This is a genomic window from Lentzea sp. NPDC102401, assembly GCF_044765805.1.
In the GTDB taxonomy this organism is placed as follows: domain Bacteria; phylum Actinomycetota; class Actinomycetes; order Mycobacteriales; family Pseudonocardiaceae; genus Lentzea; species Lentzea sokolovensis.
In genome coordinates this window covers 603,863-659,954 of record NZ_JBIWKS010000004.1, presented here as the reverse complement: position 1 = coordinate 659,954, position 56,092 = coordinate 603,863, and the positions used below count along the sequence as shown (strand labels likewise).

Annotated in this window: 60 protein-coding genes (2 of these 60 cut by a window edge); 45 read left to right on the top strand and 15 right to left on the bottom strand. The window is 68.3% G+C overall.

Annotated features, from left to right (window positions below; translation table 11 throughout):
• Positions 1-492: the 3' portion of a 16S rRNA (guanine(966)-N(2))-methyltransferase RsmD gene (rsmD, locus tag ACIRG5_RS18295; protein WP_402905942.1), read on the top strand. Its footprint begins 63 nt before the window's first position; the window shows 492 of its 555 coding nt (coding positions 64-555); its start codon lies beyond the left edge, outside the window; it ends in the stop codon at positions 490-492.
• A gap of 53 nt (positions 493-545) precedes the next feature.
• Complete coding sequence (coaD, locus tag ACIRG5_RS18290; protein WP_402905941.1) at positions 546-1,028, top strand: pantetheine-phosphate adenylyltransferase; 483 nt, start codon at positions 546-548, stop codon at positions 1,026-1,028.
• Positions 1,029-1,036: 8 nt separating this feature from the next.
• Here the strand turns inward: coaD and ACIRG5_RS18285 are convergent, their stop codons facing one another.
• Positions 1,037-1,477, bottom strand: a complete 441-nt coding sequence (locus tag ACIRG5_RS18285) for a GNAT family N-acetyltransferase (protein WP_402906213.1) — start codon at positions 1,475-1,477, stop codon at positions 1,037-1,039.
• A gap of 121 nt (positions 1,478-1,598) precedes the next feature.
• Between ACIRG5_RS18285 and ACIRG5_RS18280 the strand changes: the two genes are divergently transcribed.
• From ACIRG5_RS18280 to ACIRG5_RS18245, 8 genes are all read left to right on the top strand, one after another.
• Positions 1,599-2,315 carry a DivIVA domain-containing protein gene (locus ACIRG5_RS18280; protein ID WP_402905939.1) on the top strand — a complete coding sequence of 239 codons (717 nt, stop codon included), beginning with the start codon at positions 1,599-1,601 and terminating at the stop codon, positions 2,313-2,315.
• A gap of 137 nt (positions 2,316-2,452) precedes the next feature.
• Positions 2,453-3,034, top strand: a complete 582-nt coding sequence (locus tag ACIRG5_RS18275) for a YceD family protein (RefSeq protein WP_319977613.1) — start codon at positions 2,453-2,455, stop codon at positions 3,032-3,034.
• 2 nt (positions 3,035-3,036) lie between these two features.
• Complete coding sequence (gene rpmF, locus ACIRG5_RS18270) at positions 3,037-3,219, top strand: 50S ribosomal protein L32 (RefSeq protein ID WP_030467958.1); 183 nt, start codon at positions 3,037-3,039, stop codon at positions 3,217-3,219.
• A 16-nt stretch (positions 3,220-3,235) separates the two neighbouring features.
• Positions 3,236-4,039, top strand: a complete 804-nt coding sequence (gene rnc, locus ACIRG5_RS18265; protein ID WP_402906211.1) for a ribonuclease III — start codon at positions 3,236-3,238, stop codon at positions 4,037-4,039.
• 8 nt (positions 4,040-4,047) lie between these two features.
• A complete protein-coding gene (locus ACIRG5_RS18260; RefSeq protein ID WP_093593249.1) occupies positions 4,048-4,248 on the top strand; it encodes a hypothetical protein in 201 nt (66 codons plus the stop codon).
• A gap of 1 nt (position 4,249) precedes the next feature.
• Positions 4,250-5,107, top strand: coding sequence for a bifunctional DNA-formamidopyrimidine glycosylase/DNA-(apurinic or apyrimidinic site) lyase (gene mutM / locus ACIRG5_RS18255; protein WP_402905937.1), 858 nt, complete (start codon positions 4,250-4,252; stop codon positions 5,105-5,107).
• A gap of 169 nt (positions 5,108-5,276) precedes the next feature.
• Positions 5,277-5,603 (top strand): PadR family transcriptional regulator, encoded by a 327-nt coding sequence (locus tag ACIRG5_RS18250; protein ID WP_089917641.1) that lies wholly within the window; start codon positions 5,277-5,279, stop codon positions 5,601-5,603.
• Positions 5,600-6,706, top strand: a complete 1,107-nt coding sequence (locus ACIRG5_RS18245) for a DUF1700 domain-containing protein (protein WP_402905935.1) — start codon at positions 5,600-5,602, stop codon at positions 6,704-6,706. The genes ACIRG5_RS18250 and ACIRG5_RS18245 overlap by 4 nt, the downstream gene beginning before the upstream one ends.
• 34 nt (positions 6,707-6,740) lie before the next feature.
• Here the strand turns inward: ACIRG5_RS18245 and ACIRG5_RS18240 are convergent, their stop codons facing one another.
• Positions 6,741-7,181: a MarR family transcriptional regulator gene (locus tag ACIRG5_RS18240; protein ID WP_319977601.1), complete on the bottom strand. Its 441-nt coding sequence runs from the start codon at positions 7,179-7,181 to the stop codon at positions 6,741-6,743.
• 330 nt (positions 7,182-7,511) lie between these two features.
• On the opposite strand from ACIRG5_RS18240, the gene ACIRG5_RS18235 reads away from it, so the two are divergent.
• Positions 7,512-10,001 carry a DUF4118 domain-containing protein gene (locus ACIRG5_RS18235; RefSeq protein ID WP_402905933.1) on the top strand — a complete coding sequence of 830 codons (2,490 nt, stop codon included), beginning with the start codon at positions 7,512-7,514 and terminating at the stop codon, positions 9,999-10,001.
• Positions 9,998-10,678 (top strand): response regulator, encoded by a 681-nt coding sequence (locus tag ACIRG5_RS18230; protein ID WP_402905931.1) that lies wholly within the window; start codon positions 9,998-10,000, stop codon positions 10,676-10,678. The genes ACIRG5_RS18235 and ACIRG5_RS18230 overlap by 4 nt, the downstream gene beginning before the upstream one ends.
• A gap of 216 nt (positions 10,679-10,894) precedes the next feature.
• Here the strand turns inward: ACIRG5_RS18230 and ACIRG5_RS18225 are convergent, their stop codons facing one another.
• Positions 10,895-11,392, bottom strand: coding sequence for a hypothetical protein (locus tag ACIRG5_RS18225; protein WP_402905929.1), 498 nt, complete (start codon positions 11,390-11,392; stop codon positions 10,895-10,897).
• Between the two features lie 222 nt (positions 11,393-11,614).
• Between ACIRG5_RS18225 and ACIRG5_RS18220 the strand changes: the two genes are divergently transcribed.
• A complete protein-coding gene (locus ACIRG5_RS18220) occupies positions 11,615-11,962 on the top strand; it encodes a hypothetical protein (RefSeq protein ID WP_402905927.1) in 348 nt (115 codons plus the stop codon).
• Positions 11,963-12,022: 60 nt separating this feature from the next.
• On the opposite strand, the gene ACIRG5_RS18215 is transcribed toward ACIRG5_RS18220, so the two are convergent.
• A complete protein-coding gene (locus ACIRG5_RS18215; protein WP_402905925.1) occupies positions 12,023-12,760 on the bottom strand; it encodes a CAP domain-containing protein in 738 nt (245 codons plus the stop codon).
• An 81-nt stretch (positions 12,761-12,841) separates the two neighbouring features.
• On the opposite strand from ACIRG5_RS18215, the gene ACIRG5_RS18210 reads away from it, so the two are divergent.
• Genes ACIRG5_RS18210 through smc form a run of 4 tightly spaced genes read left to right on the top strand, consistent with a single transcriptional unit; the run spans position 12,842 to position 18,063 of the window.
• Positions 12,842-13,114, top strand: coding sequence for an acylphosphatase (locus tag ACIRG5_RS18210; RefSeq protein ID WP_402905923.1), 273 nt, complete (start codon positions 12,842-12,844; stop codon positions 13,112-13,114).
• A 33-nt stretch (positions 13,115-13,147) separates the two neighbouring features.
• Positions 13,148-13,654, top strand: a complete 507-nt coding sequence (locus ACIRG5_RS18205) for a sigma-70 family RNA polymerase sigma factor (protein WP_093593275.1) — start codon at positions 13,148-13,150, stop codon at positions 13,652-13,654.
• Complete coding sequence (locus ACIRG5_RS18200) at positions 13,651-14,286, top strand: anti-sigma factor family protein (protein ID WP_402905921.1); 636 nt, start codon at positions 13,651-13,653, stop codon at positions 14,284-14,286. The genes ACIRG5_RS18205 and ACIRG5_RS18200 overlap by 4 nt, the downstream gene beginning before the upstream one ends.
• Before the next feature lie 60 nt (positions 14,287-14,346).
• Positions 14,347-18,063, top strand: coding sequence for a chromosome segregation protein SMC (gene smc, locus ACIRG5_RS18195; protein ID WP_402905919.1), 3,717 nt, complete (start codon positions 14,347-14,349; stop codon positions 18,061-18,063).
• A gap of 171 nt (positions 18,064-18,234) precedes the next feature.
• Here smc and ACIRG5_RS18190 read toward each other — a convergent pair whose 3' ends face one another.
• The 4 genes from ACIRG5_RS18190 to ACIRG5_RS18175 form a co-directional block, all read right to left on the bottom strand.
• On the bottom strand, positions 18,235-18,678 hold the full coding sequence (locus tag ACIRG5_RS18190; protein WP_402905917.1) for an RICIN domain-containing protein: 444 nt from the start codon (positions 18,676-18,678) through the stop codon (positions 18,235-18,237).
• A gap of 66 nt (positions 18,679-18,744) precedes the next feature.
• Positions 18,745-19,458: a lysophospholipid acyltransferase family protein gene (locus ACIRG5_RS18185; protein ID WP_319977591.1), complete on the bottom strand. Its 714-nt coding sequence runs from the start codon at positions 19,456-19,458 to the stop codon at positions 18,745-18,747.
• A gap of 25 nt (positions 19,459-19,483) precedes the next feature.
• Positions 19,484-19,822, bottom strand: a complete 339-nt coding sequence (locus ACIRG5_RS18180) for a hypothetical protein (protein WP_319977590.1) — start codon at positions 19,820-19,822, stop codon at positions 19,484-19,486.
• A gap of 128 nt (positions 19,823-19,950) precedes the next feature.
• Entirely contained in the window at positions 19,951-20,400 is a 450-nt protein-coding gene (locus ACIRG5_RS18175) for a tetratricopeptide repeat protein (protein WP_402905915.1), read from the bottom strand.
• Between the two features lie 90 nt (positions 20,401-20,490).
• Here ACIRG5_RS18175 and ACIRG5_RS18170 point away from each other — a divergent pair, with 90 nt between their 5' ends.
• The gene (locus ACIRG5_RS18170; protein ID WP_402905914.1) at positions 20,491-21,414 is read left to right on the top strand and encodes a GNAT family N-acetyltransferase; all 924 of its coding nucleotides are present in this window, start codon (positions 20,491-20,493) and stop codon (positions 21,412-21,414) included.
• Here the strand turns inward: ACIRG5_RS18170 and ACIRG5_RS18165 are convergent.
• Together ACIRG5_RS18165 and ACIRG5_RS18160 are read right to left on the bottom strand one after the other, a co-directional pair.
• On the bottom strand, positions 21,364-22,938 hold the full coding sequence (locus ACIRG5_RS18165; RefSeq protein WP_402905912.1) for a sodium:solute symporter: 1,575 nt from the start codon (positions 22,936-22,938) through the stop codon (positions 21,364-21,366). The two genes, ACIRG5_RS18170 and ACIRG5_RS18165, sit on opposite strands and share 51 nt — an antisense overlap.
• Positions 22,926-24,056, bottom strand: a complete 1,131-nt coding sequence (locus tag ACIRG5_RS18160; RefSeq protein WP_402906209.1) for an anhydro-N-acetylmuramic acid kinase — start codon at positions 24,054-24,056, stop codon at positions 22,926-22,928. Before ACIRG5_RS18160 ends, ACIRG5_RS18165 begins: the two co-directional genes overlap by 13 nt.
• A gap of 120 nt (positions 24,057-24,176) precedes the next feature.
• On the opposite strand from ACIRG5_RS18160, the gene ftsY reads away from it, so the two are divergent.
• Positions 24,177-25,463 (top strand): signal recognition particle-docking protein FtsY, encoded by a 1,287-nt coding sequence (gene ftsY / locus ACIRG5_RS18155; protein ID WP_402905910.1) that lies wholly within the window; start codon positions 24,177-24,179, stop codon positions 25,461-25,463.
• 62 nt (positions 25,464-25,525) lie between these two features.
• Here ftsY and ACIRG5_RS18150 read toward each other — a convergent pair whose 3' ends face one another.
• Positions 25,526-26,266, bottom strand: a complete 741-nt coding sequence (locus tag ACIRG5_RS18150; RefSeq protein ID WP_402905908.1) for an IclR family transcriptional regulator — start codon at positions 26,264-26,266, stop codon at positions 25,526-25,528.
• 76 nt (positions 26,267-26,342) lie between these two features.
• Between ACIRG5_RS18150 and aceB the strand changes: the two genes are divergently transcribed.
• The 4 genes from aceB (at position 26,343) to ACIRG5_RS18130 (ending at position 30,850) form a co-directional block, all read left to right on the top strand.
• Entirely contained in the window at positions 26,343-27,827 is a 1,485-nt protein-coding gene (gene aceB / locus ACIRG5_RS18145) for a malate synthase A (RefSeq protein ID WP_402905906.1), read from the top strand.
• Complete coding sequence (locus ACIRG5_RS18140) at positions 27,827-28,996, top strand: DUF6986 family protein (RefSeq protein WP_402905904.1); 1,170 nt, start codon at positions 27,827-27,829, stop codon at positions 28,994-28,996. Before aceB ends, ACIRG5_RS18140 begins: the two co-directional genes overlap by 1 nt.
• Before the next feature lie 75 nt (positions 28,997-29,071).
• The gene (locus ACIRG5_RS18135) at positions 29,072-29,539 is read left to right on the top strand and encodes an Imm1 family immunity protein (protein ID WP_319977582.1); all 468 of its coding nucleotides are present in this window, start codon (positions 29,072-29,074) and stop codon (positions 29,537-29,539) included.
• Positions 29,540-29,569: 30 nt separating this feature from the next.
• Complete coding sequence (locus tag ACIRG5_RS18130; protein ID WP_402905902.1) at positions 29,570-30,850, top strand: FAD-dependent oxidoreductase; 1,281 nt, start codon at positions 29,570-29,572, stop codon at positions 30,848-30,850.
• On the opposite strand, the gene pucL is transcribed toward ACIRG5_RS18130, so the two are convergent.
• On the bottom strand, positions 30,777-31,655 hold the full coding sequence (pucL, locus tag ACIRG5_RS18125) for a factor-independent urate hydroxylase (RefSeq protein ID WP_402905900.1): 879 nt from the start codon (positions 31,653-31,655) through the stop codon (positions 30,777-30,779). The genes ACIRG5_RS18130 and pucL overlap by 74 nt on opposite strands.
• Before the next feature lie 2 nt (positions 31,656-31,657).
• Positions 31,658-32,179 (bottom strand): 2-oxo-4-hydroxy-4-carboxy-5-ureidoimidazoline decarboxylase, encoded by a 522-nt coding sequence (gene uraD / locus ACIRG5_RS18120; protein ID WP_402905898.1) that lies wholly within the window; start codon positions 32,177-32,179, stop codon positions 31,658-31,660.
• Positions 32,180-32,280: 101 nt separating this feature from the next.
• On the opposite strand from uraD, the gene ACIRG5_RS18115 reads away from it, so the two are divergent.
• The 7 genes from ACIRG5_RS18115 (at position 32,281) to ACIRG5_RS18085 (ending at position 40,535) form a co-directional block, all read left to right on the top strand.
• On the top strand, positions 32,281-33,027 hold the full coding sequence (locus ACIRG5_RS18115) for a hydroxypyruvate isomerase family protein (protein WP_402905896.1): 747 nt from the start codon (positions 32,281-32,283) through the stop codon (positions 33,025-33,027).
• Entirely contained in the window at positions 33,024-33,881 is an 858-nt protein-coding gene (locus tag ACIRG5_RS18110) for an NAD(P)-dependent oxidoreductase (RefSeq protein ID WP_402905895.1), read from the top strand. The genes ACIRG5_RS18115 and ACIRG5_RS18110 overlap by 4 nt, the downstream gene beginning before the upstream one ends.
• A gap of 4 nt (positions 33,882-33,885) precedes the next feature.
• Positions 33,886-35,586: a glyoxylate carboligase gene (gene gcl / locus ACIRG5_RS18105; protein ID WP_402905894.1), complete on the top strand. Its 1,701-nt coding sequence runs from the start codon at positions 33,886-33,888 to the stop codon at positions 35,584-35,586.
• Positions 35,583-36,587, top strand: a complete 1,005-nt coding sequence (locus tag ACIRG5_RS18100; RefSeq protein ID WP_402905892.1) for a glycerate kinase — start codon at positions 35,583-35,585, stop codon at positions 36,585-36,587. Before gcl ends, ACIRG5_RS18100 begins: the two co-directional genes overlap by 4 nt.
• Positions 36,588-36,592: 5 nt before the next feature.
• Positions 36,593-37,897 (top strand): allantoinase AllB, encoded by a 1,305-nt coding sequence (gene allB / locus ACIRG5_RS18095; RefSeq protein ID WP_402905890.1) that lies wholly within the window; start codon positions 36,593-36,595, stop codon positions 37,895-37,897.
• Positions 37,894-38,886, top strand: a complete 993-nt coding sequence (alc, locus tag ACIRG5_RS18090) for an allantoicase (protein ID WP_402905888.1) — start codon at positions 37,894-37,896, stop codon at positions 38,884-38,886. Before allB ends, alc begins: the two co-directional genes overlap by 4 nt.
• A gap of 113 nt (positions 38,887-38,999) precedes the next feature.
• Positions 39,000-40,535, top strand: a complete 1,536-nt coding sequence (locus tag ACIRG5_RS18085; protein WP_402905886.1) for an alpha/beta hydrolase — start codon at positions 39,000-39,002, stop codon at positions 40,533-40,535.
• Positions 40,536-40,583: 48 nt separating this feature from the next.
• On the opposite strand, the gene ACIRG5_RS18080 is transcribed toward ACIRG5_RS18085, so the two are convergent.
• Entirely contained in the window at positions 40,584-41,291 is a 708-nt protein-coding gene (locus ACIRG5_RS18080; RefSeq protein WP_402905884.1) for a hypothetical protein, read from the bottom strand.
• Positions 41,292-41,542: 251 nt separating this feature from the next.
• Between ACIRG5_RS18080 and ACIRG5_RS18075 the strand changes: the two genes are divergently transcribed.
• The 8 genes from ACIRG5_RS18075 to ACIRG5_RS18040 all read left to right on the top strand — a co-directional run bounded on the left by ACIRG5_RS18075 (position 41,543) and on the right by ACIRG5_RS18040 (position 50,749).
• On the top strand, positions 41,543-42,886 hold the full coding sequence (locus ACIRG5_RS18075; protein WP_402905882.1) for an ammonium transporter: 1,344 nt from the start codon (positions 41,543-41,545) through the stop codon (positions 42,884-42,886).
• Entirely contained in the window at positions 42,883-43,221 is a 339-nt protein-coding gene (locus ACIRG5_RS18070; RefSeq protein ID WP_030479675.1) for a P-II family nitrogen regulator, read from the top strand. The genes ACIRG5_RS18075 and ACIRG5_RS18070 overlap by 4 nt, the downstream gene beginning before the upstream one ends.
• A 17-nt stretch (positions 43,222-43,238) precedes the next feature.
• On the top strand, positions 43,239-45,563 hold the full coding sequence (locus ACIRG5_RS18065; RefSeq protein WP_402905880.1) for a [protein-PII] uridylyltransferase: 2,325 nt from the start codon (positions 43,239-43,241) through the stop codon (positions 45,561-45,563).
• A 281-nt stretch (positions 45,564-45,844) separates the two neighbouring features.
• Positions 45,845-46,858 (top strand): hypothetical protein, encoded by a 1,014-nt coding sequence (locus tag ACIRG5_RS18060; RefSeq protein ID WP_402905878.1) that lies wholly within the window; start codon positions 45,845-45,847, stop codon positions 46,856-46,858.
• 69 nt (positions 46,859-46,927) lie between these two features.
• Entirely contained in the window at positions 46,928-47,488 is a 561-nt protein-coding gene (locus ACIRG5_RS18055) for an AAA family ATPase (RefSeq protein WP_402905876.1), read from the top strand.
• The gene (locus ACIRG5_RS18050) at positions 47,485-48,099 is read left to right on the top strand and encodes an HAD family hydrolase (protein WP_402905874.1); all 615 of its coding nucleotides are present in this window, start codon (positions 47,485-47,487) and stop codon (positions 48,097-48,099) included. Before ACIRG5_RS18055 ends, ACIRG5_RS18050 begins: the two co-directional genes overlap by 4 nt.
• Before the next feature lie 26 nt (positions 48,100-48,125).
• A complete protein-coding gene (ffh, locus tag ACIRG5_RS18045) occupies positions 48,126-49,691 on the top strand; it encodes a signal recognition particle protein (protein ID WP_402905872.1) in 1,566 nt (521 codons plus the stop codon).
• A gap of 2 nt (positions 49,692-49,693) precedes the next feature.
• Complete coding sequence (locus ACIRG5_RS18040) at positions 49,694-50,749, top strand: amidohydrolase family protein (protein WP_402906207.1); 1,056 nt, start codon at positions 49,694-49,696, stop codon at positions 50,747-50,749.
• On the opposite strand, the gene ACIRG5_RS18035 is transcribed toward ACIRG5_RS18040, so the two are convergent.
• Positions 50,746-51,228, bottom strand: coding sequence for a carboxymuconolactone decarboxylase family protein (locus ACIRG5_RS18035; protein ID WP_402905870.1), 483 nt, complete (start codon positions 51,226-51,228; stop codon positions 50,746-50,748). The genes ACIRG5_RS18040 and ACIRG5_RS18035 overlap by 4 nt on opposite strands.
• 115 nt (positions 51,229-51,343) lie before the next feature.
• On the opposite strand from ACIRG5_RS18035, the gene ACIRG5_RS18030 reads away from it, so the two are divergent.
• From ACIRG5_RS18030 to trmD, 7 genes are all read left to right on the top strand, one after another.
• Entirely contained in the window at positions 51,344-52,219 is an 876-nt protein-coding gene (locus ACIRG5_RS18030; RefSeq protein ID WP_402905868.1) for an RNA polymerase sigma-70 factor, read from the top strand.
• A gap of 319 nt (positions 52,220-52,538) precedes the next feature.
• Complete coding sequence (locus ACIRG5_RS18025; protein WP_402905866.1) at positions 52,539-53,315, top strand: lysostaphin resistance A-like protein; 777 nt, start codon at positions 52,539-52,541, stop codon at positions 53,313-53,315.
• Positions 53,315-54,046 (top strand): LamB/YcsF family protein, encoded by a 732-nt coding sequence (locus ACIRG5_RS18020; RefSeq protein ID WP_402905865.1) that lies wholly within the window; start codon positions 53,315-53,317, stop codon positions 54,044-54,046. Before ACIRG5_RS18025 ends, ACIRG5_RS18020 begins: the two co-directional genes overlap by 1 nt.
• A gap of 125 nt (positions 54,047-54,171) precedes the next feature.
• Entirely contained in the window at positions 54,172-54,615 is a 444-nt protein-coding gene (gene rpsP, locus ACIRG5_RS18015; RefSeq protein WP_319977560.1) for a 30S ribosomal protein S16, read from the top strand.
• A complete protein-coding gene (locus ACIRG5_RS18010; protein ID WP_030479664.1) occupies positions 54,612-54,851 on the top strand; it encodes an RNA-binding protein in 240 nt (79 codons plus the stop codon). Before rpsP ends, ACIRG5_RS18010 begins: the two co-directional genes overlap by 4 nt.
• A gap of 19 nt (positions 54,852-54,870) precedes the next feature.
• Positions 54,871-55,386, top strand: coding sequence for a ribosome maturation factor RimM (gene rimM, locus ACIRG5_RS18005; protein WP_402905863.1), 516 nt, complete (start codon positions 54,871-54,873; stop codon positions 55,384-55,386).
• On the top strand, positions 55,376-56,092 hold the 5' portion of the coding sequence (trmD, locus tag ACIRG5_RS18000) for a tRNA (guanosine(37)-N1)-methyltransferase TrmD (protein ID WP_402905861.1). The gene runs 30 nt beyond the window's last position; only the first 717 of its 747 coding nucleotides appear in the window; it begins with the start codon at positions 55,376-55,378; the stop codon falls past the right edge of the window. The genes rimM and trmD overlap by 11 nt, the downstream gene beginning before the upstream one ends.

Below are 56,092 nucleotides of genomic sequence, written 5' to 3'. Positions count from 1 at the left end.
CGCCCCACGTCCGACCGCGTGCGGGAAGCGTTGTTCAGCTCGCTCGAAGCGATGATCGACCTCGACGGCGTGCAGGTGCTCGACCTGTACGCCGGGTCGGGGGCGCTCGGCTTCGAGGCGCTCAGCCGGGGTGCGGCGCACGCGACGTTCGTCGAGTCGGACAAGCGGGCCGCCGACGTCCTCAAGGGCAACGCCAAGGAGCTCGGGTTCGCGAACACGGCCGTCGTGAATCGCACGGCCGAGGCGTACGTCACGGCCGAGGGGGAGAAGTTCGACGTCGTGTTCGCCGACCCTCCGTACGCCGTGGGCGACGACGAGCTCGCCAAAGTGCTCCGCGGGATCGTGCCCAGGCTCGCCGGGGACGCCATCTTGATCGTGGAACGTGCTTCGCGAAGCGCCGAACCAGCCTGGCCTGAAGAAGTGGAATCCTTGCGTGCCAAGCGTTATGGCGACACGGCCGTGTACTGGGCGCAGGTGCGTTCTGATGGGTGACGAGAACCACGGACACGCCTGGAGGCGTCCGATCGGGTGCTAACGTCCGGCGCATGACGCGTGCCGTGTACCCCGGCTCCTACGACCCGGTAACCAACGGTCACCTGGACATCATCGGGAGAGCCGCGCACCTCTTCGAAGAGGTTGTCGTCGCCGTGCTCATCAACAAGAACAAGCGAACCTTGTTCGACGTCGAAGAGCGCCAGGAGATGCTGATCGAGGTCACGGCGCAGTGGGACAACGTGCGCGTGGACTCGTGGCACGGCTTGTTGGTCGACTACTGCCGCGAGAACAACATCAAGGCCATCGTGAAGGGCCTGCGCGCGGTCAGCGACTACGACTACGAGCTGCAGATGGCGCAGATGAACCACCAGCTCACCGGCGTCGACACGCTGTTCATGCAGGCCAGCCCGCAGTACTCCTACCTGGCGTCCTCGCTGGTCAAGGAGGTCGCGACGTACGGCGGCGACGTCTCGACGCTGCTGCCGGCGTCCATCGAGCGGCGGCTGCAGCAGCGCCTCGCCGAGACCAGGTAGTCGCCGCGCTAGAGCGCGAGCTTCATCCCTACGTGGGACGCGGTGAACCCGAGCCGTTCGTAGAACCGGTGCGCGTCCACCCGCGATGCGTCCGTCGTCAGCTGCACCACACCGCAACCGCGTGCGCGCGCCTCGTCGATCGCCCACCTCATCAGGTGCTCGCCGAGGCCGTTGCCGCGCTGGTCGGAACGCACCCGCACGGCCTCGACGGTCGCACGGGTCATGCCCAGGCGCGACAGGCCGGACGTGAACGTCAGCTGCAGCGTGCCCACGACCTCACCGCCGGCGTCGGCCACGGCCAGGTACTGGTGCGGGTCGGCGTCGATCACCTCGAACGCCTTCAGGTAGGCCGGATCGCCCGGCGTCTCTCGCTGCGCGCCGAGCGGGTCGTCCGCCAGCATCGCCACGATCGGGTGGACGTCGGCGGCGACGGCCCGCCTGATTGTGATCTTCACGTTTCTCCCCGGCTGGATGTGGGCAAATCCTGACACGCCCTGCCGATCTCCCTCTCCCGAGGAGATCGGCAGGGCACACTTGCGGGTGGGAGTCACAGGGGTTAGGGAGTGAGACGTGTACCGGGTGTTCGAGGCACTCGACGAGCTCGTCACGATCGTCGAGGAAGCGCGCGGAGTACCGATGACCTCGGGCTGCGTGGTGCCGCGCGGCGACGTGCTCGAACTGCTCGACGACGTGCGTGACGCGATCCCTGCCGAACTCGACGACGCGCAGGACGTGCTGGACCACCGCGACGAGGTCGTCGGCAAGGCCAAGCACGAGGCCGAGTCGGGCGTGTCCAAGGCACGCGCGGACGCGGACCGCATGCTCGCCGAGGCGCAGGCCGAAGCGGAGGCGATGCTGTCCGACGCGCGCGCCCGCGCCGAGCGGATGATCGCCGAGGCGGAGGATCAGGCCGAACGGACCGTGTCCGCCGGTCGCCAGGAGTACGACGACCTGGTGGGCCGCTCGCACGCCGAGGCCGAGCGCATGATCCAGGCGGGCCGCGCGAACTACGAGCGCGCCACCGAGGACGGCCGCGCCGAGCAGGCGAGGCTCGTCAACGAGCAGGAGGTCGTCCGGGCGGCGCACGCCGAGGCGGCACGCCTGCTCGACGCCGCCCAGAGCGAGTCGATCCGGCTGCGGTCGGAGTGCGACGCGTACGTGGACGGCAAGCTCGCGGACTTCGAGGACCTCCTCGCGCACACGCTCAGGTCGGTCGGCAAGGGCCGTTCGCACCTGCGCGGACCGGCCGTCGCGGGTGCCGCGGCGCCGTTCGACTACGGTTCCTGACGAACCAGCTCGCCCGGACGTGTGATTCGCGCTACGTCGGACAGGTGCGATCACCTGCCGATTTCACGCACGGGGGCGTCGTCCCGTACCCTGGACCGGCTGGACGTGGTAGGTCCCCGCCGGCAAAACCCGAAATCATGACTGAGCATCGTCACGCGTCCACGCGTCCCACAGCATCCGGTCCCTGGGTCATCGACACCAGGGACATCGGCCGTCGCGCCGGCCTCAGCCGACCCTTCGTGAGGTCGGTTCCCGGCGCTGGAGTGGGGCTGCTCGGGGTGATCGCGGTGCCCGAGGACGGGGAAGTGGAGCTCGACCTCCTGATCGAATCGGTCGTGGAGGGCCTGCTCGTGTCGGGGACAGCGTTCGCGAAGGTCGAAGGGGAGTGCTCGAGGTGTCTCGAGCCGCTCACCGATGAGGTTGAAGTCCGGATCACCGAGCTCTACGCCTGGCCGGACAGCACCACGGAGGCGACCACTGATGAAGACGAGGTCAGCCGGATCGTCAACGATCTGATCGACCTCGAGCCTGTGGTGCGGGACGCCATCGTTCTCGCACTGCCGCAGGCACCGCTCTGCGAGCCGGACTGCAAGGGGCTTTGCTCCGAGTGTGGTGGCAGGTGGGCGGAGCTCGGGCCCGACCACGGGCATGAGACGATTGACCCTCGTTGGGCCGCGTTGCAAGAGCGGTTCAGCGATGACAACTCGGAGGAGAAGTAGTCGTGGCCGTCCCGAAGCGGAAAATGTCGCGTTCGAACACCCGTGCGCGCCGTTCCCAGTGGAAGACGTCTGCCGTGCACCTGGTGGCGTGCTCCAACAAGGCTTGCCGCCAGCCGAAGCCGCAGCACGTCGCCTGCCCGGCCTGTGGTCAGTACGCTGGCCGCCAGGTCGCTCAGCCGGCCTGATCTCCTCGGCGACGTAGTGGGGGGAAAGCCGCCGCGCGCACCGCAAGCGGACCGCGCGGAACTGCTCGAAGCGCTCGGCGTCCAGTTGGACGCCGAGCTGCTCGTGCTGTCGCTCACCCACAGGTCTTACGCGTACGAGAACGGCGGCTTGCCGCCGAACGAGCGTCTCGAGTTCCTGGGAGACGTGGTACTGGGGCTGGTCGTGACCGACCACCTCTACCGCACTCATCCCGACCTTCCAGAAGGTCAGCTCGCGAAGCTCCGTGCCAGCGTGGTCAACATGCACGCGCTGGCCGGCGTCGCGCGCAACCTGAGTGAGGGCGGGCTCGGTGCACACCTGTTGCTCGGTCGTGGCGAAGAACTGACCGGGGGCAGGGACAAGGCGAGCATTCTCGCTGACGGTCTCGAGGCCGTCATCGGTGCGGTGTACCTGCAGTTCGGTATCGATACCGCACGAACGTTCGTTCACCGGCTGTTCGATCCGCTCTTGGCCAAAGCTCCGCTTTTGGGTGCTGGACTGGACTGGAAGACAAGCCTGCAGGAGCTCACCGCTCAAGCCAGTCTCGGCGTCCCGGAGTACCGCGTGGACGACCAGGGGCCGGACCACCGCAAGGAGTTCACCGCCACGGTGCTCGTCGGTGGCCAGCCCTACGGCAAGGGTGATGGGCGCACCAAGAAGGAAGCCGAGCAGAAAGCCGCCGAAGCGGCTTATCATGTTCTGTCGGAACGGGCCAAGGCCGAGCAGGAGTCGGTCGTGGCCAAGAACGGACAGAATGGCGCCTCGGTGACGCCAGGGATCTCCCCAACCGAGGAAGACTGAGACCGCAAATGTATGCGACCAGGAACCGCACGAACCGCCGCACGCGCACCAATCGCGGGCCGGTGAACACCTCCCGCAGCGGAGGAATCCAGGGACTTGTGCTGGTCAGGGACACGAGCCGCGCGGGTGTGTGGGTGCTCAAGCCCACCAAGCCGCAGGCCGCCGTGATCGAGGCGCAGCCCGTCGACGAGGGCAAGTCCGAAGCCTGACGTGCCCGAACTCCCAGAGGTCGAGGTAGTACGCCTCGGCCTCGAAGCCCACGTCGCCGGCCGGGTCATCTCCTCGGTAGAGGTGTTGCACCCACGCGCCATCCGCCGGCACGACCTGGGTTCCTTGGACTTCTGCGCGCGCTTGGTCTCGCAACCGATGGTGGCAGCCAAGCGCCGCGGCAAGTACCTCTGGGTCGAACTGGCCGACAAGGCCGCCATGCTCGCGCACCTGGGCATGAGCGGCCAAATGCTCGTCCAACCCTCGTCGGCCCCCGACGAGAAGCATCTGCGCGTCCGTTTCACGTTCGACGACGGCGGACCCGAACTCCGTTTCGTTGATCAACGCACCTTCGGCGGCCTCGCTCTGGCCGAGTTGGTCGAGGTCGACGGCACCCTGGTCCCCGACTCCGTCGCGCACATCGCTCGCGACCCCATGGACCCCTTGTTCTCCCGTGATGCTGCCGTGCGCGCGTTGCGCCTGCGTCACACCGAGGTCAAGCGCGCTTTGCTGGACCAGACCCTCGTGTCCGGTATCGGCAACATCTACGCCGACGAGGCCCTGTGGCGCGCGAAGCTGCACGGCACCCGGATGACGGACAAGCTGGCCAAGGTCAAGGCCGCCGAACTGCTGGACCACGCCACCGACGTGATGCGTGAGGCGCTCGGCCAGGGCGGAACCTCGTTCGACGCCCTGTACGTCAACATCAACGGGCAGTCCGGGTACTTCGACCGCTCCTTGAACGCATATGGCCAGGAAAATCGGCCGTGCAAGCGGTGTGGTGCGTCGATGATCCGAGAGCCGTTCATGAACCGCTCCTCGTACTCGTGCCCGCGTTGCCAGCCTCGCCCCAGGGCTTGAGGCTCTTCTTCCCCTGCTCGCGCCCCCGGTGACAACCGGCGCACGCGCTTGAGCGTCCTGTAGTCAAAACCTTGCTCGGCGTCTCAAATCTCGAAGCCGTAACGCGCGTTGGACAGTACTGCGCACTGCGTAGTACCGTCCACGGCGCAACAGTGGGGTCGGAGGGCCGATGGACACCAGTCAACTGCTCAAAGGGGTGCTGGACCTGGCCGTGCTTGCGGTTCTGCGCAAGGACGACGGGTACGGGTATGACGTGGTGCGCAGACTGCGCGCCGGGGGACTGAACGAAGTGGGTGACGCGTCGGTGTACGGCACGCTGCGGCGGCTCTACAACGCGGGGATGCTGACCTCGTACGTGGTGCCGAGCGAAGAAGGCCCGCACCGCAAGTACTACAGCATCAACGAGACCGGGCGGGCGCGCCTGGCTGAGTCGAGGGAGACGTGGAGGTCGTTCGCCAGCACGCTGGACGGCCTGCTCGAGGAGGTCGCAGCATGAACACCCAAGCGCTCGGTGTCGAGCACTACCTGGCCGGGATGCGTGCCGCCCTCGACGACCTGCCGCCCAACGAGGTCGCCGAGATCATGGAGGACGTCGAGGCGCACGTCGCCGAACTGTCCACGGAACTCGGTGAGGACGAGACGCTGGAGCGGCGGCTCGGGTCTCCTGACCAGTACGCGCAGGAACTGCGGCAGGCGGCCGGGTATCCGCCGAAGACCGAACGGTTGCCGGTCACCACGAAGGGCGGCTGGCTGACCAGGCCTCGGGCCGCCGCGTGGGGGCTCGTGGCCGCCACCGGTGTCACGCTGCTGGCGGGGGCGGCGGCGTTGCGGGAGCCGGCGATTCTGCTGCTGCCCGGGGTGATCCTGGTGCTCAGCCTCGCACTGGTGCACGACCGCGGGCCGCTCCAGCAGGAGATCATGAACCTGCCGGAGACGCACCGGTTGAAGAAGTGGCTGACGCCGGAGCAGGGGACGCCGGCGGAACGGGCGCTGACCTACCTGAAGTCGCTGCAGCCCGCGTGGTGGTTGATCCGGGCCGGTCTGCTCGGGCTCGGGGCGGTGCTGCTCGCCGGTCGCGACATCCTCGGGTTCCTGGCGCTCGCCGCGATCGCGGTGGTGTCGGTGTTCGCCGGGCCGCGCGCCAAGATCGACCGGCGGTGGCTGTGGTTCAGCCTGCCCGCGTCGGCGCTGGCCGTGGGGCTGCTCTTCCAGGTGATCGACGTGACGGCGAACCAGCTGGCGTACGGCTCGTCGTCGCGCTCGTCCTACCCGCAGCCGATGGTCGAGACGTACGAGAACATCTACGCGTACGACGAGAACGGCAAGCTGCTCACGAACGTGCTGTTGTACGACCAGGACGGCCAGCCCATCAACGCGCCGCGAAGCTACAACAGCTGCAACGAGCCCGGTAACGGGCCTGAGCCGGTGATTCCGGCTAACCGCTATCCGCGGGCGAAGATCGACTACCAAAACGGTGTTTGTTACACGGTGGCACCGAGCGTGTCCGCTCCGTCATCAACGGCGAGTACACCACCGTCGAGTTCTGGAAGCGCACCTTCGAGCTCGGTGCCACCCACTTCCGTGTCACCCAGCAAGTAAACGTAGGAGCGGGGCCCGTCGGGGGGTCCCGCTCCTACTTGTTCTGCTGTGGTTCGGCCAGGCCCCGCAAAACCGGCATGGCCGAGCGCAGGTGTTCTCTGTCTTCTGGCGAAAGTTCGGACATTCTTTCACTCAATAGTTCGGCTTCGCCGTGAGCGAGCGACAGGATCGTCTCGCGACCGACTTCGGTGAGCACGACTATCGTTGCTCTGCCGTCGGCGGCATCTGGCTCGCGACGGACGAGGCCGGTGGACTCCAGGCTGGTCACGACGGTTGTGGCGGTCGGCTGCGAACACAGGGCGCGCACCGCGATCTCGCCGATCCGCATCGGGCCGTGGGCGCTCAGTTCTGACAGCACCAATAACTGGGTGGGTTGCAAACGGCGGGCCGGAGCGGCCTGCCGAAGACTTCGCACCAGCCGGTGCACGGCCACCACGAGTTGAAGTGCCTCGTGGTTGGTGACGGTGGTGGGCATCGTTTCTCCGCGCGCATGTGATTGTCCGAATTCGGACACGAACCCTGGCACTTTCCCTCATTCACGCTCCGCGCGCTATCCGCCAACTGCCGATAACCCATTCGGCCGTTGTGGTGACGCGGGGTGTCACGGCGCGCGTCTGACACACTTAAATGTGCTGGTAAACGGCGTAAAAAGCGCAGCGCAGCTCACTCGAACGGGCGCCGTGCTGAAGCATGATTCAACGAGACAGATCTCCTGACAGAACTGTGGGAAGGCGCACTCGTTTCGCCGTGTGGCGCAGCGCATACCACCGAACGGTCCACGTCAGGTCAGGAGCAGACTGGGCCGGTGAGTCCGAAACCCCGACGTGGCGAGCTTCGCATCCATCTCGGCGCCGCTCCCGGCGTAGGCAAGACGTTCGCCATGCTCGGTGAGGCGCACCGCAGGCGGGAACGCGGCACAGATGTGGTCATCGGATTTGTGGAGACCCACGGCCGTGCGAAGACCGCCGAACTGGTCGAAGGCCTGGAAAACGTCGCGCGCAGGCACTCCGCGCACCGCGGCGTCGAACTCACCGAGATGGACGTGGACGCCGTGCTGGCGCGTGCGCCGCAGCTTGCTGTGGTCGACGAACTGGCCCACACGAACGCGCCGGGATCCCGTAATGCAAAGAGGTGGCAAGACGTCGAGGAACTCCTCGAAGCCGGGATTGATGTGCTGTCGACAGTCAACATTCAGCACCTGGAATCGCTCAACGACGTCGTTCACCGCATAACCGGCGTGCCGCAGAAGGAAACGGTGCCCGACGAGGTCGTGCGCAAAGCCGACCAGACGCAGCTCGTCGACCTCACGCCGGAAGCGCTGCGCCGCCGGCTCGCGCACGGTGACGTCTACGCGGCGAACAAGATCGACGCCGCGCTCGGCAACTACTTCCGCGTCGGAAACCTCACGGCGCTGCGCGAACTGGCGTTGCTGTGGGTCGCCGACCAGGTCGACGTCGCGTTGCTGCGCTACCGGACCGAGCAGCAGATCACCGACACATGGGAGACGCGTGAACGCGTCGTCGTCGCGATCACCGGTGGCGCGGAGAGCGAGACTCTCATCCGTCGCGCGCGTCGCATCGCCACGCGCGCGGGTGGTGACCTTCTGGTCGTGCACGTCCTTCGTGGTGATGGCCTCGCGGGCGCCGATCCACACTCACTGCAGAAGTACCGCAAGCTCGCCGAGGACGTCGGTGCCACGTTCCACACCGTCGTAGGCGATGACGTGCCGACGGCACTGCTGGAGTTCTCACGGGGCGTCAACGCCACACAGCTCGTGGTCGGCACCTCGCGCCGTTCGCGGTTCGCGCGCGTGTTCTCGGCAGGTATCGGCTCCACAGTCGTGCAGGAGTCCGGCGCGATAGACGTTCACATGGTCACGCACCCGGCGACGACCAACGGCTGGCGTGCCCGGTTCGCGGGCAGCCCGTTGAAGCCGGGCAGGCTCGCCTGGGGCTGGTTCCTCGCGGTCGCCGGTCCCGCGCTGGTCACCGCGGCCGGCGCGTCGCTGCGCAGCGGCCTGAACTTCTCCACGAACGTCATCGGCTACCTGCTGGTCACGCTGGTCGTCGCGATCGTCGGCGGGCTCGGCCCCGCGATCGCCGCCGCGCTGATCAACGCGTTGCTGCTGAACTTCTTCTTCACCGAGCCCTTCTACACGTTCACCATCGACGCCCAGCAGAACGTGCTCACCTTCTTCGCGATGATCATCGTGGGCGTCTCCACGGCGTTGGTGGTGGACCGCGCCGCTCGCCGCGCGACCCAGGCAGCGCGCGCTCGCACCGAGGCCACGCTCCTCGCGTCGTACGCGCGCACCGTGCTGACGAACCCGTATCCGCTCACACGGCTGTTGGAGAAGGTGAAGGAGAACTTCGGACTGACGTCCGTCGCGCTGTTGGAACGAGTCGACGGCTCCTGGGAACGCGTCGCGTGCGTCGGCATCAGCCCGTGCGACGAGCCCGACGACGCGGACGTCGACATCGCCGTGACCCCGGAAGTGCACCTGGCGCTGCGCGGCCGTTCGCTGCCGGCGTCCGACCGCCGAGTCCTCGAAGCGGCCGCGGGCCAGGCGTTGCTCGCGCTGAGGCAGCAACGCATGACAGAGCAGACCCTCGAAGCCCAGCGCCAGGCCTCCCGCACGGAGCTGCGCACCGCGTTGCTGTCCGCCGTCGGCCACGACCTCCGCACGCCGCTGACGTCGATCAAGGCCTCCGTGGGCTCGTTGCGCGACCCGGAGCTGCAACTCTCGGACTCCGACACGGCCGAGTTGCTGGAGGCGGTCGAGGAGTCGGCGGACCGGCTCACCGGCCTCGTCGACAACCTTCTCGACTCCTCCCGCCTCGCCACGGGCGCCGTGGAACCGCAGTTCCGCGCCGTCGACTACTACGAGGCCGTCGCGCGGGCCCTGGTCGGCCAGCCCGGCGACATCGAGGTCGACGTCCCGGAGTCACTGCCGCCCGTGCGTGCCGACGTGGGCCTGCTCGAACGAGTGATCGCGAACGTCGTCGGCAACGCCCTGCGTTACGCCGGCGCGGTGGCGCTGCGAGCATCGGCCCACGGCTCCGAGGTGGAGCTGCGCGTCGTCGACCACGGCCGAGGCCTGCCCAGCGGCACGGCGGACCAGGTCTTCGCCCCTTTCCAGCGCCTGGGCGACCGCACGCCGGGTGGCGTTGGTCTCGGTCTGAGCGTGGCGAAGGGCTTCACCGAGGCGATGGGAGGCACGATCACCATGGAGGACACACCCGGTGGCGGCCTCACCGTGGTGATCTCACTCCCCGCAGAGGAGAGGGTCGCGTGACAAAAGTACTGGTGGTCGACGACGAGCCGCAGATCGTGCGCGCCCTGCGGATCAACCTCTCGGCCCGCGGCTACGAGGTCCTCACAGCCCCTGACGGCACCACGGCCCTCCGCCTGGCGGCAGACGGCAAGCCAGACGTGGTGGTACTGGACCTGGGCCTGCCCGACATGGACGGCACCGACGTCATCGCGGGCCTGCGGGGCTGGACCAGCCTCCCGATCATCGTGCTGTCCGCCCGCACCGACTCGACCGACAAGGTCGACGCCCTCGACGCCGGCGCCGACGACTACGTGACAAAACCATTCGGCATGGATGAACTCCTCGCCCGCCTGCGCGCCGCCGTCCGCCGCTCGGCCGCAGCGGGCCCCGAGGACGAGCCGATCGTGAAGACGGCCTCGTTCACCGTCGACCTGGCGGCGAAGCGCGTGCTCAAGGACGGCGTCGAGGTCCACCTCACGCCCACCGAGTGGGGCCTGCTGGAGGTGCTCGCACGCAACGCGGGAAAGCTCGTCGCGCAGAAACAGCTGCTGCGGGACGTGTGGGGGCCCGCGTACGAGAAGGAGACGCACTACCTGCGGGTGTACCTGGCGCAGCTGCGGCGGAAGCTGGAGCCGGAGCCCGCGCGGCCGCGGCACCTGCTCACCGAGCCCGGCATGGGGTACCGGTTCGAGCTGTGACGAATGGGAGCCGTTCGGGTGCGCCTCCTCGCCGAGTTGATGCGGAGGCCGGGCGCGCTGCCGAGTTCGGTCCGCGGCCCGGTTGGCGAGGGCTCAACCGGGCCGCGTTCGGTTCGTTGAACCTGCTGTGCGTTTGTTGGCGCGCACGGCGCTGCCGATCGGTCAGGCGGATGCTGCGAGCGTGCTGGCGTTCGCCACGCTCAGGACTGTCCCGGACTAGGGCTTCGGGTCCGGCGGAGGCGTGCTCGACGACGAGGACGACGGCGGCTCGGTCGACGGGGACGTCGAGGACGAAGAGGTCGACGACGGCGGCTCGGTCTGAGACGGCGGCGGGGTGCTCTGCGTCGGCTTGGTCGGCTTCGCCGGGTCGGTGGTCAGCTGCGGCTGGTCGGGCGTGCCCGGCTTCGGCTGGTCCTGCGGGCGGGCGGCCTGTTTGCGGTCCGGTGCGGACGACGGCTTCGGGGCGCCGGAGGACACGGTGACCACCACGGTGCTGGTGCTGCCGTCGGGGGCGACGCTCGTGATGGTCTGCACGACGTCGGCGGACGTGCGTTCCGGGCTCGCTTCACGGCCGGAGGCGGCCAGCATGGAGGCCACGGTGGCGAACAGGGTCGCCACGACCACGCCGCCCGCAGCCAGCATCACTGCCGTGCCCATGCGCTTCTTCGGCTGGGCCTGCTCTGTCGGTGACTGCGGATGATCTTCCTCGAACACCACTCGCTCCTCGGGGGAAACCCGGTCGGATGGACTTGCGTTCGAGTTATCGGCGGAAACGAACCTTCGCCTCAGCAGAGCCACACCTTCGTGTAGCTCTGCGTCACTTGGCGGTGACGGGCGTAACCCTAGGACGTCGGCGTCGTTGAGGACGACCCCGGCGGGTTGGGGTCGGACGGCGGAGTGGAAGGCGTCGAAGGGGGATTCGAAGGGGTAGAGGGCTTGTCCGGGCTCGACGGCGTGTTCTGCGGCGGGTCGTCGGTCGTGACCGTCGTCGTGGTGCCGTCGGGACGCGTGATGGTCGTGACGCGCGTCTGCTTCTTCGTCGTCGTGGTCGCCGAGGTGGCGGTGGTGGTCTCCGGGGCCGACGACGTCTGTTCGACGGTCGTGGTCGGCGCGGAGGTCGGGACGATGCTCAGGGCGTCGCGCACGGCCTCCTTGCGCGGCGGCTGGGTCGCCGGTGACTCGGAGGCGCTGTCGGAGCCTGCGGCGAAGGAGGCGACGGCGGCGAAGACGGTCGCCAGCACGACGCCTGAGGCGGCTAGGACGACCTGCGGCGCACCTCGGTAGAAGCGCGAGCGCGAGTCCGGTTCCGGGCTCTCGTACACGAAGTTTCCCCTGCTCGAACGGTCAGCGGCCGAAGTTCTGGGTCCAGTAGTTGCCACGGGTGTCCAGTCCCACGCCCATCGTGGTGAAGCTGCAGTTCTCGATGTTCTGGCGGTGACCGGTGGACTTCATCCAGCCGTCCACGACCGCCGCGGCGGTCGGGTAGCCCATCGCGATGTTCTCGCCGCCCGGCTTCGGGTAGCCGGCTTCCTTCATCCGCACGTCGAACGTCCTGCCGTCCTGCGACGTGTGGGAGAAGTACTTCTTGGTCGCCATGTCCGTGCTGTGGGCCTGCGCGGCGGTCGTGATGCGGTCGTCGATCACGAGGGCCTTGCACCCCGCCGCGGCACGGGCGTCGTTCGTGAGCGCGAGCACGGCCTGCTCCGGCGTCTGGCCGGTCGGCTGCTGCGCGGGCGGCTGAGCGGGCGGGTTCGGCGCCTCGGGGGGTGGCGTCGTGGTGGACGGGGACGCCGGCGTCGAAGGCGTGGAGGAAGGCGTCTCGGACGTCGCCGAGGTGGCGGGCACCGAGGAGGACGTCTGGGAGGCGGGGGCGCCGGTGTCGGCGTTGCCGCCGTCGGACTGCGGTCTGTTGCCGTTGGGTGCGGCGGCGTTGCCCGTTCCGAACTGGTTCGCTGCGTCAGTGGTCTCCTGCTGCGCGGCATTGGTGAAACCGATGCCGAGAGGGGAGGTACCGGAGAGGGCGAGGCCGCCGATTCCGGTTGCACCGATCAGCAGGCCGAGTAAGAGGCTGCGGGCACTCACGAGCCGGGACCGTACCACTAATGGGTGACAACCCCAGAGTGCGTCTTCGGTCACCTGGCGTGACTACGCAACCATTCGGAGGTGGACGTGCGACTAAACGCGTGGGTGCGAGGACGGGTTCAGGGTGTTGGTTTTCGCTGGTGGACGCGAGCCAGGGCACTAGAACTGGGCCTGGTCGGGAGTGCTTCGAACAGGCCTGACGGGCGGGTCGAGGTCGTTGCCGAGGGTTCGCGGGAGAACTGTGAACAACTGCTGAATGCTCTCCGTTCGGGTGAAACCCCCGGACACGTCGAATCTGTCGGTGAGCAGTGGTCGGACGCCAGGGGTGATCTGACCGGGTTCGTCGAGCGCTGAACCGTTCTCGGAGGGATGGCGTAGTAGGAGATCGTGGACTCCTCGGAAGACGTCCTCATCCAGCTGTACGACCGCTGGAGAGGCCCGCTGCTGCACTACGTGCTGCGGCTGGTCGATGGCGACTATCAGCAGGCAGAGGACGTCGTGCAGGAGACCCTGCTCCGCGCGTGGCGGCACCACGAGGAGTTGAAACCGGACGACGCGGCGCCGTGGCTCTACACGGTCGCGAAGAACCTGGTGATCTCCGGCTACCGCCGCCGCAACGCACGCGCGACCGAGGTGCCGCTCGAACCGGTGGACCTGCCGCCGGTCAGCGACCAGGTCGAACACGTGCTGCAGACGTGGCAGATCGCGTCGGCGCTGCGGGCGCTCACGCCAGAGCACCGGACGGTCGTCATCGAGCTCTACTACCGCCGCCGCACCGTCGCGGAGGCCGCCAAGACGCTCGGCATCCCGCCGGGCACGGTCAAGTCGCGCTGCTTCTACGCACTGCGGGCGCTGCGCGACGCGCTGGAGGAAAGAGGGGTGACCGAGGCGTGAGCTGCCAGCACACCGTCGACGTCGGCGCCTATCTCTTCGGCTCGCTCGACCTCAAGGAACGAGCCGCGTTCGAACGTCACCTCGGCACCTGCGACTGCTGCCAGGCCGAGATGCTGCGGCTGGCCCCGCTGCCGGGCCTGCTCGGCCGCCTGACCCTGGAGGACGTCGAGAACCTCGACGAGATCCCCGCCAGCCCGCCGGCGCCGAAGCACGACCAGCGCCGGGTGCTGATCGCGTGCGCGGCTGTCCTCGTCCTCCTCGCGCTGGTCGGGGGCGGTTTCCTCCTGCGGCAGACGCCGTCGCGGGACACAGCGGCGCCGTCCTCGTCGTCCCAGCCGCCCACGCCGACCTGGGCCGCCAAGGACGCCGCCAGCGGTGTGAACGGCGAGGTGTCGATGGTCTCGAAGACCTGGGGCACCGAGATGTGGTTCAAGCTCGGCGAGGTCAGGCCCGGCGCGCGCTGCAAGGTCATCGTGTTCGACCGGCAGGGCCAGCGGGAGGTCGGCGGCTGGTGGGGGTCCGACCACGAGCCTGACGAGCGAATTCCCGGTTCGACGTCGTTCAAGGTCGACCAGATCGAACGCATGGAGGTGTCCGACGAAAGCGGGCTGTTGGTTACTCTCCGTCCATAGACGCGCAGGTCAACCCACGCGTCCCGCATCACCCGCAAGCGCTTGGGTACTCTGCCCCGCGTGCATCTCAAGAGCCTGACGCTGAAGGGCTTCAAGTCCTTCGCCTCGGCTACCACGCTGCGCTTCGAGCCCGGCATCACCTGTGTGGTCGGTCCCAACGGGTCCGGCAAGTCCAACGTGCTCGACGCGCTGCGCTGGGTGATGGGCACGCAGGGCGCCAAGGACCTGCGCGGCGGCAAGATGGAGGACGTCATCTTCGCCGGCACGTCCGGCCGCGCGCCGCTCGGCCGCGCCGAGGTGACGCTGACGATCGACAACGCCGACGGCATGCTGCCGATCGAGTACACCGAGGTGTCGATCACCCGCCGCATGTTCCGCGAGGGTGCCACCGAGTACGAGATCAACGGCAACTCCTGCCGCCTGATGGACATCCAGGAGTTGCTTTCGGACTCCGGCATCGGCCGCGAGATGCACGTGATCGTCGGTCAGGGCCAGCTCGCCGCGATCCTCGAGTCCAAACCGGAGGAACGGCGCGCGTTCATCGAAGAGGCCGCCGGCGTCCTGAAGCACCGCAAGCGCAAGGAAAAGGCGCTGCGCAAGCTGGAGGCGATGCAGGCGAACCTGACGCGCCTCACCGACCTCACCGCGGAACTGCGCCGCCAGCTCAAGCCTCTCGGCAAGCAGGCCGAGATCGCCCGCCGCGCGCAGGTCGTCCAGTCCGAGCTGCGGGACAGCAAACTCCGCCTGCTCGCCCACGACCTGGTGACGCAGCGCGAGACCATCGCGCAGGAGGAGCACGACGAGGCGAAGGCCCGCGTGCGCCGCGCCGAGGTCGAGAAGTCGTTGCAGGCCGCGCAGTACCAGCAGAACGAGCTGGAGGAGCGGGTCGCCGCCGACGCGCCGAAGCTGCAGGCCGCGCAGGACACCTGGTACCGGCTGTCCGCTTTGGAGGAACGCCTCCGCGGCACCGTGCGCCTCGCCGCCGAACGAGCCCGTCACCTGTCCGACGTCGTGGACGCCCCCAGCAGGGGCCGCGACCCGGACGACCTCGACCGCGAGGCCGAGGAGACCGCCGAGATGGAGCTGGAGCTCCAGGAAGGCGTGACCGAGGCCCGCATCGCGCTGGCGGAGGCCGTGGAGACGCGTGCCGAGCTGGAGCGCATGGTCTCGCAGGCGGAGAAGGCGCACATCGCCGCCGTCCGCGCGATCGCCGACCGCCGCGAGGGCCTCGCCCGCCTGTCCGGTCAGGTGGAAGCGTTGCGCAGCAAGACGAGCGCGACCGCCGAGGAGATCGAACGACTGTCAGTCACGCTGTCCGAGGCCTCCGAACGCGTCGAGTTCGCGTCGATGGAACTGGCCGAGGCCCGCGAGATCACCGGCACCGAGGACGAGGACGACCACGGCCTCGACGAACGCCACCGCCAGGCCGTGCAGTCCAACGACGCGGCCAGGCAGCGCGTCGAGGAGCTGGTCAAGGCAGAACGCACCGCAGAACGCGACATCGCGTCGTGGCGAGCCCGTGTCGACGCCCTCTCGCTGGGCCTGACGCGCAAGGACGGAGCGGGCGCGCTGCTCGCGTCGGACGTGCCCGGCCTGCTGGGTTCCGTCGCCGCGCTGCTGACCGTCGAGCCCGGTTTCGAGGTGGCGCTGGCCGCCGCGCTCGGCCCGATCGCCGACGCCGTCGCGGTGTCGTCCGGCGACGGCGCGCTGCAGGCGCTGAAGCTGTTGAAGGAGAAGGACGGCGGCCGCGCGGGCGTGCTGATCGGCTCGCACGGGTCCGCTGTGGACACGAGCCAGTGGGGACACCTGCCGCACGGTGCGAGGTGGGCGATCGACGTCGTGCACGCGCCCGAGGCGTTGCGTCCGGCGTTGGCCCGCGCGCTCGATCGCCTTGCCGTGGTCGGAGATCTGGACACCGCTGCCGGGTTCCACGGCCGCGCGGTGACCCGGGAGGGCGACCTCTTCGGCACGGACTGGGCCGTCGGCGGCTCGGGTGCCCAGGGCCAGAGCGTCATCGAGGTGCAGGCCGCCGTCGACGAGGCGCAGGAGCAGCTCGCGACCGCAGAACGGGCGCTGGAGCACGCTTCGGCCGCGCTGGAAGGCGCCCGCGCCGAGCAGCAGGCCCGCCGCAAGGTGCTCGACGCGGTCAAGGAGGCCATGCAGGAGGCCAAGGTCCGCCAGGCCCGCTCCGGCGAGCGGCTGAACCGGATGGCCACGGCGGTGCGCTCCGCGGAGGCCGAGGTCAGCCGCATCACCGAGCAGCGCGCCAAGGTCGAGCGGTCGCGTGAGGAAGCCCTGCTGAAGCTGGGCGAGCTCGAAGAGCGGCTGCTGATGGCCGAGGAGGAGCAGACCCTCGACGACGAGCCGGACACCGAGCAGCGCGACGAACTGGCCGCAGAGCTCGCTCAGGCCCGTCAGGGCGAGATGGACGCACGTCTGGTGCAGCGCACCGCGGAAGAGCGCGCACGGGCGTTGCAGGGCAAAGCAGAGGGCCTCCGTCGGGCCGCGCGCGCCGAGCGTGAGGCACGCGAACGCCATGCCCGCGCGACCCAGCACCGCGCCCGCGGCGCCGTGGTGGCGAAGGCCGTCGCTCGCGGCGGTGAGCAGGCGCTGGAACGCATCGAGATCTCGCTGGCCCGTGCCACCCGTGAGCGCGACCAGGCCCAGGAACGCCGTTCGCAGCACGAACTCCTGCTCACACAGGTGCGCAACCTGGTGCGCGAGATGTCCGGCGAGCTGGAGAAGCTCGTCGACGCCGTGCACCGCGACGAGGTCCTGCGCGCCGAGCAGCGCATGCGCATCGAGCAGCTGGAAACGAAGATCGCCGAGGACTTCGGCATCGGCCTGGAAGACCTGACCAACGAGTACGGGCCCGACGTCATGGTGCCCGCCTCGGCCGCCGAGATGGCGGAGTACCAGGCCGCCAAGGAACGCGGCGAGCAGGTCTCCGAGCCGCAGCCGATGCCGTTCGACCGCGACACCCAGCTGCGTCGCGCCAAGCGTGCCGAGCGCGACATGTCGTTGCTGGGCAAGGTGAACCCGCTGGCGCTGGAGGAGTTCGCGGCGCTGGAGGAGCGCTACAAGTTCCTCTCCACGCAGCTGGAGGACATCAAGGACACCCGCCGCGACCTGCTCACCGTCGTGAAGGAGGTCGACGACAAGATCCTCGAGGTCTTCACGCTGGCCTACGAGGACGTGGCGCGCGAGTTCGAGGTCGTCTTCAAGGTCCTGTTCCCCGGCGGCGAAGGCCGCCTGGTGCTGACCGAGCCCGACGACATGCTGACCACCGGCATCGAGCTGGAGGCCCGCCCGCCCGGCAAGAAGGTCAAGCGCCTGTCGCTGCTCTCCGGTGGCGAGAAGTCGCTGGCCGCGGTCGCGATGCTGGTCGCGATCTTCCGCGCCCGCCCCTCACCGTTCTACGTGATGGACGAGGTCGAGGCCGCGCTGGACGACACGAACCTGCACCGGTTGATCACCCTGTTCGAGCAGCTGCGGGAGAAGTCGCAGCTGCTGATCATCACGCACCAGAAGCCGACCATGGAGATCGCGGACGCCCTGTACGGCGTCTCGATGCGCGGTGACGGCATCTCGCAGGTGATCTCGCAGCGGCTGCGCACGTCCAGCGAGGTGTCCGCGCGTGCGGCGGCGAAACCCGTCGCGGCGGCGGAGCCGACGGAGATCGCGGAGCCGGTGCAGACTGCGGAGCCGACGGAGCCCGTGGAGCCCGTGGCGGAACCTTCGCCCGAACCGGTCGAACCGGCGGACGCAGAGGCCTGAGAGGGCGGCCGGAGCGGTGCCTGGGGGGCTTTGACCAGCCCCGGCCGCGGCCTCTACGCGCCTGAGGGGATGAGATCCCCCAGTTCCACCTCATCGCTTCAGGCGCGCACCGACCACTCTGCCGGCCGATGCTTGTGGAAACCTTGTATCGCCAGGTCGGAGGTTGATCAGTCAGTTGACCCTGACCCAGCGCTGCCACATTCCGCCGTTGCAGCCGACGGTCCGCACGCCGTACTCGCTCATGTCGAGGCAGTGGTTGCTGCGCTGGTGCAACAGCTGGAACTCCGTGGCGTTGAACGAACTGCGCGTCCAGCGCTGGTAGTTCAGGTCGTTGCACCCCCACCCGCGCACGCCGTACTCGCTGGCGTCCAGGCACATCTTGGTGGCGACGTTCATGTACCTGGTCGAGCCGTCCGAGTAGTAGGTCGGATCCCAACGCTGGAAGTCACCGCCGTTGCACGGTCGCGTGTGCACGCCGTCGGTGGGGTTGTAGTCCAGGCAGTAGTTGTTGAACCTGGACTTCATCACCCAGGTCACGTCCGCCTGGGCGGCGGGCGTCAGCCCCATGAGCAACGTCATCACCGCGAGCAGCAGCGCCGCACGTCTGATCTTCATCGAGTCCCCCGATCGAGGTGGTCGGTAAGGAACCAGCCTCGCAAGGGTGTCTTGGAGAAACCTTTTTCAGGCGCCGCGCGAGTCCAGTCTGGCGGCCTGTTCCGGCGTGGGTGCGGTGCCGCCGAGGTGCGCCGGCGCCCACCAGGCGCCCGGCTCGGTCGGGTAGGAGGCCTGCGCGGTGTCCAGCAGGTCCTGCATGCGCTTGCGCAGCACGTCGTCGCCGGAGTCACCGGGGGAAGGCTCGAACGGCTCGCCGATGAGGATGGTGACCGGCACGTGCCGCTGGGTCAGGTCCTTGGGACGGCCCTTGGTCCACAGTCGCTGGGTGCCCCACAGCGCGACGGGGATGATCGGCACGCCGGCCTCGTGGGCCAGGCGGTTCGCGCCGGACTTGATGTCCTTGACCGTGAACGAACGGCTGATGGTGGCCTCGGGGAAGATCCCGACCACCTCGCCGGTGCGGAGCGCGGACAGGGCCTGCTGGTAGGAGGCCTGGCCCGCGCTCCGGTCGACGGGGATGTGGTGCATGCCGCGCATGAGCGGGCCTGCGATCTTGTTGGCGAAGATCTCGTGCTTCGCCATGAACCGCGTGAGGCGCCCCGAGGGATGCGCCCCGTATCCCGCGAAGATGAAGTCGAGGTAGCTGACGTGGTTCGACGCCAGCACCGCTCCACCAGTGCGCGGGACGTGGTGCGCCCCCTCCACGGTGAGCCGCACGTCGAGCACCTTGAACATGAGCTTCGCTGCGGCGATCACCGGGGGATATACGCGATCCGACATGCTTCCGAACGGTAGCCTAGGGAACCTACTGGCCGGTAGGAGCCCCTTCGTGTTCTCGCATGATCTTCGGCACGCCCGCCAGGTCCTCGTCGTTGCAGAGCAACTTGAGGTCGTAGTACGGGTTGCCGTGCGTGTCGTCGTAGTCGAGATGAACTGCGATCACGTCCACGGGTTCGCCCAGCCAGTCCTGGGTCTGCCGCAACCAGGCGGCAGCACGTTCCAGAGCTGACGGAAGATCATCGTCTCGGAATTCGACCGGCCGATACGGAACTCCCTGGACACCGTCCCGGATGTTCGGCGGCAAGGGCAGGTCGACGGCCACCCCGGATTCGTTGAGATCGAGTTGGATCGTTTCCTCACTCACCGTAGAAGAGTCCCCCACCCTCACCTGCCCTGCAAGCCCGAATCTGGGTGTTGTGCCCGTGACGTCGGTGTTCGTGCTACGGCATACCAGCGCCGGGGAGGGCACCGGTGTGAGTGTTGTCTCCTGCGTCATGTAGGTCGCTTCAAGTACGCGATGTCGCGCTTCACCTTGGTGATCCGGTCGTGCGTGGGCATGAGCACGCGGGACAGGGCCGCCAGCAACCGCTCCAGATCCTCCACCGCGCCCTCGGCGTCACCGGCCTGGTAGCGCAGGTTCGCCAGCAGCTGGGTGGTCTCCAGGACGTCGTCGTGCTCGGGACCGAGGACGCGGGCCTGGTCGCGCAGCAGCGGCTCACAGACCTCGATGGCCTTGCGGAACTGCTTCGCGGTGCCGAGCACCCGCGCGAGGTTCAGGCGAACGCCGAGGGTCCGGGGGTCGTCCGCGCCCATCGCCGCCACGTGGTCCTTCACGAGCGACCGGAACTCGGCGGCCGCTCCCCTGAAGTCGCCGGCATGGGCCTTGGCCTGCGCCGACGCGTTCCCGGCTGCCAGCTCTTCGAGGTCTCGGACGGGGGACATCCACGCCATTTTACAGAGCCGCACGATCGTGACCTGAGACCGCGGAAAACTCCCTCGCTTCGAACGGCCGTGCGAGCAACCATTCCTTCTATGTACGACATCCGTTTCGCCGAACCTGGCGACCTCGGCGCCACGATGGCGCTGCTGGTCCGGCTCCAGGCCGACAACGCGCATCACATCGGGTACCTCGGTGAGACAGTCGAAGAGCTCCGCGCGGAGCTCGGCGAGTTCGAGCCCAGCTGGGCGGACTGCACGGTGGTGGCCGTCGATGCCGACGACAACATCACCGGAATGCTCAGCGTGGAGATCGACGCCGACCTCGGCCGTGCGTGGCTGCACGGACCGTTCGTCGACGTACCGGTCAACCACCCCGCGGGCAGCCGCATCTGGGACCAGACCGCCGACGCGATGTTCCGCCGCGCCACCGAGCTCCTCACCGGCATCTCCGATCTCGAGCTCTACGGGCACACAGCCCACCGGCGATTGGCGGCGTTCGCCGAACGGCACGCCTTCAGCGCGGGCAAGGCGAGTGCCATCCACGTACTCGACAACGGGGACCTGCGCACGTTGCTGCTCAGGGACGCCAAATGTCCCAGCGAACGTGAGATGCGCGTCCTCCCGACCGATCGGTTCGTGCACGAGGCCGTCGCGGTCCTGCACGAACGATGTTTCCCGCGGACCTACCTGTCCGGGAAGCAACTCGTCGAATCCGATCCGCAGAAGCGCACGATCGTCGTCGCCATGGACGGCCGGCGCGTGCTCGGGTACGCCGCGGGCAAGGCCCAGCCCGAGGAGTACTACGTCGATTTCGTGGCCGTCGAACCCGATGTTCGCGGTCAGGGCGTGGGCGCTGCCCTCATCACCGAACTGCTGTGGAAACTCGCGGCGGACCACGGTGCCAGGCCGCAGGCCGCCGCGTCGATCCACGCGGGCAACGAGTCGTCGCAGAACATGTTCGCCCGACTAGGATTCCGCCTTCACATCGAGCTCGTCGCGTACCGCCACCCGGCGTGATTTGCCCCGAGAAGAATGACGCAGTGACAACAACCCACCCACGAGCAGTGTGACCGCCACCCCCAGGGGCGTGTTCCACCAGCCGGTCAAGGACTTCAGGTCGGCAGTCGCCTTGCCGAAGTTGATCGTCGGCGTGCTGCCGGCGAACTTGACACCGAGAATCACGAAACCGACGACCACCACCGTCGACACGAACGCGATGATCGCGTCCACCTGCGTGACGCGCTTGAAGATGAGGCCGAGGAGGAAGGCCCCGAGCAGCGCGCCGTAGGTGTAGCCGGCGATGCCGAGCGCCTGCACCACGATCGGATCCGCCGTGGTCTTGTTCGAGGAGGCGAACAGGCCCGCGCAGACGATCAGCAGACCCGCCCACACGAGGGTCCAGATCCGTCCGTGGCGCAGGCGCTCGTCGTCGGTCATCGGGGTCTTGCGGATGCGTTCGTAGACGTCTGTGACCGTGCTGGAGGCCAAGGCGCCCAGCGACGACGACAGCGCGGCCGCGAGGATGCCGGCGATCACGAAGCCGGACAGGCCCGACGGCAGCGAGTTGACGATGAAGTAGCCGAAGAGCTCGTCCTTGTTGCCGAGCTTCAGGTCCTGCACCGGATCCACGCCGTTGTAGAACGCCCACAGCATCACGCCGATGAACAAGAAGAACGCGAACTGCAGGAACACCACGAAACCGGAGGCGATCAACGCCTTCTGCGCGGACTTCACGTCCTTCGTGGACATGAGGCGCTGCACGATCAACTGGTCCGCGCCGTGCGAGGCCATCGACAGCAGCGCGCCGCCGAAGAACGCCGCGATGAACGGGTACGCGCCCGTGAGCGGTGACGAGGTGAAGTCGAAGATCTGGAACTTGTTGACGTCCACGGCCTTCGAGAACCAGCCGTCCGACAGCTGACCGGACAGCCACCAGATCACGACGGCGCCACCGAGCACGTACCAGAGCATCTGGATGGCATCGACCCACACGACCGCGCGCACGCCGCCGAAGAAGCTGTAGAACACCATCGCGACGCCGAGCACCAGGATGATCGCCCAGTAACCCGCGTCGATGCCGTACTGCGCGAGCACGAGCTTGATCGGGATCGCCGTGGCGAAGAGCCGGATGCCGTCCGCCAGCAGGCGGGTGAAGAGGAACGTCACGGACGCCGTGGCGCGCATGCCGTTGCCGTATCGCTTGCCCAGGAAGGCATACGCCGTGACGAGGTCACCGGCGATGTAGCGCGGCAGCAGCACGAAGCTGACGATGATCCGGCCGACGATGTAGCCGAGCGCGAGCGTCAGGTACGTCATGCCGCCCTGCGCGGGCGTCGCCATGTACGCGATCACCGGCACGCTCAGCACCGTGAGCGTCGAGGTCTCCGCGGACACGACCGACAAGCAGACGACCCACCACGAGATGCGCTTCTCGCTGACGAAGTAGTCGGTGGACGACTTCTGCCTGCCGCCGATCCACATGCCGAGCAACGGCATCCCGACGAGGAACAGGGCGATGATCGCGAGGTCTAGTCCGCGCACTTCGGGTCCCCCACATTCAGCTTGGTCACGGCGGTGGTGACGGGCTCCGGCATCCTGAGCGGCCCGTTGCCGGGCGTGATGCTGCCGAGCAGCCGCGGTCCGGACGCGCCGGTCGCGGACGGTGTGTTGCCCGCGATCCCGTGCCACGTCAGGAATCCGAGCAGCGCGGCGAGGTAGGCCTCCTTGCCGTCGCGCGGCAGGCCCAGCGAGTCGCTGATCTTCAACGGGACCGGGTCGAGCGCCTTGGCGAGCGCCTCGACGAGCACCGGGTTGCGCATTCCGCCGCCGGACGCGACGACCACGCTCGCGTCGTGCGCGCGGCAGGCGTCCGCGATGGTGCGGGCGGTGAGCTCGGCGAGCGTGCGGAGCATGTCCTCGGCCTGAACCGTGGGGAAGCCTTGGAGGTACTCGGCGTTGAAGTGCTCCTTGCCCGTCGACTTGGGCCACGGCTTCGCGTAGTACGGGTCGGCGAGGAGCTTCTTGAGGACGTCCTCGCGAACCGCGCCCCGGCTGGCGAACTCACCGTTCGTGTCCTGGCGTCGTTCGCCGTTGGACAGGACCTCCATGACGGCGTCCATCAACGCGTTGCCGGGGCCCGTGTCGTAGGCGATCGGCTGACTGCCGGGTCTGACGACGGTGATGTTGGCGATGCCGCCGATGTTCAGCGCGATCGCGGGCGCGTCCTCGGCCAGTCCAGCGAGCCACAGCGCGTCGAGGGTGCTGGCCAGTGGCGCCCCCTGGCCTCCCGCGGCGACGTCGCGGACCCTGAGGTCGGCGACGACCGGGACGCCGGTCCGTTCGGCGATCCAGGCGGGCTGGCCGAGCTGCAGGGTGCCGAGGCAGTCGCCGTCCTGGACCTCGTGGTGCACGGTCTGCCCGAGCGAGGAGATCAGGTCCGCCGGCAGGTACCCGGCGGCGACTTCGCCGAAAGCCTGCCCGAGCGACGTGTCGAAGGCGCACACTTCGGCGAGGTCCCGCGGTTTCTCCAGCAGGTCCTTCGGGAAGGGGTGCTCGGCGCACTGCACCGGCACGAGTTCGACCACGTCGCCGTTGATCGACAGGTCGGCGACGGCCACGTCGATGCCGTCCATCGACGTGCCGGAAATCAGTCCGATCACCCTCACGACGTGTGGTCTATTCCACAGCGTGGCGGGACGCAAGAGCCTTGGTGAAATCTTCGCCTAATTGAGCAATACATGGTTGACAGGTCACATGAGCGTCTGTGAAACCATGGGCCCGTGTCCACGTCCTCCCTTGTCCTGATCCTCGTCGTCGTGGCGGTCGTGCTGATCGCCGCGCTGGTGACCGGTGTGGTGCTGACGCGTCGCCGTCGCATCAGCCTGACCCAGAAGGAGGAGACGCCGAGGCCTGGCGGATACCAGGCGTCGTCCGGGATCTCACTGACCCCGGCGGCCCCCGAAGCCACCGTCGTCGAGGCCGTCGCCGTCGCCGAGGTCGCTCCGGTGGAGCACCCGGTCGCCGACCGCACCGAGGTGGACGGCCAGCCGGGCGTGGGCGACGACGCCTCCGTGCCGCGCGACTCGGTGAAGCGCGGCTTCGTCGAGGTCGACCTGCCCGTCGAGGCGTCCGAGGTCGAGGAGATCGAGCCCACCTCCGGCCGCCTGGAACGGCTGCGCGGCAAGCTCTCGAAGTCGCGCAACGCCTTCGGCACCTCGCTGCTGGGACTGCTGGGTGCCGGCGACCTGGACGAGGACTCGTGGCAGGACGTCGAGGACACGCTGCTGATCGCGGACCTGGGCGCGGCGCTGACCACCGAGATCGTCGGGACGCTCCGCTCGAAGCTCGCCGGTGCCGGGGTGCGGACCGAGGCCGAGGCGCAGACTCTGCTGCGCGGGGTGCTGATCGACGCGCTCGGGCCGAAGATGGACCGCTCCCTGAAGGCGCTGCCGCACGCCGGCAAGCCCGCTGTGCTGCTCGTGGTCGGGGTCAACGGTGTTGGCAAGACCACGACCACCGGCAAGCTGGCGCGCGTTCTCGTGGCGGACGGTCGCACTGTTCTGCTGGGTGCCGCGGACACGTTCCGCGCTGCCGCTGCCGACCAGTTGGAGACCTGGGGCAAGCGGGTCGGCGCGGAGACCGTGCGCGGGCCTGAGGGTGGGGACCCTGCCTCTGTGGCCTTCGAGTCGGTCAAGCGCGGTGTGGACACCGGGGTCGACACGGTGTTGATCGACACCGCTGGGCGGTTGCACACCAAGAAGGGCCTGATGGACGAGCTCGGCAAGGTCAAGCGCGTTGTCGAGAAGCAGGCCGTGGTGGACGAGGTTCTGCTGGTGCTGGATGCGACCACCGGGCAGAACGGGCTGACGCAGGCTCGGGTGTTCGCGGAGCAGGTCGACATCACCGGGATCGTGCTCACCAAGCTGGACGGCACGGCCAAGGGCGGCATCGTTTTCCAGGTTCAGCGGGAGCTCGGGGTGCCGGTGAAGCTCGTCGGCCTGGGTGAAGGGGCTGACCACCTGGCGCCGTTCGAGCCGGGCGCCTTCGTGGACGCCCTGCTCGGCTGATCTTGTCGGACCCTCTGAGTACGTTGTGATGTAGGGGTTCCCGGTTCGGGGGGACCCCTGCGTCAGCTTGTTCGGTCAGCGAGTCGCTTCGCCACCGCCAGCACCTCCGGCAGAATGCGTGACACCGCGTCCTTCGTGAGCCGTCCTTCCGGCCCCGACACCGACACCGCGGCCAGCGTCGGCCCGCCCACCACGGGCACCGCGATGCACCGCACGCCCAGCTCCTGCTCCGACTCGTCCAGCGCGAACCCGCGCTCCGCGATCTCGTCCAGCGAGTCCAGGAGCTCACTCGCGTCCGTGATCGTGTTCGACGTGTACGCGGGCAGGCCCGTGCGTTCCAGCAGTGCGCGCACGTCTGCACGCGGGAGCTGCGAGAGCATCGCCTTGCCCACGCCTGTGCCGTGCGGCAGCAGGCGGCGGCCCACCTCCGTGAACATGCGCATCGAGTGCTTCGACGGCACCTGCGCCACGTAGACGACCTCGTCGCCGTCCAGGACGGCCAGGTTCGCCGTTTCCTCCACCGAGTCGACCAGTTGCGACAGCAGCGGGCGTGCCCAGGTGCCGTACTGGCGTGAGGCGGTCTCGCCCAGGCGGATCAGGCGGGAGCCGAGGGTGTAGCGCCGGTTGCTGTTCTGGCGCACATAGCCCAGCGTGACAAGGGTGCGGATCAGGCGGTGGATCGTGGGCAGCGGTAGGCCCGACGATGCCGCGAGCTCGGAAAGCGAGGCTTCGCCGCCTGCGTCTGCCAGGCGTTCCAGCAGGTCGAAGGCTCTTTGCAAGGACTGCACGCCACCAGTGGACACGTGCGGCTCCTCTCATTGCAGTTCCGCAATGCAAAAACTATAGTCCACACAGCAAAACCGAGAGAGGTGGATCCAGGTGCAGGTCCTGACCGAAGAGGCTCTTGAGTTCGTCGCGAAGCTGCATGAGGCGCACGCCGCCCGCAGGGACGAGTTGCTCGCCCTTCGCAAGGAGCGCCGGCCCCTCGGCTTTCTGCCCGAGACGCAGCACGTGCGCGACGGTGAGTGGCGGGTGGCCGAAGCGCCGGAGGCACTCCGCGATCGGCGCGTCGAGATCACCGGGCCCACCGAGCGCAAGATGACGATCAACGCGCTGAACTCCGGGGCGAAGGTGTGGCTCGCGGATCTTGAGGACGCGAACACGCCGCACTGGGACAACGTCGTGCAGGGGCAGGTGAACCTGTACGAGGCGGCGCGCGAGACGATCGAGTTCACCTCGCCGGAGGGCAAGGAGTACAAGCTCAAGGGCGGGCCGTACCCGGCGATCGTCGTGCGGCCGCGCGGGTGGCACCTCGACGAGCGCAACCTCCAGTTCGGCGGCAAGAACGCCGTGGGCGCGCTGGTCGACTTCGGACTGCACTTCTTCCACAACGCCGAACTCGGCAAGCCGTACTACTACCTGCCGAAGATGGAGTCGCACCTCGAAGCACGGCTGTGGAACGACGTCTTCACGACGGCGCAGCAGTTGCTCGACGTGCCGCACGGCACCATCAGGGCCACGGTGCTCATCGAGACGATTCCGGCCGCGTTCCAGATGGACGAGATCCTCTACGAACTGCGCGACCACGCGTCGGGACTCAACGCCGGTCGGTGGGACTACCTCTTCAGCGTCATCAAGTACTTCCGTGACGCGGGTGCGGACTACGTGCTGCCGGACCGCAACAGCGTGACGATGACAGCGCCGTTCATGCGCGCGTACACCGAGCTTCTGGTGAAGACGTGCCACAAGCGCGGGGCGTTCGCCATGGGGGGCATGGCCGCGTTCATCCCGAACCGCCGTGACCCCGAGGTCACCGAGAACGCGTTGCGCAAGGTTCGCGAGGACAAGACGCGCGAGGCGAACGATGGTTTCGACGGGTCGTGGGTTGCGCATCCTGACCTCGTGCCGATTTGCCGGGAGATCTTCGACGGAGTGCTGGGTGACCGGCCGAACCAGATCGACAAGCAGCGTCCGGAGGTCAGCGTCACGGCCGAGCAGCTGCTCGACTTCAAGTCGGCGGGTGGCGCGGCGACGCGGGCCGGGCTGGAGGCCGCTGTCGATGTCGGCGTGCGCTACATCGCGTCCTGGCTGGGCGGCAATGGCGCGGCGGCGATCCACAACCTGATGGAGGACGCGGCCACCGCGGAGATCAGCAGGTCCCAGATCTGGCAGTGGATCAACAACAAGGTCGTGCTCGACGACGGCACGCAGGTCACCGCGGACGCCGTGCGGGAAGTGCTGGCGCGAGTGGGCAACGGGCTGGAGGGGCCGCACGTCGCGGCGGCCGTCGAGCTGTTCGAGCAGGTCGCGTTGTCCGAGGACTTCGTGGACTTCCTGACGCTGCCGGCGTACGAGCGCATCTGATGTACGAGACATCGCTGTCCCCGGAGGACGTCGCGCGGGTGACCGCGCGGCTGTCCACTGTGGAACGCGCCTGGCCGGTGGGTCGTCAGCCCGTGCACACGTGCTACGTGCCCGCCGGACGCATCATCGGGTCCACGATCGCCGACTGGGGCCGCGAGGCGCTGGAGTCGATCGAACCGGAACTTCTCCCGGAACTGCCCGAGGGCGTGCTCAAGCGCGTCGAGGCCAAGCTCCGCAGAGAGCCGATCGAGGACCTGCGGATCGATTTCGAGGACGGCTACGGCGCGCCCGAGGACGACGTCGAGGACATGGACGCCGAGAGCACGGCGAACCTCGTGTCGCGCTGGCTCGCCGACGGCACCGCGCCGCCGTCGTTCGGGCTGCGGATCAAGTCGTTCGACACGGCGGAGTTGCGCGAGCGCGGACTGCGCACGCTGGACATCTTCCTGACAGCACTAGGAGAGATTCCGCCAGGTTTCGTCATCACTTTCCCCAAGGTGACATCAGTCGACCAGGTCGAGGTGTTCGGGGAGGTGCTCGACCTCTTCGGCAAGGACCTGAGGTTCGAGATCCAGGTCGAGACGACGCAGTCCGTTGTGGACAGAAGCGGTCGCCTGGCCATCCCCCGGTTCATCGAGGCGGGCCGCGGCCGGGTGACAGGTCTGCACTTCGGCACCTACGACTACACGGCGGGCTGCGGGCTGTCCGCGGCGCAGCAGCACCTGGCCCACGGCGCGTGCGACTTCGCCCGGCACGTGATGCAGGTTTCCGCTGCTGGCACGGGGGTCCGGCTGTCGGACGGCTCCACCAACGTGCTTCCCGTCGGTGATCAGAAGAAGCACGGCTGGGACACGCACTACCGGCTGACGCGACGGTCGCTGGAACACGGTTTCTACCAGGGTTGGGATCTGCACCCGGCACAACTGGTGACACGATATGCGGCTGTTTACGGCTTCTACCGCGAAGGTCTGGAGGCGGACGCGGCGCGGCTGAAGGCGTACGTGGAGAACGTCTCAGGAGGCGTTCTGGACGAGCCGGCGACCGCCCAGGCGCTGTCGTCGTTCTTCCTCCGGGCGGTGGACTGCGGTGCGCTCGATCCGGTGGAAGTGCAGGTCGCGACAGGTCTGGACGAGTCAGCACTGCGGGGGCTCGCCACCCGTTCGAGCTGATCGGGTCATCACCCGTTCGTGTGGTTCTGTCAATGGGTGTCGAATAGTGCGGGCAATGGGTGCAGGGTGGCTCGCATGAGCATGCGAGCGGGCCTGTGGACCGGGCTACCCGACCTCGACGCCGCCGAGCACAAGTACCAGGTCGTCGCGTGCGAGGCGGACGTGGACACGTTGATCAGGCTGCTGGGGCGGCCCGAGTGCAACGACGGATCGCTCGACCACTTCGGCCGCGACCTCACCTCCGAGGGCGACCCGGACCACAACGTCGTGCTCGCCGTGCGCGGCGCGTGGGGCTACATGTACTACGTCGACAACAGCTTCATGGGCTGGCCCAAGGGATCCGAGGAAGCGCCGTACGTCAACGAGAAGTACACGGACTTCCCGCCCGGCGTCGGCGTTCCGCTCGGTCTGTTCCGGCAGTTGCTGATCGAGTTCATGATCTCCGGCGAACGACCGACCGGCGTCGGCTGGTACTCCGAGGCCGATCTGTTCCACTCGTGGCGTGATCAGCAGATGTCGTTGCGCACGACCGAGAACCGCTGACTCTCAGCTGATCGCTGGTTGAATGGCCTCATGAAGGCCGTGGTGATAGGCGGGGGAATCGCCGGGTTGCTGGCGGCTCGCGTGCTCGGCGAGTCCCACGATGTCGTTGTCCTGGAACGCGACAAGCTGACGAACGAGCCAGAACACCGCGCGGGCGTGCCGCAGGGGAGACACACGCACGGACTGCTGGTGCGCGGCGGCGAACTCCTGGAAGAGCTGTTTCCCGGCTTGCGCGACGAACTCGTCGCGGAGGGGGCGGTGCTCGCCGACGCAGGGGACATGCAGATCCTCAACCCGCTCGGCTGGCTCGCCAAGACGCACCTGGGCATGCCGCTGCTGTCGCTGAGCCGTCCGCTGCTGGAGACCTGCATCAGGCGGCGCGTCACCGCCGAGATCGTGGACGGCGTGCACGTCACCGGGCTGTCGTTCCGCGACGGCGACGTCGACGGCGTGCTCACCCGTGACGGCAGGGTCGACGCGGACCTGGTCGTGGACGCGTCCGGCCGGTCGTCGAAGCTGGCGGCCTGGCTCGCCGAAGCGGGGATCGCCACGCCGGAACCCGAGGTCGTCGACTCCGGCACCGGCTACGCGACCCGGATCTACACCGCGCCGAAGGACTTTCCCGTGGTGTACGCGGAAAGTCTGTCCGCGCCGAACCTTCCGCGCGGCGTCGCGGCGATGCGCGTCGAGGGCGACCGGATCATGGTCACCGCACAGGGCGCGATCGGTGATCACCCGCCGCGCGACCTCGACGGCTACCAGGAGTTCCTGGACTCGTTGCGGGTGCCGATCTCGAAGCTGCTCGCCGACGCCGAACCGCTCACTCCCGTCTACCTGTTCGCGCGCACGGCCAGTCGCCGCAACGCTTTCGAGGACGTGGCGAACTGGCCGGGCGGACTCGTGGCGGTCGGAGACGCCGTGTGCGCGTTCAACCCCGTGTACGGGCAAGGCATCACGGTGGCCGCGATGGAGGCGCTGTTGTTTCGGCGGCACGAGGACTTCAGCGCCAAGGGGTGCCGGGCGTTCCAGCGGAGGATCGCAAAAGCCTCGAAGGGGTCGTGGACGATGTCCAGCAACGCCGACCGCAACTGGGTGGAGGCCCGGCGCGGCGGTCTGCTCGGCTGGTACCTGAAGAAGTGGCAGGCCGGGATCGTGCACGACCCCGACCTGTTCCGCCGCTTCGTCCGGGTCGTGCACATGGTCGCGACGCCGGCGACCCTGCTCAACCCGGTGGTGTTCAGAAGGCTGGCAAGGTACTCCAGGCCTGGCCCGCGTCCGGAGCGTCGTCCCGCAGGATCGACCCCTCGATGAGCCCGTACGGGCGGTCCGCGGCGTAGAAGACCTCGTTGTCGTTCTCCAGGCCGAACGCGCTCAGGTCCACCAGGAAGTGGTGCTTGTTCGGCATGGAGAGCCGTACCTCGGCGACCTCAGGACGTGCGTTCAGCACGGCCTCGCCCATCGCGTACAGCGTCTGCTGCAACGACAGGGAGTGCTTGTCCGCGAACGTCTTCAGCATCACGGCCCGGATCTCCGTGAACGACTTCGCCCAGTCGACGTCCGTGCCGGCGTAACGCCAGCGAGCCGTCACGGACGTCGCGAGGATGCGGTCGTCGGTCTCCTTCAACGTCGTGTACGGATCCTTCGGATAGCCGTGGAACTCCGAACCCGTCGACTTCAGCACCACGAGGTCGCGTACGCCTGACACGACCCACGCCTGTGAGCCCTCGATCGTCACGGCAGTGGTGCGCTTCTCGTTCGAACCCTGCGAGAACGCGTGGTCGTGGCCGTCGATGCGCTCCCACGCGTGCTCGTCGATCAGGATCCGTGCGCCGGAAATGGCCTCCTGCGTGCCCACGAAGTGGCGGCCCAGACGCAGCGCGAAGTCCTCGATCTCACCGACCGGGGCCTCCTTGGCGAAGGCGTAGACGGTGTTCTTCTGCGTGTCGGTCGCGAGCACCTTGGTGTTGTCACCGGTCAGGTGCGTGTCGGAGAGGTCTCCGCGCAGCGAGGTGCTGACGGTCAGGTCTTTGATGGTGTGCACGGAACCGTTGCGCGACACCGTGACGAGGCGGTTCTCCGCCTTTCCGTACTGGTTGGGGCCCAGGACGATGGCCATGTTCAGCTCCCGATCAGCTTCTGCAGCCGCAAGGCGGCGATCTTCGCGAGTTCGTCGTTGACGACGCGGAGCTCGACGTCCGGCGGGTTGTCCATCCGGGTGGACAGGTTGCCGAGCATCTCCGCACCGCTCAGGCCGGTCGCGCACACCAGGTAGATGTGCCCGAACCGATCCTCGTACGCGGCGTTGGCGGCCGCCAGGCGATCAGCCTGGGAGGCGTCCACACCGGACTGTTCGGACCGCGACCACTTCGCCGACACCCCACCTGTCTTCTGTCGTTCGCCGATGCGCGGGTGCCCGGCGATGGCGCCGAGCACCTCCTCGTCGGAAAGTCCTTGTGCGGCAACCGAAGAAGCCGCGAGGAGTGCATCCATCGACGCGTAGGGCCTGCCCGCCACCATCGCGTCGATCCAGCGGGGTACCGCGAGGCACTCGGTGAGCAGAGGTCGCAGTTCGGCCTCCGGGGCGCTGTTGAAGCTGTCCACGGCTCTCCAAGTTTCTGTATCGCGGAATCTAACTTCCACATTCTTGACCTGGGTCGAGCGAGATGTCTAGTGTCTCCATAGAGCGAAATACAACTTCCGCAGAGTGGAATTCCTCCTGGGTGGGAAGGAACGAGCCAACGATGTTCGACGCAAACCTGTCCATGCTCTTCACGGAGCTGCCCCTGCTGGAACGCCCGCAAGCGGCGCGGGCTGCCGGGTTCGACGCGGTCGAGATCTGGTGGCCGTTCGCGGACGCCGTACCCGAGACTCGGGAGATCGAGGCGTTCGAGAACGCCGTCGTCGACGCGCAGGTGCGCCTCGTCGGCCTCAACTTCTTCGCGGGCGACATGCCGGCGGGAGACCGCGGGCTCGCGAGCTGGCCGGGCCGCGAGACGGAGTTCCGCACGAACGTCGAGATCACCACGGCCATCGCGGCCCGTCTCGGCTGCCGCACGCTCAACGCGTTGCACGGCAACTTCGAGACGACCGCGCAGACCGTCTCCAACTACCGCTTCGCCGCCGACGTCGCGGCGGAGATCGGTGCCCAGCTCGTGATCGAACCGCTCAGCGGCGCGCCGAAGTACCCGATCAAGACCGCCCACCAGGCGTTCGAGCTCATCGACGAGATCGACCGCGGCAACGTGAAGCTGCTCGCGGACCTCTACCACCTCGCCACGAACGGCGACGACCTCGACCTCCTCGCCGACCACGTCGACCGCATCGGTCACGTGCAGATCGCCGACGCTCCCGGACGCGGTGAGCCCGGCACCGGCGAGCTCGACCTCTTCGGGCACCTGCAGAAACTCCGCGCCAACGGCTACACGGGCTTCGTCGGCGCCGAGTACAAGCCCGTCACCCACTCCTTCGCTTGGAGGGACAACGCATGACCAGGATCGGTTTCATCGGACTCGGCATCATGGGCAGCCCGATGGCTGCCCACCTCGTAGCCGCCGGGCACGACGTGACGGGCTTCGACCTCAGCTCGGCCTCGCTGGAGAAGCTCGTCGCGGACGGCGGCAAGGCTGCTTCCGACGCACAAGAAGCCGTGAGCGGCGCCGAGGTCGTCATCACGATGCTGCCGAACCACCCGCAGGTGGAGGCGGTGATCGACGAGGTCACGTTCGACGACGGCACGCTGCTGATCGACATGAGCACGATCCGCCCGTCCACGTCGATCGGGATCGCGAAGAAGCTCGGCAACGTCCGCGTGCTCGACGCGCCGGTCAGCGGCGGCCAGACCGGTGCCGTGCAGGCGAGTCTGAGCATCATGGTCGGCGGCGACGAGGCCGACTTCGCCGCCGCCAGGCCGTTCCTGGAGGTCGTCGGCAAGACGATCGTCCACGTCGGACCGCACGGCGCGGGCCAGGTCGTGAAGGCCGCGAACCAGCTGATGGTCGGCGGCATCTACGCCCTCGTCGCGGAGTCGATCGTGCTGCTGGAGGCGTCCGGCGTCGACCCGAAGGCGGGCCTCGACGTGCTCGCGGGCGGTCTCGCGGCGAACCGGATCCTGGACCTGAAGCGCGAGTCGATGATCGCGCGCGAGTTCCAGCCCGGCTTCCGGATCGACCTGCACCACAAGGACATGGGCATCGCACTGGACGCGGCACGCGCCGCCGACGTCGCGCTGCCGGTCACCAACCAGATCGCCGCACTGGTCGCGGCGGCACGCGCGCAGGGTTACGGGTCGCTCGACCACTCCGCGCTGCTCAAGGTCATCGAGAACTTCGCGGGAAGGTCGTAGACAAATGCCGAAGATCCCAGTCATGCAGGCGGTCGTCGAGGTCCTGAAGTCCGAGGGCATCGACACCGTGTTCGGCTGCCCCGGCGCCGCGATCCTGCCGCTGTACAAGGCGATGGAGCAGGACGGTTCGATCGAGCACCTGATCGTGCGGCACGAGGAGGGCGCAACCCACATGGCGGACGGCTGGTCGCGCACGACCGGCAACGTCGGCGTCGCGATCGGCACCTCGGGTCCCGCCGGCACGAACATGATCACCGGGCTCTACACCGCGCAGGCCGACTCCGTGCCGATCCTCTGCATCACCGGCCAGGCCGCGGTGTCGAAGTTGCACCAGGAGGCGTTCCAGGCCGTCGACATCGTCTCGATCGCCGCTCCCGTCACCAAGTGGGCGGTGCAGGTCAAGGAAGCCGCGCAGATGCCGTGGATCTTCCGCGAGGCGTTCCGGATCGCCCGCTCCGGCCGTCCTGGCCCGGTTCTGATCGACCTGCCGATCGACGTGCAGAAGCAGGAGATCGAGTGGGATTCGAGCATCGACGAACCGTTGCCGGTGCCCAAAATCGTGCCCTCCGACGCACGGGTCGAGCGCGCGCTGGAGATGTTGCTCGCCGCGGAACGCCCACTGCTGCTCGCGGGTGGCGGTGTCATCCTCGGCGAGGCGTCCGCCGAACTGCTGGACCTGGCCGAGTTCCTGCAGATCCCGATCCAGGCCACGCTGATGGGCAAGGGCGCCATCGACGAGGACCATCCGCTGTACGCGGGCATGACCGGCATCCAGACCTCGCAGCGCTACGGCAACGCGTCGTTCCTGGAGTCGGACCTGGTGCTGGCGCTGGGCGCGCGCTTCGGCGACCGGCACACCGGCGACCTCGCGACCTACCGCGGTGATCGCAAGTTCATCCACGTCGACGTCGAGCCGACGCAGATCGGCAAGGTGTTCGGTCCCGACCTCGGGGTCGTCGCGGACACCAGGGTCTTCCTGCAGGCGCTCCTCGAAAAGGCGAAGGCACGGGGACCGCGGGCGGCCGGCGAGTGGGTCGAGCGCTGCCAGGAGCTCAAGCGGACGCTGCTGCGGCGCGAGGACTTCGAGACCGTGCCGGTCAAGGCGCCGCGGGTCTTCAAGGAGATCAACGAGTTCTACGGCCCGGACACCTACTTCGTCACGGCGATCGGGCTCTACCAGATCTGGTCCGGCCAGCACCAGAAGGCGCACAAGCCGCGGCACTACCAGGTCTGCGGCCAGGCCGGTCCGCTCGGCTGGGAGATCCCGGCGGCGATCGGCGTGAAGAAGGCCAGGCCGGACGCCGAAGTGGTCGGGATCGTCGGCGACTACTCGTTCCAGTTCCTCGTGGAGGAACTCGCGGTCGGCGCCCAGTACGACGTGCCGTTCGTGCTGATCATGCTGAACAACGAGTACCTCGGCCTGATCAGGATGGCCGAGGACCACGGTGGCTACGACATGAAGTACGAGGTCGACATCCACTACGACACGAGCGGCTCGGACAACGTGAAGATCATGGAGGCCTACGGCTGCTCCGGCGTCCGGGTCGTCGACCCCGGCGAGATCCGCAGTTCGCTGGAGTGGGCGCGCAAGGAGGCCGACCGCACGTCACGGCCGGTGCTCGTGGAGATCATGATCGAACGCGAGGGCAACACCGCGAACGGCACGTCGATCGCCGCGATGAGGGAATTCGAGCCGCTGCCGTGAGTTCAGTGATCGTCGCGCCGGACAAGTTCAAGGGATCGCTCACCGCCCCGCAGGTCGCTGCCGCCGTCGCGCGCGGCCTGCGGGAGGCGGTCCCGGACGTGGACGTGCGCCTCCTCCCGGTGGCCGACGGCGGCGACGGCACCGTCGACGCCGCCGTCGCCGCCGGGTTCGTGAAGGTGGGGCGCTGGGTCACCGGGCCCGCCGGGCGGCCCGTACCCGCGTCCTTCGCGGTCAAGGGCACGACCGCCGTGGTCGAGGTGGCCTCGGCGGCCGGGCTGACGTTGCTGGAGCGGCCCGCGCCCCTCGACGCCACCAGCCACGGCGTCGGTGAGCTGCTGAAAGCCGCTCTGGACGTCGGCTGCACCACGATCGTGCTCGGCCTGGGCGGCAGCGCGTGCACGGACGGCGGCGCCGGGATGCTGGAGGCGCTGGGCAAGGCGTCGTTCGACGGCGTCGACCTCGTGCTGGCCTCGGACGTGGACAACCCGCTGCTCGGTCCAACCGGAGCCGCGGCGGTCTACGGGCCGCAGAAGGGAGCGTCACCCGAGCAGGTGGAGATCCTCGAAGCGCGGCTCGAAGCGTTCGCCCAGCGCGTCGGTCCCGAGTACGCGTCGAAACCGGGAGCGGGTGCCGCCGGCGGGATCGGGTTCGCGGCGCTCGCGGTGCTGGGCGCGCGGTTCCGGCCCGGCATCGAGGTGGTGCTGGAACTGGCCGGGTTCGCGCGGGCCGTGGCGGACGCGTCGCTGGTGATCACGGGCGAGGGGTCGCTGGACGCGCAGACCCGGCACGGCAAGGCGCCGTACGGGGTGGTCAAGGCCTCAGGCGACGTGCCGGTGGTCGCGGTGGCGGGGCAGTGCTCGGTCGAACCCGGTGACCTGGGGCTCAAGGCCGCCTACGCACTGTTGGACGTCGAACCGGACGTGACCCGCTGCATGGCCCAGGCGGAGACGCTGCTGGTCGATCTCGGCGGTCGCATCGCCCGCGACTGGGTGTCAGAGTGAGTGCCATGGACCTGGTCTTCCGCGCCCGCAGGGTCGTGACCCCGCAGGGTGAGATCGCGTGCGACGTAGGTGTCGTCGACGGCAGGGTCGTCGCCGTCGAGCCCCGCATCGACTCGCCGAACGTCGTGCACCTGGCGGACGACGAGGTGTTGCTGCCAGGCCTGGTCGACACGCACGTGCACGTCAACGACCCAGGTCGCAGCGACTGGGAGGGCTTCGAGACCGCGACCCGTGCCGCCGCGGCCGGTGGCGTCACGACGATCATCGACATGCCCCTCAACAGCATCCCGCCGACGGTCGAGGTGGCGGCGCTGGAGATCAAGCGCAAGGCCGCCGCTGCCGTGTCGGTGGACGTCGGGTTCTGGGGCGGCATCGTCCCCGGCAACCTCGCCGACCTGAAGCCGTTGCACGAGGCCGGCATCTTCGGCTTCAAGTGCTTCCTGCTGCACTCGGGCGTGGACGAGTTCCCAGCCGTAACGACCGCCGAGCTGGAAGCGGCTCTCCGGCAGTTGGCCACGCTCGACGCGTTGACGATCGTGCACGCCGAGGACGCGCACACGGTCCGTGACTCGGAGCCGGACTACGCGGGCTTCCTGGCGTCGCGGCCGCGCGAGGCCGAGAACAAGGCGATCAGCGACGTCGTGGAGCTGACCCGAAGGACCGGCGCCCGCACGCACATCCTGCACCTGTCGTCGTCGGACGCGCTCTCGATCCTGGAGGCCGCGAAACGCGAGAGCCTGCGGATCACCGCCGAGACCTGCCCGCACTACCTCACGTTCACCGCCGAGGAGATCCACGACGAGCAGACGGAGTTCAAGTGCTGCCCGCCGATCCGCGAGGCGGAGAACCGCGAGGCGTTGTGGCAGGGCCTGCGCGACGGCGTGATCGACCTGGTCGTCAGCGACCACTCGCCGAGCACGGTGGAGCTGAAGGAAGGCGACTTCGCCACGGCATGGGGTGGCATCGCGTCGTTGCAGCTCGGTCTGCCGGCGGTGTGGACGGGCGCACGGGAGCGCGGCTTCCAGCTCACGGACGTCGTTCGCTGGATGGCGACGCATCCGGCGCGTCAGGTCGGGTTGGAGACCAAGGGCGCCATCGAGGTCGGCAAGGACGCGGACCTCGTGGTGTTCGCGCCGGACGAGACCTTCGTGGTGGACAAGAACAAGCTCCACCACCGCAACCCGGTCACGCCGTACCACGGCCGCACGCTGCACGGCGTCGTGCGCCAGACGTGGTTGCGGGGCAAGGAAATCAGTCAGACCAGGGCAAGTTCGCCCAAAGGAAAGCTGCTCAGAAGAGGAGAAGCATGACCGAGTGGACCCGGCTCCCCGACCTCGCCTCGCGCGCGGTCGGAGGTGGTGTGGTGTGGGCGAACGACGAGCTGTTCGCCGAGCGGGAGAACCTGATCAAACCCGCCGAGCCGGTCTACCAGACCTACACCTTCGGTCACAAAGGCCAGGTCTACGACGGCTGGGAGACCCGCCGCCGTCGTGAGGCGGGTGTGGACCAGGCGGTGGTCAGGCTCGGCATGCCCGGTGTCGTGCGCGGGATCGTCGTCGACACGGCGTTCTTCAAGGGCAACTACCCGCCGTTCTGCTGGGTCGAGGGTGCCCAGGTCGACGGCTATCCGGGCGCCGACGAGATCACCGAGTGGTTCCCGCTGGTCGAACGCACCGCGCTCAAGGGCGACGAGAAGCACTACTTCGACGTCACCGAGGGACGGCGCGTCACGCACGTACGGCTGACCATCGACCCGGACGGTGGTGTGGCTCGGTTGCGCGTGCACGGCGAACCGCTCGCCGATCCGCGTCTGCTCGTGGGTGGCATCGACCTCGCCGCGCTGGAGAACGGCGCTGTCGTCACCGGGTGCAGCAACATGTTCTACAGCTCGCCCAACAACCTCATCGCCCCTGGTCAGGCCACGGTCATGGGGGAGGGCTGGGAGACCGCGCGCCGGCGTGACGACGGCAACGACTGGGTGTCGCTCAGGCTCGCCGCACCCGGTGCCGTGCAACTGGTCGAACTCGACACCAGCCACTTCAAGGGCAACGCGCCGGGCTGGGCGTCCGTCCGCGGCTGCGACGAGCGCGCCGACCCGGACACGTGGTTCGACCTGCTCCCGCGCACCCGGCTGCAGCCCGACACGCGGCACCGGTTCGTCGTGGACGCGACCGAGGCGACCGCGGTCCGGCTCGACATCTATCCGGACGGCGGAATGGCACGCCTCCGAATCCTCGGCACCCCTACGAGTGACGGTCTAGCCCACCTGCAGGAGATGTGGACCAAAACGACTAACTGACGGTGGTTGTACGACCACGGTTTGATTACGCTTCCTACCTAGGTTGGTTGTGTACGTCACACGATCGGTGGAAGCGTTCCTCCCGCAAGTTCGGGGATCCAGGGAGGAATTCCATGCAACCGATGGTGCGCGCCTTTGGTGCCGCGATCGCCAGTTCTGCATTGGTTCTAGGAGCGAGTCAGGTCGCGATCGCGGCTCCGGAAGGGCAGCCGGAGTACCAGGTCGGCGCGGTCGACTGGAAGCCGTGCGAGGAGAAGCCGACGGTCGACTGCGGCTTCCTCGAGTTGCCGATCGACTACTCGAAGCCGAACGGTGAGAAGTTCAAGCTGGCCGTGTCGCGTCTCAAGGCGGCCGATCCGTCCAAGCGCATCGGCGCGATGGTGATCAACCCCGGTGGACCGGGTGGTTCGGGCGTCGACTTCTCGATGTTCGCGGACCGGTACTTCAGCAAGGAGATCATCGACAAGTTCGACGTCATCGGGTTCGACCCGCGTGGTGTCGCGCGCAGTGCGCCGATCAAGTGCTCCGCGGAGCTGCTGCAGAAGACGCCGTCGAGCTACCCGAAGACCAAGGCCGAGTTCGACGCGCTGGTCACGTTCAACAAGGTGCTGCGCGAGGACTGCGCCAAGCAGAGCGGCGCGATCTTCAACTTCGCCTCGACCGCGGAGGTGGCGCAGGACATCGACTCCATCCGCCGCGCGCTGGGCGAGAAGAAGATCAACTACTACGGCATCTCGTACGGCACGATCATGGGCCAGCACTACGCCGAGAAGTTCGGCCGCAACATCCGCGCCATGATCATCGACTCCAACATGGACCACAGCCTGGGCACGAAGCAGTTCCTCGACTCCGAGGCGCGCACGGCTGAGGACTCGTTCAACGAGTGGATCAAGTGGAACGACCGGGACGCGTCGTCGCCGTTCCACGGCCAGGACCTCCGCAAGATCTGGAAGGACCTGCTGGCCAAGGCAGAGCGCGGTGAGGTGCCCGCGCCGTGGGACCCGAACGCCAAGCTGACGCCGGAGGACCTCGGCGGCGGTGTGGTCAGCATGGCCTACGGGCCGTCCTGGAAGGGTTTCGCCGACCAGATCAAGCAGATCATCGACGGCCTGCAGGCCCCGAAGGCGGCCTTCTCGGCGTTCGCCGCCGAGGAGACGTTCGACAACCCGTTCCCGGGCATCTTCTGCAACGACTACAACCTCCGCGTCAGCTCGTGGGGCGAGTACCAGTCGCTGGTGAAGTCCGAGTACCGGATCGCGCCGAACACGCGTGGCTCGTCGCTCGGCCACGGCGCCATGATGGGCTGTGTCGGGTTCCCGAAGGCCACGAACCCGCAGCGCACGCTGAAGATCAAGAACTCGCCGAAGATCCTGCTCACCAACGCCAAGCACGACCCGGCGACGGCGTACGAGTGGGCGGTCAACGCGCACCGTCAGACCCGTGACACCACCGTCTTCGTGACCTACGAAGGCTGGGGCCACGGCGTCTACGACCGCAGCGAGTGCACCCTGAAGATCAACAACGAGTACCTGGTCTCGCTGAAGCTGCCGCGCAGTGGCACGTCGTGCGCCGCGGTCGAGCCGCCGGCGCAGACGTCGATCCAGTCCGCGAAGCCGCGGATCCCGGCGGGCCCGTTCTCGGTTCGCTAACGCTGGTCAGCAGCTGTGCCCCCGGTGTTCGCCGGGGGCACAGCCGCTTCAGCAGCGTTCGCCCGGACGCCACCGCCGGTCGCACCACACCGTGTGCCCGTCAGCGTCGGGCAGCGGTTCGGTGACCAGTGGCTGGAGCGTCGGCGCGCGCTGGGTCCGGGCAACCCCGTCGAGCAGGTAGTCGACCTCCACCTGCCAGTCGGCCGTCATCTCGCCGTGCACCTCGACCTCGATGTCCTGCCGGTAGCCGTTCGCAGGAACCTGCAGCGGAAACGCACCCTCGACCGGGTAGGCCGCCGACCTGCTCGTGTCGACTCGCACCCTGGTCGCGGGAGGGTCGGCGGGCCCGGCGCAGTGGTACAGGTACGTCGCTGTGCGGTACCGGGGCGAGACGGCGTTCACCTGGAGCCTGATCGCGGTGATCACGAGCTGCTGCCGGGACTCGGGCAGGACCTCGAGGGTCACCCTGGTGTGGCCGGAGTGCGGGAGCGGCATCTTCAGCGCGTTGAAGGGATCGGCGCAGGTTCCCGTCTCGTTCCTGACCTCGCCCACCACCTGTTCGCCGTTCGTGACGACGTCCCATCCGTGCGTGCTCGCGACCGCCACCGTCAGGCCTCGGGGCAGGGGACCCGCCGACGCGGTCATGACCGGCTCTCCCGACGAGCCCTGCGAGAGCCGGAAGTTCGACATGGCCCACGCGAACGCGCCGAACGCGGCAAGAGCGACGACCACCAGCATGATCGCGAATACGCGCATCAGCCGACGGTATCCAGCGACTGCTTCCGGCGCGGCCGAATACCCCGGAAGGGGAGCCTCCGACTACTGCTCGCGACTACTTCTCGTTATCGGGCCGACGCCGTGAGGTGGCCGAATCGAGTCCGTGAACGCCGCGAAACGTGGACGTAACACGTCCACATCGACAGTTCACCTCCGCGAAACGTTGGGCGTGGGTGGGTGAAACAGGACATCTCGATGCTCCCTGCAACCGACGTGCAGTGGAGGTCGAAGTGGATACAGGGGACACCGCCTGGGTGCTCACCAGCGCCGCATTGGTGCTGCTGATGACGCCGGGCCTTGCCTTCTTCTACGGAGGCATGGTCCGTTCGAAGAGCGTGCTCAACATGATGATGATGAGCCTGGGCGCGATGGCCGTGGTCGGTGTCCTCTGGGTGCTGTTCGGGTACTCGACGGCATTCGGCGCGGACGTCGGCGGAGGCCTGCTGGGCAAGCCGTTCGAGTTCTTCGGCCTTGACGGGCTGCTGGGCGCCGACTCGCTGGCGGGCAAGATCCCGAGCACCGTGTTCGTGGCGTTCCAGGCGATGTTCGCGATCATCACGGTCGCGCTGATCTCCGGTGCGATCGCGGATCGCGCCCGCTTCGGCCCGTGGCTGCTGTTCGCCGGCCTGTGGGCCACGATCGTGTACTTCCCGGTCGCGCACTGGGTGTTCGACTTCGACGGCAAGGACGAGGCCGGCAACGTCATCGATCCCGGTGGCTGGATCGCCAACAAGCTCCTCGCGATCGACTTCGCCGGTGGTACGGCGGTGCACATCAACGCCGGTGCCGCCGGTCTGGCTCTCGCGATCGTTCTCGGCAAGCGCGTCGGCTGGCCGAAGGAGCCGATGAAGCCGCACAGCCTGCCGCTGGTCGTGCTCGGCGCCGGTCTGCTGTGGTTCGGCTGGTTCGGGTTCAACGCCGGTTCCGCTCTCGGCGCCAACGGCCTGGCCGGTGTCACGTTCATCAACACGCTCGTCGCCACCTGTGCGGCGATGCTCGGCTGGCTGATCACGGAGCGCATCCGTGACGGCAAGGCCACCACGCTGGGTGCCGCGTCCGGTGTCATCGCCGGCCTGGTCGCGATCACGCCCGCCTGTTCGTCGGTCACCCCGATCGGTGCCATCGCGGTCGGTGCGATCACCGGTGTCCTCTGCGCCCTGGCCGTGTCGCTCAAGTACCGCTTCGGCTTCGACGACTCGCTCGACGTCGTCGGCGTGCACCTCGTCGGTGGTCTGTCCGGCACGATCCTGATCGGCCTGTTCGCCAGCGAGGCGGCTCCGGCCAAGGTCAACGGTCTGTTCTACGGCGGCGGCTTCGACCAGCTGTGGCGTCAGGCGGTCGGTGCGTTCGCGGTGCTCGGCTACTCCTTCGTCCTGAGCCTCGCGCTCGGTTACCTGGTGAAGTTCACCGTCGGCTTCCGCGCGACGGAAGAGGCCGAGGTGGCGAGCATCGACGAGTCCGAGCACGCTGAGCGGGCTTACGAGTACGGCAGCCTCACCAGCGCGCGTGGTACCGGCAAGCCGAGCGTGGCCGCTGGCGCGACCGCGGTCCTCGAGGGGAGCAACAAGAAATGAAGCTGGTCACCGCGATCATCAAGCCGTTCACGCTGGACGACGTGAAGGGCGCCCTGGAACAGCTCGGGGTGCTGGGCATGACGGTCAGTGAAGTGCAGGGCTACGGGCGCCAGAAGGGCCACACCGAGGTCTACCGCGGTGCGGAGTACTCGGTGGACTTCGTGCCCAAGATCAAGATCGAGGTCGTCATCGACGACACGGCCGTCGAGAAGGTGCTGGAAGCGGTGGTCGAGGCCGCCCGCACCGGCAAGATCGGTGACGGCAAGGTGTGGGTGACTCCGGTCGAAACCGTCGTTCGTGTGCGCACGGGCGAACGTGGATCGGACGCGCTTTAACAACTAGGAGACGGCCCGTGGAGAACAACGAAACGGCCGTCGTCACGGCTGACGACCTGGTGCGAGCCCGCGAGAGGCTGCTCGTGCCAGGTCGTCGTCGCTTGGCCGCCGAACCTTTGCGCGAAGCACTCGTGGACCTGCACGAGTTCTGGTTGACCAAACATGCGGGGGGAGCGGGGATATCCGGATCGGGTATCGCGCTCGTGGCGGTCGGCGGGCTGGGGCGGCGCGAGCTCGTGCCCTATTCCGACCTGGATCTGGTCCTGGTGCACAACGGCGTCAAGAACGTCGACGAGATAGCCGAGAAGCTTTGGTATCCACTGTGGAACTCCGGCATCGGGCTCGACCACTCGGTCCGCACTGTCGGTGAGGCTTTGAGAGTCGCCGCGGGAGATCTGCGCACCGCGTTGGGACTGCTGGACATCCGCCACATCTCGGGCGACCCCGAGGTCACCCAGAAGCTCGCCGAAGGTGCGAAGCAGGCGTGGCGCGGGAACGTGCGCAACCGGCTGGACGAGATCGCCGAGTCGTCGCAGAAGCGCTGGGGCCGCAGCGGCGAGATCGCACACCGCGTCGAACCCGACCTCAAGCACGGCCGCGGCGGACTGCGGGACATCACGATCCTGGACGCGCTGTCGGTCGCGCAGGTGGTGGACAGACCTTCCGCCGACGTCGACGAAGCCCGCAAGCTGCTGCTGGACGTGCGCACCGAACTTCGTCGTGCCGCACGGAAACCTCGTGACGTGCTGCGGGCGCAGGATGGCGACGAGGTGGCGTCCGCGCTCGGACTGACCGATCGTTTCGCATTGGCCCGCTCGCTTTCCTCCGCCGCACGCACTGTCGTCTACGCGTTCGACGTGGCGATGCGCACAGCCCGTGCGGCCGCACCGAAGCGTGGGCTCGGTGCGTTCCTGAGGGGACAGCCGCCGCGCAGGCCGTTGGATGAAGGCGTTGTGCTGCACGGGTCTGAGGTCTCGCTCGCGCGTGACGCGATTCCCAGCCGTGATCCGGCATTGTTGTTGCGCGTCGCGACGGCGGCGGCACGCAGCAAGCATCCGATCGCGACTGGAACGTTGTCCAGGCTCGCGGACTCGGCGCCGGAGCTGCGCCAGCCGTGGCCGCGCGAGGCCCGCGAGGAGCTGCTGGCGTTGCTGGGCAGCGGCAGTGGGCTCGTGGACGTCGTGGAAGCGTTGGACCGCACGGATCTGTGGGGCCGGCTGTTCCCCGAGTGGGGTGCGGTGCGGGACCTGCCGCCGCGCGACGCCGCGCACGTGTGGACGGTCGACCGGCACCTGGTGCAGACCGTCGCCCACGCGGCCCGGCTGGTGACCACGGTGTCACGGCCCGACCTGTTGCTGCTGGGCGCGTTGATCCACGACATCGGCAAGGGCAGGCAGCAGGACCACTCCGAGGTCGGGGCCGCGCTGGCGACCCAGATCGGCGAGCGGATCGGGTTGTGGCCGCAGGACGTCGAGACGTTGTCGATGATGGTGCGCCACCACCTGTTGTTGCCGCACACCGCGACCCGGCGCGACGTCGAGGACGAGGCGACCGTGCACCGCGTGGTGGAGACGCTCGGTGGCGACGCGGTCCTGCTGGAACTGCTGTACGCGCTGGCGGAGTCGGACTCCATCGCGACCGGTCCCGGCGTGTGGACGGACTGGAAGGCCGCGCTGATGGCCGACCTGGTCTCCCGCTGCCGCAAGGCGATGGCGGGGGAGGCGTTGCCCAAGCCGGAACCGCTCGACCCCGTGCACGTGGCGATGGCGGAACGCGTTGCGGCGTCGGGAAAACCGGACGTGCTGCTGGAGAAGCAGGACCACGCGGCGGTCGTGACGGTGATCGCGCCGGACCGCCCTGGGTTGCTGTCCAAGGCCGCCGGTGTGCTCGCGTTGAACTCGCTGGAGGTCCACGCGGCGACGTTGCACTCGCACGGCGGCGCCACGGTGGACACGTTCACGGTGTCACCGCGGTTCGGCTCGCTGCCGGACGCGGCGCTGCTGCGCGAACAGCTGTCCAGGGCCATCGACGGTTCGTTGCCGTTGGCCGACAAGCTCGCGGCGAAGGAACGCGACTACGGCGGCCCGCCACTCGATCCGCCGCCCTCGAAGGTGCTGTGGTTCGACGACGAGGCGACCGGCGCGGTGGTGCTGGAACTGCGGGCCGCCGACCGGATCGGGCTGCTGCACCGCATCGCCGGGGCGCTGGAGCAGTGCGGTGCCGACGTGCAGTGGGCTCGCGTGTCCACGTTGGGCGCGACGGTCGTCGACTCGTTCAGCATCGCGGGCTCCGACCTCGACCGGCGCCGGATCGAACGGGCGGTGCTCGACGCGTCCAGGTAGAGGTTGAGTAGCTCTACGCACAACCTCTCCGGGTGCTCACGCTCCTGCGCGGCTCCGAAACACGGCAGTGTTCGTGGTGTCCGGAAAGCGTCCTCGAGGGGTGGATCGCTTCCCGGACGGGCAGAGGGTGGTGGTGACGAGTGACGGCGCCGGGGGAGGTACCGCGCACTCGCACCACCGCCGCTGTTTCCCGGTTCTGACGACGAGACAGCTTCCTGGACAACCTTCGCGCGGTCCGGGCAAGGTCAGGTTCTCGTTGTTCTGACTGGGGAGGAAGAACGTTGAGAACCGCCATGGTGGCCGCCGTCGTCGCGGCCCTGATCATTCCCGCCACCGCTCAAGCGGCTCCACTGGCCGTGGAAGACCTCGGCACGTTGCCGGGTGATCTCCGGAGCACGGCGATCGACATCAACGACTCCGGCTCGATCGCCGGTGTCTCCTACGGCGCAGGCACCTCGCAGCACGCCGTGCGCTGGGACCGGTTCGACGGCATCAGGAAGCTCGCGGACCTCGGGTTCGACTCGCAGGCCACCGCCATCAACCGCGACAGCGTGATCTCCGGTTACGCCGTGAACTCGGCCGGTCAGGCGCAGGCGGTGAAGTGGAACCCTTCCGGCGCACTGGTTCAGCTGGTGGTGGCGGGTGCGACGAGCTCCGTCGCGTACGACGTCAACGACTCCGGCACCGTCGCGGGCGCCGCCACGATCAACGGCGTGAGCCAGGCGGTCCTCTGGGACTCCATCGGTGACGCCACGATCCTGGGCGCGGGCAGCGCGCACCACGTCACCAACGCGGGCTGGGCCGTCGGGTACACCGGCACCGATGTGGTGCGCTGGAACGCGTCCGGCGTGTGGACCGTGCTCGACACCGGCACGGTGCTCGCGGTCAACCAGCTCGCCGACGCGGGTGGCACCGCGGGCACCAACGGTGTGCTCTGGTTGCGCAACAACACCCGCACCCAACTGGGCGTCGGCGCGCGGCCGTTCGACATCAACGACAACGGGTTCGCGGTCGGCGAGCTTTCGTCGCAGGCGATCCGGTGGGATCTCTTCGGCGGTGGCAGTGCCGTGCTGGCGCCCGCACCTTCGAGTGCCGCCGAGGTGAACAACTCCGGTGTCGTCGCGGGCACCGTCGGCACCGCGGCCGCGACCTGGACCATGGCGGGCACGCGGACGTTGCTGCCGGCGCTGCCGGGTGCCGCACGTCACTCCGTGAGCGGGCTGAGCGAGGTCGGGCAGGTCATCGGCGTCGCGAACTTCGCCAACGGCACCTATCGCGCCGTCGTCTGGCGCTGAACCCCCGTGCATTTCGGCCGAAATCGGACCAAACTGAACGAGAAGGATGGTCAAGACGTCTTCTAGGACATGACCGCCGTGTTGAACACGCAGACCGCAGTCGTCCGAGTGCGCCCGCGCTCGCTCGTAGTCCTCGCCGGGATTCCCGGCGCGGGCAAGACGACGCTGCTCACCCGCCTCGACGCGGACGAGCCGGTCACCGTGCTCGACTCCGACCAGGTGCGCTCGTGGCTGGAACCGCGCGTACCCCTGCCGTACAAGTACTGGCGCGTCTTCGTGCACCTCACGCACCGGCTGCGCGTGTTCTGGGCAGCGCTGTTCTGCGCGGGCCTGCTGGTGGTGCACGAGCCGTCCACCAGGCCCGGCACGCGGTTCATGCTGGTGCTCGCCGGACTGCTGTCGGGGCGTTCCCGCCACTTCCTGTGGCTGGACGCCTCGGCGGCCCAGGCGCTGGACGGCCAGATCGCTCGAAAGCGCGTCGTCCGCACTCACGCTTTCGAGCGACACGTCCGCCGCGGTTCGTCAATGCGCGCGCAGTTCGAGGCTGGTTGGGTGCCGTTCGGATTCAGCGGCGTGACGCTCCTCACCCGTGCGGGCACCTCGGGTGGTCTGCGCATCATGGTGTCGTGATCAAGGCTGTCCTCTTCGACTTCGCAGGCACCCTCTTCGGGCGCCCGACCTACCAATGGCTCTCGCCGCGGCACCTCACGGTGCTGCGGGCCCCGGCGCCGTTCGTGGCGCGAATGAACGCCGCCGAGCGCGCGGTGTGGGACGCCCGTGACCTCACGGCGCTGGCCAACCGTTCCGCCCACTGGACCCTGTTCCGGCTGGCGGGGCTCACGATGACCGACGAGTTGTTCCAGCGCCTGCACAACCCGGCGTTCTGGCTGCCCTACACCGACACGGCCGCGGCCCTGAACGTGGTGAAGCCGCTGAAGGTCGGGGTGCTGAGCAACATCTCGTGGGACATCCGGCGCGTGTTCGCGCGCGAGTCGCTGTCCGTGGACGCCTTCGCGTTGTCCTACGAGATCGGCGTCTCGAAGCCGTCCGCACGCGCTTTCGACGCCGCCTGCGTCCGGCTCGACGTGGAGCCGGACGAGTGCCTGTACGTCGGCGACGATCCGGTGGCGGATGGAGCAGCGGTGTCGGCGGGGCTGCGGTTCGCGCAGATCTCCACTGCTCCGGTCGGACGTCGCGAGCCGGTGCTCCTGGATGCCCTGGCGAGCCACGGGATCGGGTGAACGTTCGGTTAGCTAGTCTGGACGACGTGTTCTCCACGCTTTCCGACCGGCTGACCACGGTTCTCCAGGGCCTTCGCGGCAAGGGCCGGCTCAGCGACGCCGACATCGACGCGACCGCCCGCGAGATCAGGGTCGCCCTGCTCGAGGCCGACGTCGCGCTGCCCGTTGTGCGCAACTTCATCGCGAAGGTGAAGGAGCGCGCCAAGGGCGCCGAGGTCCACCAGGCGCTGAACCCGGCGCAGCAGGTCGTGAAGATCGTCAACGAGGAGCTCGTCAACGTCCTCGGTGGCGAGACGCGGCGGCTGAACCTCGCGAAGAACCCGCCTTCGGTGATCATGCTGGCGGGTCTGCAGGGTGCCGGTAAGACGACGCTCGCGGGCAAGCTGGCCAAGTGGCTGAAGGGTCAGGGCCACACCCCGCTGCTCGTCGCCGCCGACCTGCAGCGCCCGAACGCGGTGACGCAGCTCCAGGTCGTCGGTGAGCGCGCGGGCGTGCCCGTCTTCGCTCCCGAGCCCGGCAACGGCGTGGGCAACCCCGTCGAGGTCTCGCGCCTCGGCATCGCGGAGGCCAAGGCCAGGCAGCACGACATCGTTCTCGTCGACACGGCCGGCCGGCTGGGCGTCGACGAGGAGATGATGCAGCAGGCCATCGACATCCGGGCCGCGGTCGACCCCGACGAGATCCTGTTCGTGGTCGACGCCATGGTCGGTCAGGACGCGATCAACACCGCCACGGCGTTCCGCGACGGTGTCGGCTTCACCGGTGTCGTGCTCACCAAGCTCGACGGTGACGCCCGCGGTGGTGCCGCGCTGTCGGTCCGCGAGGTCACCGGCCAGCCGATCCTCTTCGCGTCCAACGGTGAGAAGCTCGATGACTTCGACGTCTTCCACCCGGACCGGATGGCGTCGCGCATCCTCGGCATGGGTGACGTCCTCACCCTGATCGAGCAGGCCGAGCAGCACTTCGACCAGGACCAGGCCGAGAAGGCCGCGGCGAAGCTGCACTCCGGCCAGTTGACGCTGGAGGACTTCCTGGAGCAGATGCTCGCGATCCGCAAGATGGGACCGATCGCGAACCTGCTCGGCATGCTGCCCGGCGCCGGTCAGATGAAGGACCAGCTCGGGATGCTGGACGAGAAGCACCTCGACCGCATCCAGGCGATCATCCGCGGCATGACCCCGGCGGAGCGCGACGACCCGAAGATCATCAACGGGTCCCGCCGGCTGCGCATCGCGAACGGGTCGGGCGTCAAGGTCAGCGACGTCAACGACCTGGTCAACCGCTTCTTCGAGGCCCGCAAGATGATGGCGTCCATGGCCGGCCGGATGGGCTTCGGCGGCGGGGGCGGCAGCAAGACCCGCAAGGGCAAGAAGGGGAAGAAGGGCAAGGGCGGACGCGGCCCGACGCCTCCCAAGATCAAGGGCGGCTTCCCGCCAGGGATGTTCCCCGGTGGCATGCCCGGCATGCCCCCCGGCGGGATTCCGGGCATGCCTGCCGGTGGCGGTCTGCCGAACCTGGGCGGCCTGAACGAGCTTCCCCCCGGTTTCGACCCGTCGAAGTTCAAGTTCGACGGGGACGACAAGAAGAAGTGACCATGCACCTGCGCGGCGTCGTCCTGCCGGACGGCGAGCCGCGGGACCTGTGGGTCGTCAACGGCCGTGTCCGCACCCGGCCGGTGCCGAACGCGCAGACCGTCGTCGACGGCGGGTTCCTGGTTCCGGGCCTGGTCGACGCGCACTGCCACGTCGGCCTGGGCCCGCAGGGCGGCGTCGAGCTGCCAGAGGCCGTCGAGCAGGCGCTCACGGACCGCGCCGCGGGCACGTTGCTGATCCGCGACTGCGGTTCACCGATCGACACGACGCCGTTGCAGGAGCGTCTGGACCTGCCGCGGATCATCCGCTCCGGCCGGCACATCGCGCGCCCGAAGCGCTACCTCCCGCACATCGGCGTGGAGATCGAGTCGGACCTGGCGACGGCCGTGGCCGAGCAGGCCGCGTACGGCGACGGCTGGGTCAAGCTCGTCGGCGACTGGATCGACCGCGGCGAGGGCGACCTTGCTCCACTGTGGACGGACGAGGAGCTGGCCCAGGCCATCAAGGTCGCCCACGCAGCCGGCGCGAAGGTCACGGCCCACGTGTTCGGCGAGGACGCGCTGCCGGGCCTGATCACCGCGGGCATCGACTGCATCGAGCACGGCACCGGCCTGACTGACGACACGATCTCGCTGATGGCCGAGCACGGCACCGCGCTGGTGCCCACGCTGATCAACATCGAGACGTTCCCCGGCATCGCGGACAAGGCCGGCAAGTACCCGAAGTACGCGAACCACATGCGTGACCTGCACGCACGCGTCTCCACCACCGTGGCGTCCGCGATCGAGGCTGGCGTTCCCGTCTACGCGGGCACCGACGCGGGCGGTGGCATCCAGCACGGGCGCATCGTCGACGAGATCGTCGCGCTGCACGGCGTGGGGATGAGCCCTCTGGACGCCATCGGCGCCGCGTCGTGGGGTGCTCGCGAGTGGCTCGGCTTCCCGTCGCTGGCTGAGGGCGCGGCCGCGGACATCGTCGTCTACGACGAGGACCCGCGGGAGAACCTGGAGGTCCTCCGGACGCCGCGCATGATCATGCTCAGGGGCCGGATCCACTAGTTGTTCTGAAGTTCTGCCATCGCTCCGATCTGGTACGAGCCGCCCTTCTGGTGCGTGATGACGGCCATCCGGTTGGCGGCGTTGATCAGCCCGAGCAGGCAGACCAGCGCCGCGACCTGCTCGTCGTCGAAGTGCTTGCGGACGTTCTCCCAGGTCTCGTCGCTCACGCCGTCCCTGGTGAGCAGGGTGCCCTCCTCGGTGAACGCCAGCGCGGCCTGTTCGGCCTCGGTGAACACCGTGGTCTCGCGCCACCCGGCCACCAGGTGCAGGCGCAGCGGGTCCTCGCCGGCCGCGATGGCCTCCTTGATGTGCATGTCGAGGCAGAAGCCGCAGCCGTTCAGCTGGCTCGCCCGAAGGCTGACCAGCTCCGCCGTGATGGCGGGCAGCGACGTCTGGTGCACGGCCTGGCCGAGGCCCGCGAACCGCTTCGCGAGCTTGCTGCCGGTCTCGGTGCCGAAGAGGTTGAAGCGCGGTTCCATGACTGTTTCCTCCCTCGTGGACTTGCTTGACGACCACGAGATGCCGCTGCCCCCGATCCTGTGACTGTGATCCAGCCCACTGTCACAAACGGCCGGCGGCTGGTGTCTTGTGTCCATGGACGCCGCCACCGACACGTTCGTCAGCCACCGCAACCTGCTCTTCACGATCGCCTACGAGATGCTCGGCTCGGCCGCCGACGCCGAGGACGTGCTGCAGGAGACGTGGCTGAAGTGGTCGGGCGTGGACCACGGCGGCGTCGAGAACCACCGCGCCTACCTGGTCCGGATCGTCACCCGCCAGGCCCTCGGCCGGCTGCGGACCCTGGGCCGCCGCAAGGAGTCCTACGTCGGCTCCTGGCTGCCGGAGCCGTTGCTGACCGCCCCGGACGTCGCCGAGGACGTCGAACTGGCCGACAGCGTCTCGATGGCGGTGATGCTGGTCCTCGAGACCCTCACCCCGACCGAACGGGCGGTCTTCGTCCTGCGCGAGGTCTTCGACCTGGACTACGACGAGATCGCCGCTGCCGTCGGCAAGAACCCGGCCGCCGTCCGCCAGATCGCCCACCGGGCCCGTTCGCACGTGGCCGCCCGCCGGCCGCGCGAGGTCGTGACGCAGGCGGCGTCCCGCGCGGCACTGGCGGCCTTCCAGCGCGCCACCGAAACGGGTGATCTCCAGGCCCTGCTGGACCTGCTGGCACCGGACGTCGTGTTCCTCGGCGACGGCGGCGGCGTGAAGCAGGCCGTACCGCGTCCCGTCACGGGTGCCTCGAAGGTGGCGCGGATGCTGCTCGGCGGCCTGCTGAAGGTCACCGGATGGACGATGGAACCCGCTCAGGTCAACGGATACCCGGCTCTGGTCGTGCGGTTCGACGGCGAACTGGACACCGTGATCGCGGTGCGCGTCGAGGACGGCCGGATCAGCGGCCTGTACGCGGTGCGCAACCCGGCAAAGCTCTCGCACATGGAGCAGGAGACGACGCTGCGGCGCTGATGATCAGCGGCGCGGGGGTTTAGTAGCAGCCTTTGTTCGCCGATCCACACACCAGGAGTGGGACATCCGGCGGGGACTCGATCTGACCATCTTTTGGCCAGGTGCTTGGCCCCGTTCGTGTCGGTGCCGCACAGTAGCCTCGGATTCGGGGCGGCAGCGTCCCCCGAGGGGGCTCGCGGTCCCCACTCCAAGCGTATCGCGAGGCGCCGACAGTGCATCGGTGCTTCAGAAGCCGTCGATCGCGAGGTGGGCTGATCATGAGTGTGCCAGTGCCTGCTGTTCGTCCGCTGGTAGCCGCCGCGTGACTAGATTGCAGAGCGTGAGTGAAGCGGAATCCCTGGAGCCGAAGCGCGGCTTCATCGAGAGCGTGCGGGACATCAGCCGCAACCCGGAGCCCGAGCGGGTCGGCCAGCGCTGGGGGTTCGGCGCGTTCCTGCTGGTGGAAGCTGTTTTCATCCTGAGCGCCGTGTTCATCACGGCGATCGCCAGGCAGTTCGGCGTGAACCTGCTGGAATCGGTGCCGCTGGTCCTGGTCGGCTCGATCGTGCCGACGATTCTCGCGGCAGGCACCGCCATCGTGATCACGTACGTCCGCGGCAACGGCCCGAAGATCGACCTGCGCCTGAGCATGACCAAAGAGGACCTGGCCATCGGCCTGAAGCTCGGCATCCTCGGCCTCGTCCTCACCTACTCCGCCGCCACGATCTGGGCGAAGGTCGTCGGCGAGGAGAACGCCACGAGCGCGGTCGGCGACCTGCTGTCCGGTTCGAACCTGCCGCTCTCCGCGGCGATCACGATGTTCCTGTACGTCAGCCTCATCGGGCCGGTCTGCGAGGAGATCATCTACCGCGGCCTGCTGTGGGGCGCCGTCGAACGCCAGGGCTGGAGCCGCTGGGCCGCGTTCGGGCTCACCACGGTGATCTTCGCGATCGGTCACTTCGAGCCGCTGCGCACGTCGTTGTTGCTGGTGATCGCCATCCCGATCGGCATAGCCCGGCTGCTCACCCGCAGGCTCGGGGCGAGCATCGTGGCGCACGTGATGAACAACTTCCTGCCAGGGCTCACGCTCCTGCTCGTCTCCGCCGGAGTCATGTGATGGACCTGAACAGCGACCTCGGCGAGGGCTTCGGCATCTGGAAGCTCGGCGACGACACCGCGTTGCTGGGCGTCATCACCAGCGCGAACGTCGCGTGCGGCTTCCACGCCGGTGATCCGTCCACGATGCGCAAGGTCTGCGAAGAGGCCGCCAGGAACGGCGTGAAGATCGGCGCCCAGGTCAGTTACCGCGACCTGGCCGGGTTCGGGCGGCGGTTCATCGACGTCGATCCCATCGAACTGGCCGACGAGGTGCTGTACCAAATCGGTGCGCTCGACGCGTGTGCGCGAGCAGCAGGAGCCGAGGTCGCGTACGTGAAGCCGCACGGCGCGCTTTACAACGCGACGGTGCACCACGAGAAGCAGGCCAAAGCCGTGGTCGACGGCGTCAAGGCGTTCAAGGACCTGCCCGTTCTCGGCCTGCCGGGCTCCCAGCTGCTCGAGAAGGCCGGTCTGGCAGGCCTGAGGCCGGTCCAGGAGGCGTTCGTCGACCGCGGCTACACCCCGGAAGGCACGCTGGTCCCGCGCGGTCAGCCGGACGCCCTGCTCACCGACACCGCGCTGATCGTCGAACGAGCGCACCGGCTGCTCCAGGGCGAACTCGTCGCCGTCGACGGCACCGTCCTCAAGACCAGCGCGGAGTCGTTGTGCGTGCACGGCGACACGCCAGGAGCGGTCGCGCACGCGCGTGCCGTGAAGGAAGCGCTCGGCACCGTGCGACCGTTCGCGTAGGACCCGATTCGGATCCACCGGTCCCCATCTGGCAGAATTGCTCGCTGTCCGTCGTGGCCGGCCCCTCTGCCCGGGCCACGACTGTGCGAATCATCAACACAGAGCATTCGAGGAGTACCAGGCCAATGGCCGTCAAGATCAAGCTTCAGCGTCTCGGCAAGATCCGCCAGCCGTACTACCGCATCGTGGTCGCCGACGCGCGCACCCGTCGCGACGGCAAGGCCATCGAGACGATCGGCAAGTACCACCCCAAGGAAGAGCCGTCGTTCATCGCGGTCGACTCCGAGCGCGCGCAGTACTGGCTGGGTGTCGGCGCGCAGCCGACCGAGTCGGTCCAGCGCCTGCTGGAGATCACCGGTGACTGGCAGAAGTTCAAGGGCCTGCCGGGCACCGAGGGCACGCTGCGCGTCAAGGAGCCGAAGACCCCGAAGGCCGAGCTCTTCGCCGCCGCGCTCGCCGCCGCGAACGAGGAGCCGATGACCGACGCCACCACGCCGAAGGCGAAGAAGGCCAAGAAGGCCGACGACGCTCCCAAGGCTGAGGCCGAGGCGCCCAAGGACGAGGCGTGAGTTTGTTGGCTGACGCCCTCGAACACCTCGTTCGCGGCATCGTCGACCACCCGGACGAGGTCCGGGTGAACCTCGTCACGACTCGCCGCGGCCGCACCCTCGAGGTCCACGTCCACCCGGACGACCTCGGCAAGGTGATCGGTCGTGGCGGTCGCACCGCGACGGCTCTGCGCACCGTGATGGCCGGTATCGGCGGTCGTGGTGTCCGGGTCGACGTCGTCGACACCGACCGCTGAACGAAGCTGCAAAGGGCAAATGGACGTCGTCGTCGGCCGTGTGGCCAAGGCGCACGGGATCACTGGTGAACTCGCCATTGACGTGCGCACTGATTCACCCGAGTTGCGTTTCGCGCTCGGGCAGAAGATTCAGGCCAAGCTGCGTGACGGCACGTCCCGAAGCCTCACCGTGTCAGCCGCCCGGCCTCATGCCGGGCGGCTGCTCGTGCGTTTCGAGGAAGTCATCACGCGCGATGTCGCGGAGTCGTTGCGCGGCACGTTGTTGCTGGGCAGCACCGACGACCTGCCGCCGACCGGCGACCCCGACGAGTTCTACGACCACGAGCTCGAAGGGCTCACGGCCGAACTCGTCGACGGCACGAAGATCGGTACGGTCAAGGAGATCCTGCACGGCCCCGGCGGCGAGCTGCTCGTGGTCATTCGTGACAGCGGGGAAGCTCTGATCCCGTTCGTGCGCGAGATCGTGCCCACTGTGGACGTTCGCGGCGGCCGTGTCGTGATCGACCCGCCAGAGGGCCTGCTCGATGCAGATTGACGTCGTCACGATCTTCCCCGAGTACCTGGCGCCGCTGCGTGCCGCGTTGCTCGGGAAGGCGATCGACAAGGGCCTGATCAGCGTCGGCGTGCACGACCTGCGTGACTGGACCCAGGACGTGCACAAGGCTGTCGACGACAGCCCGTACGGCGGTGGGCCCGGCATGGTCATGAAAGCCGACATCTGGGGCCCTGCCCTGGATGACGTGTGCACGGACGAGACGCGTCTCATCGTGCCGACGCCGGCCGGACGTCCGTTCACGCAGGCTGTCGCGCACGAGTACGCGAACGAGTCGCATCTCGTGTTCGCGTGCGGGCGCTACGAAGGCATTGACCAGCGTGTGGTCGATGACGCCGCACGGCGCGTACGCGTCGATGAGGTGTCCATCGGGGACTACGTGCTCGTCGGTGGCGAGGTGGCGGTGCTCGCGATCGTGGAAGCGGTCGCACGACTGCTGCCAGGCGTGCTCGGCAACCCGAAGTCGCACGCGGAGGACTCGTTCCAGGACGGGTTGCTCGAAGGGCCGAGCTACACGCGGCCCGAGGTGTGGCGCGAGCTCGCGGTGCCGGACGTGCTGCGTTCGGGCAACCACAGGCTGATCCATCGCTGGCGTCGTGACCAGTCACTCGCCCGGACCTTCGAACGGCGTCCTGACCTGCTGGAATCGCTGCCGGCGGAGGCGTTCGACAAGCACGACCGCGCCCTG

What these genes read in the sequence shown, in the direction of transcription:
- ACIRG5_RS18250 (WP_089917641.1), top strand. Translation starts at nt 5,277, where the DNA reads ATGGACACCAGTCAACTGCTCAAAGGGGTGCTGGACCTGGCCGTGCTT.
- ACIRG5_RS18030 (WP_402905868.1), top strand. Translation starts at nt 51,344, where the DNA reads ATGGACGCCGCCACCGACACGTTCGTCAGCCACCGCAACCTGCTCTTC.
- ACIRG5_RS18115 (WP_402905896.1), top strand. Translation starts at nt 32,281, where the DNA reads ATGTTCGACGCAAACCTGTCCATGCTCTTCACGGAGCTGCCCCTGCTG.
- ACIRG5_RS18080 (WP_402905884.1), bottom strand. Translation starts at nt 41,291, where the DNA reads ATGCGCGTATTCGCGATCATGCTGGTGGTCGTCGCTCTTGCCGCGTTC.
- gcl (WP_402905894.1), top strand. Translation starts at nt 33,886, where the DNA reads ATGCCGAAGATCCCAGTCATGCAGGCGGTCGTCGAGGTCCTGAAGTCC.
- rimM (WP_402905863.1), top strand. Translation starts at nt 54,871, where the DNA reads ATGGACGTCGTCGTCGGCCGTGTGGCCAAGGCGCACGGGATCACTGGT.
- coaD (WP_402905941.1), top strand. Translation starts at nt 546, where the DNA reads ATGACGCGTGCCGTGTACCCCGGCTCCTACGACCCGGTAACCAACGGT.
- ACIRG5_RS18110 (WP_402905895.1), top strand. Translation starts at nt 33,024, where the DNA reads ATGACCAGGATCGGTTTCATCGGACTCGGCATCATGGGCAGCCCGATG.
- allB (WP_402905890.1), top strand. Translation starts at nt 36,593, where the DNA reads ATGGACCTGGTCTTCCGCGCCCGCAGGGTCGTGACCCCGCAGGGTGAG.
- alc (WP_402905888.1), top strand. Translation starts at nt 37,894, where the DNA reads ATGACCGAGTGGACCCGGCTCCCCGACCTCGCCTCGCGCGCGGTCGGA.
- rpsP (WP_319977560.1), top strand. Translation starts at nt 54,172, where the DNA reads ATGGCCGTCAAGATCAAGCTTCAGCGTCTCGGCAAGATCCGCCAGCCG.
- ACIRG5_RS18085 (WP_402905886.1), top strand. Translation starts at nt 39,000, where the DNA reads ATGCAACCGATGGTGCGCGCCTTTGGTGCCGCGATCGCCAGTTCTGCA.
- ACIRG5_RS18140 (WP_402905904.1), top strand. Translation starts at nt 27,827, where the DNA reads ATGTACGAGACATCGCTGTCCCCGGAGGACGTCGCGCGGGTGACCGCG.
- ACIRG5_RS18190 (WP_402905917.1), bottom strand. Translation starts at nt 18,678, where the DNA reads ATGAAGATCAGACGTGCGGCGCTGCTGCTCGCGGTGATGACGTTGCTC.
- ACIRG5_RS18185 (WP_319977591.1), bottom strand. Translation starts at nt 19,458, where the DNA reads ATGTCGGATCGCGTATATCCCCCGGTGATCGCCGCAGCGAAGCTCATG.
- ACIRG5_RS18135 (WP_319977582.1), top strand. Translation starts at nt 29,072, where the DNA reads ATGAGCATGCGAGCGGGCCTGTGGACCGGGCTACCCGACCTCGACGCC.
- ACIRG5_RS18240 (WP_319977601.1), bottom strand. Translation starts at nt 7,181, where the DNA reads ATGCCCACCACCGTCACCAACCACGAGGCACTTCAACTCGTGGTGGCC.
- ACIRG5_RS18055 (WP_402905876.1), top strand. Translation starts at nt 46,928, where the DNA reads ATGACCGCCGTGTTGAACACGCAGACCGCAGTCGTCCGAGTGCGCCCG.
- ACIRG5_RS18175 (WP_402905915.1), bottom strand. Translation starts at nt 20,400, where the DNA reads ATGTCCCCCGTCCGAGACCTCGAAGAGCTGGCAGCCGGGAACGCGTCG.
- ACIRG5_RS18130 (WP_402905902.1), top strand. Translation starts at nt 29,570, where the DNA reads ATGAAGGCCGTGGTGATAGGCGGGGGAATCGCCGGGTTGCTGGCGGCT.
- ACIRG5_RS18260 (WP_093593249.1), top strand. Translation starts at nt 4,048, where the DNA reads ATGTATGCGACCAGGAACCGCACGAACCGCCGCACGCGCACCAATCGC.
- ACIRG5_RS18170 (WP_402905914.1), top strand. Translation starts at nt 20,491, where the DNA reads ATGTACGACATCCGTTTCGCCGAACCTGGCGACCTCGGCGCCACGATG.
- ACIRG5_RS18035 (WP_402905870.1), bottom strand. Translation starts at nt 51,228, where the DNA reads ATGGAACCGCGCTTCAACCTCTTCGGCACCGAGACCGGCAGCAAGCTC.
- pucL (WP_402905900.1), bottom strand. Translation starts at nt 31,655, where the DNA reads ATGGCCATCGTCCTGGGCCCCAACCAGTACGGAAAGGCGGAGAACCGC.
- ACIRG5_RS18070 (WP_030479675.1), top strand. Translation starts at nt 42,883, where the DNA reads ATGAAGCTGGTCACCGCGATCATCAAGCCGTTCACGCTGGACGACGTG.
- ACIRG5_RS18275 (WP_319977613.1), top strand. Translation starts at nt 2,453, where the DNA reads ATGACTGAGCATCGTCACGCGTCCACGCGTCCCACAGCATCCGGTCCC.
- ACIRG5_RS18040 (WP_402906207.1), top strand. Translation starts at nt 49,694, where the DNA reads ATGCACCTGCGCGGCGTCGTCCTGCCGGACGGCGAGCCGCGGGACCTG.
- ACIRG5_RS18020 (WP_402905865.1), top strand. Translation starts at nt 53,315, where the DNA reads ATGGACCTGAACAGCGACCTCGGCGAGGGCTTCGGCATCTGGAAGCTC.
- ACIRG5_RS18245 (WP_402905935.1), top strand. Translation starts at nt 5,600, where the DNA reads ATGAACACCCAAGCGCTCGGTGTCGAGCACTACCTGGCCGGGATGCGT.